This window comes from Neisseria sp. MVDL19-042950, from assembly GCF_030504625.1.
Classification (GTDB): Bacteria; Pseudomonadota; Gammaproteobacteria; order Burkholderiales; family Neisseriaceae; genus Neisseria.
The window spans coordinates 1-55,802 of sequence record NZ_JAUKWH010000014.1; the positions used below are offsets into that span (position 1 = coordinate 1).

Annotated in this window: 61 protein-coding genes, 1 tRNA gene and 1 pseudogene; 11 read left to right on the forward strand and 52 right to left on the reverse strand. The window is 46.4% G+C overall.

The window, feature by feature from the left end:
• Positions 1–441 precede the first annotated feature (441 nt).
• Positions 442–1,248, reverse strand: a complete 807-nt coding sequence (ccsA, locus tag Q0X97_RS10425; protein ID WP_302067442.1) for an inner membrane protein YpjD — start codon at positions 1,246–1,248, stop codon at positions 442–444.
• A 121-nt stretch (positions 1,249–1,369) separates the two neighbouring features.
• On the opposite strand from ccsA, the gene ffh reads away from it, so the two are divergent.
• A complete protein-coding gene (ffh, locus tag Q0X97_RS10430; RefSeq protein WP_302067441.1) occupies positions 1,370–2,740 on the forward strand; it encodes a signal recognition particle protein in 1,371 nt (456 codons plus the stop codon).
• A 529-nt stretch (positions 2,741–3,269) separates the two neighbouring features.
• Here the strand turns inward: ffh and cas2 are convergent.
• The 20 genes and pseudogenes from cas2 to Q0X97_RS10530 form a co-directional block, all read right to left on the reverse strand.
• Positions 3,270–3,563, reverse strand: coding sequence for a CRISPR-associated endonuclease Cas2 (gene cas2 / locus Q0X97_RS10435; RefSeq protein WP_040667137.1), 294 nt, complete (start codon positions 3,561–3,563; stop codon positions 3,270–3,272).
• 92 nt (positions 3,564–3,655) lie between these two features.
• A pseudogene (cas1c, locus tag Q0X97_RS10440) lies at positions 3,656–4,732 on the reverse strand (type I-C CRISPR-associated endonuclease Cas1c).
• Positions 4,733–4,918: 186 nt separating this feature from the next.
• Positions 4,919–5,713, reverse strand: a complete 795-nt coding sequence (locus Q0X97_RS10445; RefSeq protein WP_302067440.1) for a hypothetical protein — start codon at positions 5,711–5,713, stop codon at positions 4,919–4,921.
• Between the two features lie 2 nt (positions 5,714–5,715).
• Positions 5,716–6,216: an SLATT domain-containing protein gene (locus Q0X97_RS10450; protein WP_302067439.1), complete on the reverse strand. Its 501-nt coding sequence runs from the start codon at positions 6,214–6,216 to the stop codon at positions 5,716–5,718.
• Positions 6,217–6,248: 32 nt separating this feature from the next.
• Positions 6,249–6,857: a CRISPR-associated protein Cas4 gene (gene cas4 / locus Q0X97_RS10455; protein ID WP_302067438.1), complete on the reverse strand. Its 609-nt coding sequence runs from the start codon at positions 6,855–6,857 to the stop codon at positions 6,249–6,251.
• 3 nt (positions 6,858–6,860) lie between these two features.
• Complete coding sequence (gene cas7c, locus Q0X97_RS10460; RefSeq protein WP_302067437.1) at positions 6,861–7,712, reverse strand: type I-C CRISPR-associated protein Cas7/Csd2; 852 nt, start codon at positions 7,710–7,712, stop codon at positions 6,861–6,863.
• Between the two features lie 2 nt (positions 7,713–7,714).
• The gene (cas8c, locus tag Q0X97_RS10465; RefSeq protein WP_302067436.1) at positions 7,715–9,535 is read right to left on the reverse strand and encodes a type I-C CRISPR-associated protein Cas8c/Csd1; all 1,821 of its coding nucleotides are present in this window, start codon (positions 9,533–9,535) and stop codon (positions 7,715–7,717) included.
• Positions 9,532–10,209, reverse strand: a complete 678-nt coding sequence (cas5c, locus tag Q0X97_RS10470; RefSeq protein WP_302067435.1) for a type I-C CRISPR-associated protein Cas5c — start codon at positions 10,207–10,209, stop codon at positions 9,532–9,534. Before cas5c ends, cas8c begins: the two co-directional genes overlap by 4 nt.
• A gap of 108 nt (positions 10,210–10,317) precedes the next feature.
• A complete protein-coding gene (locus Q0X97_RS10475) occupies positions 10,318–13,011 on the reverse strand; it encodes a DEAD/DEAH box helicase family protein (protein WP_302067434.1) in 2,694 nt (897 codons plus the stop codon).
• Entirely contained in the window at positions 13,008–13,169 is a 162-nt protein-coding gene (locus tag Q0X97_RS10480) for a hypothetical protein (protein WP_302067433.1), read from the reverse strand. The genes Q0X97_RS10475 and Q0X97_RS10480 overlap by 4 nt, the downstream gene beginning before the upstream one ends.
• Positions 13,159–14,235: a virulence RhuM family protein gene (locus Q0X97_RS10485; protein WP_302067432.1), complete on the reverse strand. Its 1,077-nt coding sequence runs from the start codon at positions 14,233–14,235 to the stop codon at positions 13,159–13,161. The genes Q0X97_RS10480 and Q0X97_RS10485 overlap by 11 nt, the downstream gene beginning before the upstream one ends.
• Positions 14,232–16,106 (reverse strand): site-specific DNA-methyltransferase, encoded by a 1,875-nt coding sequence (locus Q0X97_RS10490; RefSeq protein ID WP_302067431.1) that lies wholly within the window; start codon positions 16,104–16,106, stop codon positions 14,232–14,234. Before Q0X97_RS10490 ends, Q0X97_RS10485 begins: the two co-directional genes overlap by 4 nt.
• A 5-nt stretch (positions 16,107–16,111) precedes the next feature.
• Positions 16,112–18,421: an AAA family ATPase gene (locus Q0X97_RS10495; RefSeq protein WP_302067430.1), complete on the reverse strand. Its 2,310-nt coding sequence runs from the start codon at positions 18,419–18,421 to the stop codon at positions 16,112–16,114.
• A gap of 2 nt (positions 18,422–18,423) precedes the next feature.
• The gene (locus Q0X97_RS10500; protein ID WP_302067429.1) at positions 18,424–18,609 is read right to left on the reverse strand and encodes a hypothetical protein; all 186 of its coding nucleotides are present in this window, start codon (positions 18,607–18,609) and stop codon (positions 18,424–18,426) included.
• 229 nt (positions 18,610–18,838) lie between these two features.
• Positions 18,839–21,733 (reverse strand): SNF2-related protein, encoded by a 2,895-nt coding sequence (locus Q0X97_RS10505; protein WP_302067428.1) that lies wholly within the window; start codon positions 21,731–21,733, stop codon positions 18,839–18,841.
• A 76-nt stretch (positions 21,734–21,809) separates the two neighbouring features.
• Complete coding sequence (gene cas3 / locus Q0X97_RS10510) at positions 21,810–24,113, reverse strand: CRISPR-associated helicase Cas3' (protein WP_302067427.1); 2,304 nt, start codon at positions 24,111–24,113, stop codon at positions 21,810–21,812.
• Between the two features lie 169 nt (positions 24,114–24,282).
• Positions 24,283–26,259: a DUF3488 and transglutaminase-like domain-containing protein gene (locus Q0X97_RS10515; protein WP_302067426.1), complete on the reverse strand. Its 1,977-nt coding sequence runs from the start codon at positions 26,257–26,259 to the stop codon at positions 24,283–24,285.
• A gap of 163 nt (positions 26,260–26,422) precedes the next feature.
• Positions 26,423–27,394 carry a TraB/GumN family protein gene (locus tag Q0X97_RS10520; protein WP_302067425.1) on the reverse strand — a complete coding sequence of 324 codons (972 nt, stop codon included), beginning with the start codon at positions 27,392–27,394 and terminating at the stop codon, positions 26,423–26,425.
• Between the two features lie 77 nt (positions 27,395–27,471).
• Positions 27,472–28,419, reverse strand: a complete 948-nt coding sequence (locus Q0X97_RS10525) for a DUF58 domain-containing protein (RefSeq protein WP_302067424.1) — start codon at positions 28,417–28,419, stop codon at positions 27,472–27,474.
• On the reverse strand, positions 28,403–29,314 hold the full coding sequence (locus Q0X97_RS10530) for a MoxR family ATPase (RefSeq protein WP_302067423.1): 912 nt from the start codon (positions 29,312–29,314) through the stop codon (positions 28,403–28,405). The genes Q0X97_RS10525 and Q0X97_RS10530 overlap by 17 nt, the downstream gene beginning before the upstream one ends.
• Positions 29,315–29,638: 324 nt before the next feature.
• Here Q0X97_RS10530 and Q0X97_RS10535 point away from each other — a divergent pair, with 324 nt between their 5' ends.
• The 8 genes from Q0X97_RS10535 to argJ all read left to right on the forward strand — a co-directional run bounded on the left by Q0X97_RS10535 (position 29,639) and on the right by argJ (position 36,898).
• Positions 29,639–30,175 (forward strand): HAD family hydrolase, encoded by a 537-nt coding sequence (locus tag Q0X97_RS10535; protein ID WP_302067443.1) that lies wholly within the window; start codon positions 29,639–29,641, stop codon positions 30,173–30,175.
• Positions 30,172–30,753 carry an LPS export ABC transporter periplasmic protein LptC gene (lptC, locus tag Q0X97_RS10540; protein WP_302067422.1) on the forward strand — a complete coding sequence of 194 codons (582 nt, stop codon included), beginning with the start codon at positions 30,172–30,174 and terminating at the stop codon, positions 30,751–30,753. The genes Q0X97_RS10535 and lptC overlap by 4 nt, the downstream gene beginning before the upstream one ends.
• Positions 30,734–31,255 carry a lipopolysaccharide transport periplasmic protein LptA gene (gene lptA, locus Q0X97_RS10545; protein WP_302067421.1) on the forward strand — a complete coding sequence of 174 codons (522 nt, stop codon included), beginning with the start codon at positions 30,734–30,736 and terminating at the stop codon, positions 31,253–31,255. Before lptC ends, lptA begins: the two co-directional genes overlap by 20 nt.
• 260 nt (positions 31,256–31,515) lie before the next feature.
• Positions 31,516–32,247, forward strand: a complete 732-nt coding sequence (gene lptB, locus Q0X97_RS10550; RefSeq protein ID WP_302067420.1) for an LPS export ABC transporter ATP-binding protein — start codon at positions 31,516–31,518, stop codon at positions 32,245–32,247.
• Positions 32,248–32,305: 58 nt separating this feature from the next.
• On the forward strand, positions 32,306–33,658 hold the full coding sequence (gene rpoN, locus Q0X97_RS10555; RefSeq protein ID WP_302067419.1) for an RNA polymerase factor sigma-54: 1,353 nt from the start codon (positions 32,306–32,308) through the stop codon (positions 33,656–33,658).
• Between the two features lie 60 nt (positions 33,659–33,718).
• Positions 33,719–34,039: a ribosome-associated translation inhibitor RaiA gene (gene raiA, locus Q0X97_RS10560; RefSeq protein WP_302067418.1), complete on the forward strand. Its 321-nt coding sequence runs from the start codon at positions 33,719–33,721 to the stop codon at positions 34,037–34,039.
• Positions 34,040–34,282: 243 nt separating this feature from the next.
• Positions 34,283–35,677, forward strand: a complete 1,395-nt coding sequence (locus Q0X97_RS10565) for a chloride channel protein (protein WP_302067417.1) — start codon at positions 34,283–34,285, stop codon at positions 35,675–35,677.
• Positions 35,678–36,898 carry a bifunctional glutamate N-acetyltransferase/amino-acid acetyltransferase ArgJ gene (gene argJ / locus Q0X97_RS10570; protein WP_302067734.1) on the forward strand — a complete coding sequence of 407 codons (1,221 nt, stop codon included), beginning with the start codon at positions 35,678–35,680 and terminating at the stop codon, positions 36,896–36,898.
• 483 nt (positions 36,899–37,381) lie between these two features.
• Here the strand turns inward: argJ and Q0X97_RS10575 are convergent, their stop codons facing one another.
• Positions 37,382–38,113 carry a LytTR family DNA-binding domain-containing protein gene (locus Q0X97_RS10575; RefSeq protein WP_085391334.1) on the reverse strand — a complete coding sequence of 244 codons (732 nt, stop codon included), beginning with the start codon at positions 38,111–38,113 and terminating at the stop codon, positions 37,382–37,384.
• A gap of 337 nt (positions 38,114–38,450) precedes the next feature.
• Positions 38,451–38,527, reverse strand: a tRNA-Met gene (locus Q0X97_RS10580).
• Between the two features lie 210 nt (positions 38,528–38,737).
• Here Q0X97_RS10580 and Q0X97_RS10585 point away from each other — a divergent pair.
• The gene (locus Q0X97_RS10585) at positions 38,738–40,282 is read left to right on the forward strand and encodes an iron ABC transporter permease (protein ID WP_302067415.1); all 1,545 of its coding nucleotides are present in this window, start codon (positions 38,738–38,740) and stop codon (positions 40,280–40,282) included.
• 59 nt (positions 40,283–40,341) lie between these two features.
• On the forward strand, positions 40,342–41,289 hold the full coding sequence (locus tag Q0X97_RS10590; protein ID WP_302067414.1) for an ABC transporter ATP-binding protein: 948 nt from the start codon (positions 40,342–40,344) through the stop codon (positions 41,287–41,289).
• Positions 41,290–41,834: 545 nt separating this feature from the next.
• On the opposite strand, the gene rplQ is transcribed toward Q0X97_RS10590, so the two are convergent.
• The 29 genes from rplQ to rpsJ form a co-directional block, all read right to left on the reverse strand.
• Positions 41,835–42,212 (reverse strand): 50S ribosomal protein L17, encoded by a 378-nt coding sequence (rplQ, locus tag Q0X97_RS10595; protein WP_302067413.1) that lies wholly within the window; start codon positions 42,210–42,212, stop codon positions 41,835–41,837.
• Positions 42,213–42,236: 24 nt separating this feature from the next.
• Positions 42,237–43,223, reverse strand: coding sequence for a DNA-directed RNA polymerase subunit alpha (rpoA, locus tag Q0X97_RS10600; protein WP_302067412.1), 987 nt, complete (start codon positions 43,221–43,223; stop codon positions 42,237–42,239).
• Between the two features lie 25 nt (positions 43,224–43,248).
• Entirely contained in the window at positions 43,249–43,869 is a 621-nt protein-coding gene (gene rpsD, locus Q0X97_RS10605) for a 30S ribosomal protein S4 (protein ID WP_302067411.1), read from the reverse strand.
• 20 nt (positions 43,870–43,889) lie between these two features.
• Positions 43,890–44,285, reverse strand: a complete 396-nt coding sequence (gene rpsK, locus Q0X97_RS10610) for a 30S ribosomal protein S11 (RefSeq protein ID WP_002216249.1) — start codon at positions 44,283–44,285, stop codon at positions 43,890–43,892.
• An 18-nt stretch (positions 44,286–44,303) separates the two neighbouring features.
• Positions 44,304–44,666, reverse strand: a complete 363-nt coding sequence (gene rpsM / locus Q0X97_RS10615; RefSeq protein WP_085390841.1) for a 30S ribosomal protein S13 — start codon at positions 44,664–44,666, stop codon at positions 44,304–44,306.
• A gap of 65 nt (positions 44,667–44,731) precedes the next feature.
• Positions 44,732–44,845 (reverse strand): 50S ribosomal protein L36, encoded by a 114-nt coding sequence (gene rpmJ, locus Q0X97_RS10620; protein WP_003697674.1) that lies wholly within the window; start codon positions 44,843–44,845, stop codon positions 44,732–44,734.
• Positions 44,846–44,863: 18 nt separating this feature from the next.
• On the reverse strand, positions 44,864–45,082 hold the full coding sequence (gene infA, locus Q0X97_RS10625; protein ID WP_003684714.1) for a translation initiation factor IF-1: 219 nt from the start codon (positions 45,080–45,082) through the stop codon (positions 44,864–44,866).
• Positions 45,083–45,089: 7 nt separating this feature from the next.
• Positions 45,090–46,403: a preprotein translocase subunit SecY gene (gene secY, locus Q0X97_RS10630; protein ID WP_302067408.1), complete on the reverse strand. Its 1,314-nt coding sequence runs from the start codon at positions 46,401–46,403 to the stop codon at positions 45,090–45,092.
• A gap of 13 nt (positions 46,404–46,416) precedes the next feature.
• Positions 46,417–46,851, reverse strand: coding sequence for a 50S ribosomal protein L15 (gene rplO / locus Q0X97_RS10635; protein WP_302067407.1), 435 nt, complete (start codon positions 46,849–46,851; stop codon positions 46,417–46,419).
• A 1-nt stretch (position 46,852) separates the two neighbouring features.
• Positions 46,853–47,038: a 50S ribosomal protein L30 gene (gene rpmD, locus Q0X97_RS10640; protein ID WP_302067406.1), complete on the reverse strand. Its 186-nt coding sequence runs from the start codon at positions 47,036–47,038 to the stop codon at positions 46,853–46,855.
• Positions 47,031–47,549: a 30S ribosomal protein S5 gene (gene rpsE, locus Q0X97_RS10645; protein ID WP_302067405.1), complete on the reverse strand. Its 519-nt coding sequence runs from the start codon at positions 47,547–47,549 to the stop codon at positions 47,031–47,033. The genes rpmD and rpsE overlap by 8 nt, the downstream gene beginning before the upstream one ends.
• 18 nt (positions 47,550–47,567) lie before the next feature.
• A complete protein-coding gene (gene rplR, locus Q0X97_RS10650; protein WP_302067404.1) occupies positions 47,568–47,921 on the reverse strand; it encodes a 50S ribosomal protein L18 in 354 nt (117 codons plus the stop codon).
• Positions 47,922–47,934: 13 nt separating this feature from the next.
• Entirely contained in the window at positions 47,935–48,468 is a 534-nt protein-coding gene (gene rplF, locus Q0X97_RS10655; protein WP_302067403.1) for a 50S ribosomal protein L6, read from the reverse strand.
• 11 nt (positions 48,469–48,479) lie between these two features.
• Entirely contained in the window at positions 48,480–48,872 is a 393-nt protein-coding gene (gene rpsH / locus Q0X97_RS10660) for a 30S ribosomal protein S8 (RefSeq protein WP_302067402.1), read from the reverse strand.
• 14 nt (positions 48,873–48,886) lie between these two features.
• Complete coding sequence (gene rpsN / locus Q0X97_RS10665; protein WP_302067401.1) at positions 48,887–49,192, reverse strand: 30S ribosomal protein S14; 306 nt, start codon at positions 49,190–49,192, stop codon at positions 48,887–48,889.
• Positions 49,193–49,194: 2 nt separating this feature from the next.
• A complete protein-coding gene (rplE, locus tag Q0X97_RS10670) occupies positions 49,195–49,734 on the reverse strand; it encodes a 50S ribosomal protein L5 (protein ID WP_302067400.1) in 540 nt (179 codons plus the stop codon).
• Positions 49,735–49,743: 9 nt separating this feature from the next.
• Positions 49,744–50,067, reverse strand: coding sequence for a 50S ribosomal protein L24 (gene rplX / locus Q0X97_RS10675; protein ID WP_302067399.1), 324 nt, complete (start codon positions 50,065–50,067; stop codon positions 49,744–49,746).
• A gap of 13 nt (positions 50,068–50,080) precedes the next feature.
• Complete coding sequence (rplN, locus tag Q0X97_RS10680; protein WP_002215434.1) at positions 50,081–50,449, reverse strand: 50S ribosomal protein L14; 369 nt, start codon at positions 50,447–50,449, stop codon at positions 50,081–50,083.
• Between the two features lie 234 nt (positions 50,450–50,683).
• On the reverse strand, positions 50,684–50,947 hold the full coding sequence (gene rpsQ / locus Q0X97_RS10685; protein WP_302067398.1) for a 30S ribosomal protein S17: 264 nt from the start codon (positions 50,945–50,947) through the stop codon (positions 50,684–50,686).
• A complete protein-coding gene (rpmC, locus tag Q0X97_RS10690; RefSeq protein WP_302067397.1) occupies positions 50,947–51,138 on the reverse strand; it encodes a 50S ribosomal protein L29 in 192 nt (63 codons plus the stop codon). The genes rpsQ and rpmC overlap by 1 nt, the downstream gene beginning before the upstream one ends.
• Entirely contained in the window at positions 51,138–51,554 is a 417-nt protein-coding gene (gene rplP, locus Q0X97_RS10695) for a 50S ribosomal protein L16 (protein WP_302067396.1), read from the reverse strand. Before rplP ends, rpmC begins: the two co-directional genes overlap by 1 nt.
• On the reverse strand, positions 51,538–52,239 hold the full coding sequence (rpsC, locus tag Q0X97_RS10700) for a 30S ribosomal protein S3 (RefSeq protein WP_302067395.1): 702 nt from the start codon (positions 52,237–52,239) through the stop codon (positions 51,538–51,540). Before rpsC ends, rplP begins: the two co-directional genes overlap by 17 nt.
• Positions 52,240–52,248: 9 nt before the next feature.
• Positions 52,249–52,578 carry a 50S ribosomal protein L22 gene (gene rplV / locus Q0X97_RS10705; RefSeq protein WP_302067394.1) on the reverse strand — a complete coding sequence of 110 codons (330 nt, stop codon included), beginning with the start codon at positions 52,576–52,578 and terminating at the stop codon, positions 52,249–52,251.
• Positions 52,579–52,586: 8 nt separating this feature from the next.
• A complete protein-coding gene (gene rpsS / locus Q0X97_RS10710) occupies positions 52,587–52,865 on the reverse strand; it encodes a 30S ribosomal protein S19 (RefSeq protein WP_002215422.1) in 279 nt (92 codons plus the stop codon).
• Positions 52,866–52,870: 5 nt separating this feature from the next.
• Positions 52,871–53,704: a 50S ribosomal protein L2 gene (gene rplB, locus Q0X97_RS10715; protein WP_085356006.1), complete on the reverse strand. Its 834-nt coding sequence runs from the start codon at positions 53,702–53,704 to the stop codon at positions 52,871–52,873.
• A gap of 5 nt (positions 53,705–53,709) precedes the next feature.
• Complete coding sequence (rplW, locus tag Q0X97_RS10720) at positions 53,710–54,024, reverse strand: 50S ribosomal protein L23 (protein WP_197697455.1); 315 nt, start codon at positions 54,022–54,024, stop codon at positions 53,710–53,712.
• Positions 54,021–54,641 (reverse strand): 50S ribosomal protein L4, encoded by a 621-nt coding sequence (gene rplD / locus Q0X97_RS10725; RefSeq protein WP_302067393.1) that lies wholly within the window; start codon positions 54,639–54,641, stop codon positions 54,021–54,023. Before rplD ends, rplW begins: the two co-directional genes overlap by 4 nt.
• Positions 54,641–55,285 carry a 50S ribosomal protein L3 gene (gene rplC, locus Q0X97_RS10730; protein ID WP_302067392.1) on the reverse strand — a complete coding sequence of 215 codons (645 nt, stop codon included), beginning with the start codon at positions 55,283–55,285 and terminating at the stop codon, positions 54,641–54,643. Before rplC ends, rplD begins: the two co-directional genes overlap by 1 nt.
• 143 nt (positions 55,286–55,428) lie before the next feature.
• Positions 55,429–55,740: a 30S ribosomal protein S10 gene (gene rpsJ, locus Q0X97_RS10735; protein ID WP_002642322.1), complete on the reverse strand. Its 312-nt coding sequence runs from the start codon at positions 55,738–55,740 to the stop codon at positions 55,429–55,431.
• Between the last annotated feature and the right edge of the window lie 62 nt (positions 55,741–55,802).

A 55,802-nucleotide genomic window follows, 5' to 3' on the forward strand; every position in this document is an offset into this window, starting at 1 on the left:
TTTTTTACCGCTCTTTATCAACCGGCTTCATCTACAGCTCAAATTCAAACTAAATTAATCTAAAAGCCAAATAAAATACCTGATTTTCATAATTTTAAAATTACTCAATAAAATTAAAAAGTCTTTACAGCCTGCGTAAAATTTAATTCTACAAATATTTAAATATCAGCTTTTTAAAACCAGCTTATTACAGGTTTCCTCTATTCTATTTTTTATTTTTTGCTTACTGATTTGATTGCTTGCTCTTTTATTTCGGATAGATTAAATTCTATTACATAAAGTGATTTATTTCACACCGCCAAGTACACAAAGGCTTGAGAAAAACTGAGAGAGAAATCGTAATTTGTATTTGTTCGCATGTTAAGAAGGCCGTCTTAAAATATCTTAAGACGGCCTTCTTAACATGCGAACAAATCAATCACTACGAGGAAAATGTTATTGTTACTTATGTAACACTACTTCTAATACAAATTTACTACCAATATATGCAAGCAACAGGCTGATAAAACCAATTATCGTCCAAACTGCTGCTTTTTTACCTCTCCATGCAGTCATACTGTGGTTTAACAATAAACTGCCATAAATCAGCCATGACAATACGCCAAACACTGTTTTATGAGTAAATGATACCGGCCTGCCAAATACAGCCTCTGCAAAAAACGTACCGCTCACAACGGAATAAGTTAAAAGCATGAACCCTGCCCACATGCCTTGAAACATCAATTTTTCCAGACTGAGCAATGGCGGTAAGAATGAGACGAGCGGCGAGAATCTTCTTTTATGCAGGTCGTGATTCAACAATAAAATCAACACTGCCAACAAAGTCACTATACCAAATAGCCCATAAGCCAATAATGAAGTACCGATATGCAACATAAATGGCCAGTCGCTGATTTGATAACCGATAAATTTACCCGGAAACACCAAACCAAGTAATAAAGACAAAGCGGCGCAAGGATATAGCAATAACTGCAACCCTCTCAGGCAGTAAAAAAAACTACCCATCCAATACATCATCAGCATCAACCACACAATCAAGCTGATTGAATATCCGAATCCCATTATCAAAACTTGATCTTGCAGCACCGGTAAAAACAATACCGCTCCATGTGCAATTAATGCCGGCGCAAGTATACCCAGCTCGGTTTTTAACGGATATGGTTTGTCGTTACGCTTTTTGTGATGCAGCCATACAAACCCTGCCAGCCCGGCATACACTAACATGAGGCAAATCAATATATATGGCATGACAAACTTTCTTATTTATCTTATGTGTACATATTCATCAACGCACACGTGGTGTAAAATGTAACAATTTTATCAAATAACGTCCGATTCGGGCAGCTATTCTCAATTATCAAGGATACGCATGTTAGACAACTTAACCAACCGCTTCAGTAATATACTGAAAAATATCCGCGGCCAAGCCAAATTAACTGAAGACAATATTAAAGATGCCTTACGGGAAGTACGCCTCGCGTTGCTTGAAGCTGACGTTGCCCTGCCTGTTGTTAAAGAATTTATCAATAACGTCAAAGAAAAAGCCCTTGGTCAAGAAATTACCGGCAGCCTCACTCCCGACCAAGCGTTTATCGGCGTTGTAAATAATGCACTCATAGAATTGATGGGCAAGGAAAACAGCACACTAAACTTGGCCGTATCACCGCCTGCCGTTATTTTGATGGCCGGCTTACAGGGTGCCGGTAAAACAACTACCGTTGGCAAATTATCCAGCCTATTGAAAAATAACCAAAAGAAGAAAATTCTAGTTGTTTCTGCCGACGTTTACCGCCCTGCCGCTATTGAGCAACTGAAATTACTTGCAGAACAAGTAGGCGTAGATTTTTTCCCGTCCAATACAGGCCAACAGCCTGTTGAAATTGCAAAAGCCGCCGTAGACCATGCCAAACGGCATTTCTATGACGTATTGATGGTCGATACCGCAGGCCGTCTGGCAATTGACGAAGAAATGATGAACGAAGTTAAAGCCCTGCATGCAGCAGTTAACCCAGTTGAAACACTGTTCGTTGTCGATGCCATGCTCGGCCAAGATGCCGTGAATACCGCCCAAGCCTTTAACGAAGCTTTGCCGCTAACCGGTGTGGTTTTGACCAAAATGGATGGCGACTCACGCGGCGGTGCAGCATTATCCGTACGCCAAGTAACCGGAAAACCGATTAAATTTATTGGCGTAGGCGAAAAAATCAGCGGCCTCGAGCCCTTTTATCCCGACCGCATTGCCAGCCGCATCCTCGGCATGGGCGACGTATTGAGCCTCATCGAAGACGTACAAAAAGGCATTGACGAAGAAGCCGCCGCTAAAATGGCGAAAAAGCTGCATAAAGGCAAAGGCTTTGACCTCAACGACTTCAAAGAACAAATCCAACAAATGCGCAATATGGGCGGGCTGGAAAACCTGATGTCGAAAATGCCGGGCGAACTGGGCCAACTTTCCAAACAGATCCCCGAAGGCACGGCGGAAAAAGCAATGGGGCATGTCGAGGCCATCATCAACTCCATGACTCCTAAAGAACGTGCCAATCCGGCATTGATCAAAGCAAGCCGCAAACGCCGCATTGCAGAAGGCTCAGGCACTTCGGTGCAAGAAGTTAACAAAATGCTTAAGCAGTTTGAACAATCACAACAGATGATGAAAATGTTTAGTGGCAAAGGCATGGCCAAACTGATGCGCATGGCAAAAGGAATGAAGGGAATGAAAGGCATGTTCCCCGGCTTGTAATTTCAATTCGTCTGCTAAAGTACTTTCTACTTTACTGATTAAACAGAAACAAGGCCGTCTGAAAAAATGTTTTCAGACGGCCTTTTCTATAGGAGTTGCTGAACTATCTAAACAGAACAGCTTAGACAGAACTGATAGAGTTGATTTAGATATGAGTTTTGTTTGATTGTAATATTTCAATGCACAATCGCCCGAAGGTGGCTGAGCCGATAATCTGTTTTGATTCGCATGGCCGATTTGTTTCAACACACAGCCGCCCGAAGGCGGCTGACAGGCATTCTCAGATGAAGACCGTAACGGTGTGGCCGTTTCAACACACAGCCGCCCGAAGGCGGCTGAAGCCTTCTCGGAAACCTTTATCCATCAAGGCTTGCTTAGCCCTGATTCGCTAAAGCTCTCCGAAAACGCGAAAAGCGAGTATAACACAGCCTTATTCCGCCACACCCGCTTTCCTAATTTCCTGATTGTTAAAGAACAATCCTGCATCGCTAATCGCCCCACATTTTCATGAGAACCACGGGTTAGCGATTCACACGATCAGCGTATCCTGAAACACATCTACCGCTGCCTTCGCACCGTGATGCTCCACCTTGCGCCGCCATTTGCTGCCCAGATGGTAAAAGCGCAGACTGTCGGTTTCGGGCTGGTAAGTATCCAGCAGCTTGGCCTTCAGTTTTACCCACTGATCAGGCGTTACGTCGCACTCGAATACCGAATATTGCACGCGCACGCCATAGTCCAAACAATGTTTGGCGATGCGCCGCAACCTCGCCTGCCCTGCCGCGTCTTCCAACGAAATATCATAAGTAATCAACATCAACACACTATTTCCCCTTATTCATTTTTCAGACAAGCATTTTCAGACGGCCTTTCGGGTAATCTTTGAGGCCGTCTGAAAATGCCTGTCTGAAAAACTCAACGCATCAAAAACGGCGGATATTCCGCCAAATCCCCGCGCAGATGCCGCGCCAGCAACATCGCCTGAATATGTGGCAGCAGGCCGATTTCCACTTCCTCCTGCAAAAACGGATGCACAATCTTTTCCTGCTTTTTGCTTTGCAGCGTTTGAAACAGCAGCTTGCGCGCCTCCGGCTTAATATTCACCGCGCCACCCGCCTTCGTTACAAAATCCTGCGACTTGATTTGCCCGCGGTTAATCAGGCTCAACACCATCCTGTCCACCCACCACGCGCGGAACTCTTCCAAAATATCCTGCGCCAAACTGTCGCGCCCAGGCCGGTCGGCATGCAGAAAGCCCACCTGCGGATCCAAGCCCACACCCTGCAACGCCCCGCTGATGTCCTTGCCCAGCACCGCATACAGAAAAGACAACAGCGCATTCACCCCATCACGCGGCGGGCGGCGGTTGCGACCGTCAAAATCAAAACCGCTTTTCTCCGCAAGCAAATGCCGGAACACCCCGAAATAACGCGCCGCCGCATCGCCCTCAATCCCGCGAACCTTGTCCAAACACTCCGCCCGCTTCAACTGCTGCAAAGAAAAATTCAATGCCGTTACCGCCGCCAGCACCTCCGCATGCTCGCCATGATTGCGCAAACGCCGCTGCAACACCCGCTTGGCCGACTGAATCTTCGCCGCAATAATATGCCGCGCAATCGGCACAGGATTCTGCTCCGACAACCGATACTGCGCCCGCCGCAACAACACATTACCACTCTGCCGCCCCTGCAAACGCCCCAAAAACCGCCCATTTTCGGTAAAAAACGCCAAATTCACATTGTTTTCGCCGCAAAACCCCATTAAAAAAGGCGACACAAGGGCGAGCCGACCATTCAGGATAGCGCGGAAAAGATGCCATCATGAATGGTCGGCTCGCCCTGATACATTGCCGAAACAAAAAATATGCCCAATAGCATGCACCGGCAACTGCGCCACCTTCTTTCGCTCCTGCTCCACCACCAGCGTTTCCCGCTCCTTATGCAGATAACTGCCTTGGGTGTTGATATAGAGCGTGTTTTGCAGCTTGCGCATGATAAAAACTCCTCGGATTTTGAGCACACTCTTGGGGATTGGTGCTTAGGCTACCTGAAACATGGTAGGTCGGATTCTTGAATCTAACATTTTTAACATTACCGCAATCATTTGAGAAAAATATCATTTCAAACACTTGTCAGATAAAATATCCGACCTACGCTGACCAAAATTATTGAAGAATTTCTAGTCAAAAAACTTTCTTAATTCATTTTCAGACCAAACAGGACATTCTTTTTCATAACGCTTTATTTCTTTTACTTTATTAACCAGTTTTTCGACCTCTTTTCTTTGATATTGATGCGGCAAATCAAATCTATTCATATTTGTTACAAAATTAAAGAAATAATCTTTTAGACTATTATCTAAATAAGAAAAACTATAATTTACAATTTTCTCCTCTAACAAAAAAGAACTATATATTTTTGGATATTCAGTATTTACATTCCATCTTTTCATAATCCTAACTAAAGGCTTGATTTTATAGTTGCACAACTTATTCTTCTGTATAATCTTATCATTAAATTCAAATGGTGATGTCAATAACCAATCCTGATAATCACTAACTTTAGATGGTATCTTATAGTTACCACTTTCATACCATTCAGCCTCAATACATGGAACTAATTCAAACTTAATGTGATTTAGCTTTAATACGATAGTAGGATTTGATTGATAGATTTCTGAACGTGAGTACCAATATTCAGCAAATTTTCTTATTTTATTTAGGTATGTTTGTGGTTTATATAATTTATCTGAAAACAAAATCAATATATCAACATCAGAATTAGAATCATAATTTCTTGGCAGTATGGTTTCTCTGTGGTATGAACCAAATTTCTTCACAAATCCAATATCATCTCCAAAATAACTCTTCAAACGATAGTCTAATGTATTAAAAGACCTTCTAATTGAATCTTTTTCTGAATCTCTAATAATTAATTCATCAGCCAAATTATTTAAATATGAACTTACAGTCATAATTAATCCTTTTTCTTATCAATACAATAGTCCGCAAACCCTTTTTCTATTTCTGCTCTTGCCTTTTCATATGCAAAATCAGGAATAACTAAACTAATAGAATTTAATTCATCTTTTTGCTCTAAAAGTTCATTTACTTGTCTCTCAAATTCATCATCATTAATTAATTTACTTTTTATCTCCTTTAAGTACCTAGCTTTGTTCTTGATTTTCAAAAAAGAGTTAGCTGAGACTTTATGACTTTCTGCCTTTTTAGAACATTCTAAAAATGTAGTCAATGCTGTTACTATTGCCGTAATAATAGCTGCAATTTTTATTGCTATTTCAATTTCAGAAAAGGCCGTTATCCCAGCAATAACAGAGCAAATTACATTAATAATTCCCAGAGCGTTATACCACCATCTCCACCTATCAGAAGCATTGTAATGCCCCTTCATAGAATACAAAGAATCTTCTTCAATTCTGCTTAATTCATTGTATAAATTAGTCTTTAAATCACTCATCCTTACCTCATAATTTTGACTAACTGATTATTCTAAGTTCTATCAAACAACCCCGCCACATACCCCGCTGACCTATCCCTCTCCATCAACTTCGGCTGACAAGCCTCAATCAACGAACAGGTTTTACAGCGTTTACCGTATTCGGGCAGCGGGGTAATGCCGCTTTCCAAAAGCCCGCGCACTTGTGCGATGGTATCCAGCGTTTCCGCCTTGAGGCCGTCTGAAAACACCACCCGCACACGGTGGCGGGTTTGCATGTACCGCAATGCGCCCTCTGCTATCGCTTGCCCGGTCATTTCCTCCAAACACAAGGCTTGGGCGCAGAGCTGGATTTCGTCGAACGGTTCGGGCTTGGGTTTGCCGCGTTTGTATTCGACGGGTTTCAGACGGCCTGTCTGAATATCGCGCTCGACCATATCCAGCACACCGTGCACGCCGAGTTTTTCTGCGGACACATGCACACTGCGCTCGAAACACACGCCCTTGCGCGTTTCCGGCTTGCCGCCGTCCACACGATCATGCAAAGCACGGCCTTGTGCGGTCAAATAGTTTTCCGCCCATGCTTGCTCGTTATGAATCAAGGCACACTGGCGCGGACAAAAAGCGTAGTGTTGCAAGGCGGAGAACGGTATGGAGCGCATGGTTTACAGCAGTTCTTCTACGGTTACACCCTTGAGGCCGTCTGAATCCACGCTGATGGCGTAATCGCTGAATGCGGCTGCGGGCGTGCCGCTTTCGCCGTGGACGCGCTCGACTTTGACGGCTTCAAACAGTTTATGCGCGGGTTCGTTGCCGAGTGCGCTGTCGTGTTTGAAGACGATGAGTTTACGGGCGGCCATTTCGCCGCGGGCGGCGGAGCGGTCGTGCTCGAACATGAGCTTTAAGGCGTTCCACAGCTGTTGCAGGTCTTCATCGGAAAAGCCGGTTTTGGCGGCGAGGTTGGCGGAAACAAAGCCGTGCACGCGGTAGAGGGCGTAGGGGACGATGTATTTGCGCCCCATCGTGCGTTCTTTTTCAAGGTCTTTTTCGTTGGTAACGGCCATGCGGGTGATGGAGACTTCCAGCGGCACGATGGGGTCGATGGATTGGGCGAAGGCGAGCTGCACGGGGCCGCGCACTTGGCCGCTGTTGACTTCGGTGGTCATTACTGCGCCGAAGGTTCGGATATCAAAGAAGTTTTTGCACATCCATGCGGTGATGTCGCGGGCTTTGGCTTCGTCTTTGGGCAGTTTTTTGGCTTCGGGTTCGATGCCGAGGGCTTCATAAGCGCGCTTGTTTTGCAGGTTGAGCACGCTTTTTTCTTTGACATAAATTTCATAGCCGGGTCGGTTTTCATTTGCCATTTCCACAAAATTGCGGATTTTGCGCTTCAGGCACACATCGGTTACCAAGCCTTTGCTGGATTCGGGGTCGAGGCGCGGCATATTGCCTGCATCGGGGTCGCCGTTGGTAACGTCGAAGAAAAACACGAACTCATAGCGGTTTTGGATAGACATTTTCATTCTCCTTCATGTGATTGGGTTTCTACGGGGTCTTTTTTGGCGAAATAGCTTTGTTTTTGATGGTAATAGCCGATGGCAAAGCGGCCTTGTTCTTCCATGCTCAAATGGAGCGGGAAAGTTTCAGGTAGCCCGGCGATGATGCCGCCCAAATCTTTATCCAAGTTCACGGCCATGCCTGCTTTGTCTTTGCGCAGGCGGGACAAATGGTGTTTTGCGCCGCTCAATAAACGCGGGAACACGGAAAACGGCACGGCGGAAGCGGAGCCGTAATAGCGGTCGGCAATGCCCGCATTCAATTCACCCAGCGCCTGATATTGAATGCGCTCCAACACGTCGAACAATCTGCCGAGCAAATAAGCCGTGTTGCGGCTTTCGGTATCCAAACTCATGGGAATCTCCTCTTTAATCAAACCTTTTCTGAAACGCCGCTGCAATACGGCTTTAATTATGGCGATGCGCAGGCCGTTGGCATCGCCGTCGGCGCGAATGCGGGCAATCAGTTGCGACAGCAAACTCATGGGATAGGGCGTGCCGCCGATTACGGCGCGGGTCATTTCACCGGCCAACACGGGCGAAATGGTTTCCGCCTTTGGTTTTTCGTAACGTCCCTCGCTATTTTTAAACTTAATCGCTGTTTCCAGTAACAATTTGAAAATTGAAGGCGGCGTTTTCCATGCACACGGCTCCAGCGCCAAATCTTTCCAATGTTGCGCCAAATGTTCCGCCAGCTTGCCAAACGTGGTATCCAGCCAAAAGCGGATGGAAATCCGTGAAGCATTCGGCGCCAAGCCCAAAATATAAAAGCGGGTGTCGGGCGATAATTCGGGCGCAGCTTCCTGCAAAGGGCGGCCTTTAGCGATTTGTTCCAAAATATTGAATACTTTTTTGCTTTCCTGCTCGTCATCGGGCGGGGTAAAAGCAGCAGCAAAAAACCCTTCCGCCGCCGCGGCTTGCTCAGGCGTGTCGGCCTCTGCCCAGAAAACGGTGCTGGCGTCGCCGATAGTCAAGCAATGGCCGTTTTCACGGCGCAGCAAGTAATTGAGTGCGGTGGTATAGGCAAAAGCAGACACCTCCGACACCGGTGCATTCGCGCCCTGCTCCTTGCCGAAAGAAGTAAACGATTCTTTATTGAACGAGATAATCGAGCCTCCCGAACTCTGCCCGCCAAACACGCCTTTAATCGCCGGATGCAGCCGCGCAATCGGTGCTTGTTCGCCACTTACCAAACACAAACTCTGCTCTGCTTTATCACTTTTCAGACGGCCTGCCCACAATGCCTGCGCCGCTTCACGCTGATGGATATAGCCGCGCGTACCGTCCAACCTAAACGCCACATTCGCATCCAGCATGTCAGGCAGGCACGGCGGACGGGCAAACTGCTCAGGCTGCCAACGCTCCAAAAAACGGCGCAAGGCCAGCAAACCCTCGTCTTGCGTGTCTTTCAGGGCTTCCAAATGCAGCTCACGGAAAGCAGCAAACGTTTTTTCAGACGGCCTAAACGGCTGCTCCTTGGCAGCAGCTTTGTCTTTATTGGCATCCACGCCCAGCGCATAGGCGGTTTTGTCCCACAAAAAATTGGGCTTCACGCCCGACGTGCGCTTTTCAGGACGCGGCACACTCATCAAGCGGGGTTGCGGTTTTTTGTCATCCGTCAGATGCGGCACCACATCCACCAACAGGCCGTCTGAATCCAACACCAGCACCCAGCCGATTTTTTCCTCACTAAAACCATACGGCGGCACTTTCGGCTCGCCTGTTCGGTCATCATTCTCCGCTGCCAAATGGCGGTAATAGCGTGCAAGAGAGGCCAAAATCATCTTTTCACCTCCTCCGCATCAAACGGCGGCACCTCAATCACCCCGTTTATCATTTCCGCACGAAAAAAATACGGCGTATTGCCGTGGTCGAAATCAATATCGTGCAACATCCAGCCCAAATCGCGGTTCAACTCGTTTTCAGACAGGCATGAAACCGGCAGCGGCTCATCCTCATCTACCCACGCAAAATGTGCCGGAAACTCACGCACACCCATGCAAGGCTGCTGGAAACACTGCCCTTTTATGGCACGGCGTTTAAACATCTCGATATGCTTGGCAAGCGTTTCGCCCTCGCCCGCCCGCGCAGTCAACACCGCATGCGCTTCAATCACATAGGCCACATCTTTCAACACCGTTGCCGCGCGCTGCTGACGGTCATCCTCAATCAACGCATACAAATCTTCCACACTTTTACGCCGCATCGCCCCGCTGACCTTGCTCGCCGAAATCTTGCTGCCCAATTCATTACGCCGCACCGACTCAAAACGAATCGGCTTCAACACATGAATGCGGTCAATTACCCAGCGAATCGCCGGCTTCCAATGCACCGCCGCCAAAATCCCCCGCGCCGCCGACGGCGTAATCACATCGTAAGACACCCGCTCTACTTTCATCTCCGGGCGGGTAAAGCAGGCGTAGTCGCCCCAGATGTGTAAGCGTATTTTGTTTGCCATACCGGCTCCTTTTACACACAGCCGCCCGAAGGCGGCTGACTTTCACTTTAAACTATCAACTTTAGTTTCAACCCACGCAGCCCGAAGGCTGCGATACATCGGCTATTTTCAGACGACCTTTTTCTCAAACCGCAAAAAATCCGCCAATTTTTTGGCTTCACTCACTTCATCATGGGGAATCAACAGATAACGCCACGCTTTCGTGCCGTGTTGGCTGGCGTAATCGGATGCGTGTTTGCACCATGTGCTTGCAGCTTGGGCTTTAGCTTGCACTTCTGGCGTATCCAAATCAGCACGTGCCTTGGTTTCCGCCATCAAAATACAATCCTCCGTTTCCACCACAAAGTCGGGCAAATATTCTTTTTGCTCTATACCCAGTTTGTAATCTATTTGAAATTGCCCTTTGGCAGGTTTGAACCATTTTTGTGCGTCGCGCTCTAGAATAACGGCAAAGCGACGTTCGGTGTCAGAATCAAATTTTTGCAACGGATACAAACATTTTGCGAAATCGCCGAACAACATATGTTTGATGCGCGTTTTATCCACCACGGTATCGCGCACCGCATGTACAGGCTCGCCTGCAACCACGGTATAGACGCAAGGCTTGAGTGGACTAAACCCTTGGCTCACCTTAGCTTCGTAGCCGGCGGCCTTTTCCCAAAAGTGCGCAGCCATTTGTGCATGAATTTCACGGGCAATCAGGCGGCGTTCTTTGTCCAGCACATTCAAGGCCTCTTCTTCACTTAAATAACTGTGCAAATGCGCCACCATCTGCCCAGCCAAATCATATAAAAGCTCGGATTGGGTAAAGTAATCAATATCGTCAAAATCAATCAGTGCGTGAACGATATAGTCTTCAGGACGTTTTTCAGTCAGCCCCATTTCCCGTGCCAAGCTGGTTTGCTCGTTGGTATGCAGATTGTGAATAGTGATTTCCCGTTCGCTCGGTTGCAAATGCAAACGGCTGATATCCAAAGTGAACGGATGAAAACCTGTGCTCACCTCGCCGCTCGGCACAACGGTAATGCGCGGAATATCGATATTGTTATCCACCATCACCTTTGTGGTTTTGGCAACAATACCAACCACATCCGGCGTATCTTCCATCGGCAATTCACCCTGTGCAGGTTGCAGGCGTTTTTGCACCTCGGCGGTAATTTGCGCCTGTATATCTGACTGCAATAATGCTTGCGAAGTCGGTGCATCATCAGGTCTGCGGCCATATTGTGCCGCCACTTCCATCACCACGCGGGCAATGCGTTTTTCATTTTCATTGGTAAAAACGGGTTGATAGGATTGCGATTCTTGTGCAGGAATAAATTCAGACGGCCCACCAGCCAGTCCCAAATGCACCTCCATGGTGCTGGCTACCTGAACACTCACCTTTTCATCATCTTGGCTGGGTGCTTCCAAAATAACCTGCTGCAAACGCAACACCGAATCGCCTTTATTGGCTTCATCAATAATTTCCTGAAAACGGTCATGGGCGATGATATTGAGCCTATCCACCGCCTCCACGCCGGTACGCTTGCCATAGGGCAAACGCAAACCGCGCCCAATGGATTGCTCAATCAAGGTGCGGGCATTGGCAGCACGCAGCGGCACAATGGTATAAAGATTGGTAACATCCCAACCTTCTTTTAACATATTGACGTGAATCACAATCTCGGTTGGCTCTTCTACGCTTTCCACTGCCAGCAAGCGGGCAATCATTTCTTCTTCGTCTTTGCCCGATTTGCTCGAATCCACCTGAATCACCTTGCCGCGATAACGCCCTCCGTAAAAGGCTTCCGACTCTATCAAAGCCAGCAAAGCCGCCGCGTGCGTAGTATCACGGGCAATCACCAGCATAAAAGGCTTAACCGGCTTTACGCCATTTTCGCGTGCATAGGTGAGCAGCTCTACTTTGGTGTTTTCATGCACACGCACGCCGTCTTCCAATTTGATTTTTTCGATTTCTTCGGGCGTATGGTCTTTGGCATTGAAATTACGCTGGGTGACGACTGCCGGCACTTTCACAAAACCATCCTCCAGCGCTCGTGCAAGAGGATAATCGACAATCACATTTTTAAACGGCTGCGGAGATTTTCCCGTTTCCACAAAAGGTGTAGCAGTCAATTCCAAACCCAATAACGGTTTTAATTCATTAATCGCCCGCATACCGGCTTGCGCCCGATAGCGGTGCGATTCGTCCATCAAAAGTACTAAATCAGGTAAATTCGCCAAATAATTAAAATAGCTATCGCCCAGCACTTCGCGCATCCGCTTAATACGCGGTTCTTTACCACCACGCACTTCAGAGTTGATTTTGGCGATATTGAAAATGTTGATCCGTACTTCTGTTATCCAGTCGCCAGAAGCAATATCCTGCCGCTCATAATCTTCGCCGGTAATCACCCGTGGCGGATGAAGGGCAAATTCACTAATCCCCTTAAACACATATTTGGGCGTATTAGGTGAAAAGTCGGCAATCAGCTTGTTGTAGATGGTGAGGTTGGGCGCAAGCACAAAAAAATTGTTGATACCGTGCGCCAAATGCAGATAAGCAATAAACGCCCCCATCAAGCGGGTTTTGCCCACACCTGTCGCCAACGCAAAACACAAAGATGGAAACTCGCGCTCAAAATCCTGCAAAGTGGCAAATTCGCCTTTTAAGATTTCCAAAACCGCCGCCACATCACGCTCATGCTGGAGCATCTGCGGAGCAATATCCAATGCTTGCTTTAACTTCGCCAAACTGTGTGCCTGCGGCGCACGCAGCGACAAGCGGCCGTTGATATGATGTTGAATTCTTGTAGTCATGATGTCGTTCCGCACTTGGCAGTTATCCCAATATTTTGGCTAACTGCATGGATATTGATGTCATGAATTACTCGCAAATTTCGAGCAACCGCTTTTTCTTGTGCAGCATGCTGCGGCACAAACAGCGTTTTCAAGCGGCCTGTTTGCTTATGTTTCATTCTTTTTACCCTTATTTTTAGGCTGCACCTGTTTACGCGTACGCTCAAGCTGCTTAACCGGCTCGACAATCGCACGTTCAAAATCCTGCTCAGCCCGTGAAGGCAGCCTGCTTTGTTGCGCCCGATATTGCTCATAAACCGCTTGCGCCCGCGCCAACGCGGCATCTGCCGATACTTTGCCTGCATGGGTCAAAACCTCTTTGCGGGTCAGGCGCAAAAAGTTATCCAGCTCATTTGCCCAGTCTGTCATATACATCGGCTGCCGCGCCTGTGCCTGTAACTCGGCCACTTCGATATAAGCGGTAACGATACGGTTGAGCACTTCCAGTTCTTCGGCATTCAAATAATTCTTGGCAATGCCCACATCCGCCTTACGTACCGGTTTTCCCTTGCTTTGTCCGTCCCAATTGGTCAGCCCCATATAAGGTGCCTCGGCATCGACACGCAGCATAATCAATTCGGCAGCCGTATGCCCGTGTGCTGCCCAATGCATCTTGTTTTGCAAGGTAGCGAAAAACTGCCGCGACGTTTCCGTATTGGGATCGTAGTCGATACTGGTGGCATAAATATCCAGCACCTTGCGCCAAAATACCTTTTCCGAAGAACGAATATCGCGTATTTGCGCCAACAGCGCTTCAAAATACGCTTCATCCTTGCCTGCCTTGAAGCGTTCACTATCCAGCAGAAAACCTTTTTCCAGATAATGGCCCAGCTGCTCGGTTGCCCAACGACGAAACTGCATACCGCGATGCGAACGCACCCGGTAACCAACCGCCAAAACAGCATCCAAATGATAATGATCAATCAAGCGGCGAACCTGCCGACTGCCCTCGATTTGAACTATCCGGAATTTCCGGATAGTTCGTTCGGGGTCAACTTCATCTTCATCAAAAATATTGCCCAAATGCTCACTGATGGTTCTGACTGAAACCTGGAACAGCTCTGCCATCTGCGCTTGCGACAACCAAAGCCCATCTTCCACAAACCGCACCTGAATGCGTGTTTGCGCATCTTCCGTTTGGTAAAGTAAAAATTCACCCTGTGAAACCTGTACATCCTGCGTCATTGTTCCTCCCCGTCAAACAGCCCTTCTTGCTTTTCAGGCAGCCTTTTTCCCTTTTTCGCTTTCACAGGCAGCTTCTGGTTATCCGTTTTTTCAGGCAGGGGTTCTGTTTCGGCAAAGGGCAGATTGGCAACATTCAAACTGTAATCGTCATGCCCCCATTCACAGCGCGCCAAAATCATTTTCGGGATTTTCTTTAAAGTGAGATTGGGGAAACGCTCCGCCGCCTGAGCCGCCGTCAAACCGCGCCAAGCCGAACAGCAAATTAACAGGCTCTTCCCTTCGCCCACTTCGTCTGATAATGCCTGCAACTGCTCGGCAGACAAACTCTGCGTGGTCACATAAATAAAATCGCACTCGCTGGAAAAGCCATGCTGCCACCAATGCGTTTCAGACGGCCTGTAAGTAAAGCCCTCCAACTTGGCAAGCGCTTCGGCAAGCATTTCGGGGTTGTAGTCGGGGTTGATAATCGGATTGCCCCATTTATCGTTCACAATCAAAGTCGGTGCCAAACGGTAATAACGAAAACCGCCGCCGCCCTGCCAATTCACCGCTTTGGAAATCCCGCCCTGATCGGTGCCATCAATCACCTTTTGCAAACGCGGAATAATATGCGTATGACAATGCTCGCCCAGCTCCACCATAATCCAGCGTCGCCCCATTTTGTGGGCGACGGCGCCGGTGGTGCCGGAACCAGCGAAGGAATCGAGAACGAGATCACCGGGGTTTGTTGCTAATTCGAGAATTTTCCTTATCAGTAATTCTGGCTTCTTGCCGTTAGGGAATTGAACACCACCTTCTTTTGTTAGATTATTGAGGGGAAAGCCATCCCAATAGGTACCAGCTTTTTCTAGCTTAACGATTCTTCGTCCACGCTTCACGGCTGTATCTTTCAGCCAGATAACGCGGCGAATAGTTGGACTTATATAGTAGTGCTGAACAACCGTTCCTTTACCCCTACCGGAACGTGGAACATACTCGGCAATGAGCAATTCATCGTCGGCGAGGGAGGAGAATTCATCCATGATTCTCGTTCGGATACTGGTCTGAGCATTGGTGTCGGAGAAAACCCACTCAAAGTTGTTTGAGTAGGCATCCTCCCGCTCCGAACCTCCACGCATCAGCGCATTAATGGTCGTCCGCTTAACGCCTTTGAATCTTTTGACCTTGATCTCATTACCAGCACCGTCCAATACGGTTCGTTCCTCAACAAACTTTCCCTTATCCAACAGGACGCTTGTGTACTTCCAACTCTTGCCGCTGTCTTCCATCTCATCAATGATTTCAAACAAGTCCTCCTCGTCGTAGACATCATTGAACTTCTGGAATCCAAGATCACTGTCCCTATCGAGAGAATAAATGAGGATGTACTCGATATTTTTCTTCAATCGCTTGTCTTCTCCGCCACCCGAAGCGCCTGCGGTTTGCTTCATCTTGACGCTGACCTGGTTTATGAAGTTATTTCTGCCAAAGACCTCGTCCAAGAGAACTTTGCAGTAGGCAGCCTCATCATCATTAAGCTGACAGAAGATCACTCCGTCCTTAGTTAAAAGCTTCCGTAGAAGCTCAAAGCGCTCCTTCATTAATGAAAGCCAGATTGAGTGTTCCAATCCGTCGTCGTAGTGCGTGAACGCCTGCCCTGTGTTGTAGGGCGGGTCAATGTAAATGCACTTCACCTTGCCGGCAAACTCCTGTTCCAAGGCTTTAAGTGCGAGCAGGTTATCGCCAAAAATCAGACGGTTATCAAAAATATCCTTTTCCGACCGCACTTTGGCATGATAAGACTTATCCGCTTCTTCCAATAAAATACGGGCTTCCAACTTAGGACGTTTGTGCTTGCCTATCCAAGTGAGTTCTAGTTTTTGGTTTTTCATAAATATCAACTCGGTTTTTTTAATGGGTATAGTCGGCGGGTATCACCGCTGTTTTTCCAATAACTTCCTGTATCTTTATTCGGCCATCCGTAATCCGGACAAATCAAAGCATCACATAATTTCTCAACTAATCGAGCAAATTTTAATCCGTCTTGTGGATAAAGATTGAAAGAAAATTCGTTGAAATGCGCTCCTAATACATTTCTGGCTTGAGCTATTTGATTTATTTCTTTCAAGATTTCACCAATTTGTACTTCTGATGAATGATGGGATTGATCACGTATTTCTACTTTTAACTCTTTCAACAACTTACTGTTTACTGCACCTAATAAATCACTTAATACATAAGTATTTCCTATTTTTCTAGGAACAGCACAAGAATACTTTAATGTTAAGAAATCTAATAAAGCTTCCAGAATAACACCTGATTTTCCTGTGATTGACTGAATATCAGGATCAGATTCTTCTAATAACTTTTTCAGTCTAACAACCTCTGGAATGGAACCAGATAAAGACATGCCATTATCTAATGACCAATGCTTTAACTCCACAAACTGACAAACTTGTTCCGGCTTTAAAATGCCCCAACGAAATTTTTCTCTCCATGGTCGATAATGTGTGGTAACAATAGCATGTTGAAATTTTTGAATCACATCATAAATCATGGTAATAACACGCTCTACATGAGGCTCATCCACACTACCTAATACATCATCTAAAACCAGAATTTTCTGCTCTGGATTTTCACGTTCAGCTAGCGCCAAAAATACGCATAACCCTAAAGTGTCTAAATGTGAATCACTAAAATAAGCTTGTGGTGGCGTATCTTGTTTCCCTGCAAACTCCATAGCAATCTCTAAAGAGCCTCGTTTGGCTGCATCTAGTGCCAAGGTAATTTTATCCAGTCCTTCTTTAGGGTGTATCAACTCATAAAGCTGTCCTACTCTTACTGAAATTGACCCGAGAATATGGTCAGTATACTTTTTGCGTTCAGATTCAATGATATTTAATATTTCTTTTAAGCTAGGTAATGTCACACCTAATTCCTTAGCAACATTCTCACTACCCTTTAAATCATCCAATGATCTACGTAATGTTTCTATAAAATTTTTGTTATCTACACATTTATCTGATTCTTGCCTCCAGGCATCTTTTTTACCTTGATTCTCTGCAATCCAACTTTGCCATTCATTTGGATTCTCCGGGATAGGAAAAGATGGAAGATCAAGATCTTGAATGTCAAGTGTATTCAAGCAGTAACCTTCCAATTGATTAAAGCTATCTTTAATATCTTTTAGAAAATCGTCTAGCCGTTGTTGTTGACTTTTTACTAGATCTTCATTTTTTAAAACAGATTGCTTAGCTATATTTAATTGCGACAACAAACCATTTAATTCAATTCGCTTATTGACTTCTTCTACTAAATTTTCCGCATTTTCAGCACTTTCACAAAGTGGGCACACATTTACATTATTGTATTTGTGAAAATATTTTTTTGCTGCTTGAAGAATATCCATTACTTCCAAATAATCTTCAGACGCTTTTTCTTTTATATCGCTTAGAATGGATTCAGCTTGTGATAGCTTAAATATAGCCTCCTTTAACTCATTAGAAAGAAATAGAAATTTATCATAACACCCTTGAATTTTATTCCAATATGATATTAAACCATCAATATCATTTTTTCTCTTTTCAAAATGTACTGAATCCTTTTTAGCTTCACTTTCTGCCCACAAAATAGCATCAGGAACTGGACGATTTACTTGTTCCCAAAAATTTTCAATATTCTTTCTATTTGTGCTTACACGTGTTATTGCATTCTCAAAATCTTTAGTTTTATCGTTAATTAATTTTCTTAAACTTGCTTCTGACGCCTCAATTCCAGATACATCAATGAAGCGACTAATTTCTTTATAACGATCGGCAGGCTGTGCCGTAACTAATCTTAGAATTTCACTACGACGTAATACCGATACTTGCGGCTTCAACTCTTCTTGATTAAGAAATACATTTTTCTTATCTAGAGATAACACACATGTTCCGTTTGAAGTTTCTAGTGTCACTTTAACATCTGCATAAGCTTTTCCCAATGAAGGCCAATATACTCTAGTAGAAGCACCAACTCCTCTTTTTTCCAATGAACCAATTTTATTGTTCCCAAGCAAATCAAAAGCATCTGAAATTGTAGATTTCCCTGTACCATTTTCTCCATAAATAATCATCAGCTTTTTACCCTTTTCAAACCTCAAAACAAAAGGCGTTACCGATCCTCTAAGATTTTCAATTGATAAGCTTTTCAATGAAACGGTTGACATTTTTATTCCCCTGCTCCTGCTTTTTCTTTATCAATAGCTTTTTCAACTGCCAATAACCAATCCTCTGGCTTCATGACTCCTAAAATTATTTTTTCTCTGTAGCGCTCTAGATCAGAGGCTAAAAATAATTTTTTCTCAACTAAAACAGGGGAAATCAACTCAATTAATTCTTCACTTGGTGATTTCATTTTTACCATTTCCTTTCATAATTATTTTTCACTACAGATGAAATATAAGAATTAAGACCCATGCCTTGTATTGCTAAATCTTTCATATGTTCTACCGTATACCTACCCGGTCTTGTATATGTATATAAATAATTTCTGCATCGACCATTCTTGAATACAACATGAATTGAATCCTCAAATATCTGATAAGAAACGACATTAGAATTACCAGAACGATTTTGATAAAGCTTCATCGTATTATCTCCCACTCAATCACAAACATTTCTTCTTCCTCCACTTGCTGCTGCAAACTTCGTTCCAGCTCTTCAATCAACTCATTACGCTGATTTTCAATGTCATCCTGCCCGTCAAACAATTCACGCCGCTGTTTGGTGCGTTTGCTTTCCAATTCCCGCTGTTTTTTCTGCCACGCGAGTTTTTCTTCCAATGTGGCGGCAGTAGTGGCGGTCCGGCGGATTTCTTTGATTTGCCGGTCGGTTTCTTTGATTTCTTGTTCCAATCCATGCTTAAGATCATCTGCCCAATCATCCAGTTTTTGCACTTCTTGTTCAAAGTAATCAAGGTTGCGTTGTTGTGCCTCATGAAGCAGGGCTTGGCGGCGTGCAGCAATGTCTTGGGATAAGGCCGTCTGAATCTGTAGCGGCTGGGTGATGAGTGTTTGGCTGGCGGGCAAGCCAATCAGTTTTTCGGGGTCGGCTTCTTGCAAGATTTCGCCGTTATCGGTGATAGCAGCAGTTAGCAAATACTGTTCTTGGTTGTTAAAAGCACGAATGGTAACGAGCTTGGCAATTAACTGCCCGCTTTGCCCGATATACGGCTCCAAGGTGCTGATTCTGCCGTGTTGTTTCTGATATTCGCCGTAATCAAATACCAATTTGGTAGGGGGGCAATGGCAGGACTTGGCTTGTTCAAGCAGGGCTTGCGCCAGCGGATGGTTGATGCGGTAGAGATGGGCAGTTCCGCTTTGACGGGGTAATTCGTAGTAACCTACCGGAATATGGCCCAGGCCGTCTGAAAGGTTTTCAGGTAGCCCGTTCAGGGTAAAGCCGTGTGCATCAAAGGTGGCGTGTTCGCCTAGTGCGCTTCGGGTAAAGTTGAGCAGCAATTTTTCGTATTTGCTGCGGGTGCGCTCGCTATCGTCAGCTCGGATTTTGAGTTTCGCTTGCACTTCTTCGTCGAAATTTTCCAGCAGGGTTTGGCGGGTTTGGGTCATGGCCGCGTTGATTTCACCAGAGAGTTCTTGTTGCAGTGCATCAAAACTGGTTTTAATCTCATCGGGCTGGCGGCAGTGGCGGTAGATATCGGCGATACGGCGTTCGATATCCACGCCTGAACCGATTGCACCGAGCACTTCGTCGCTGGCACCAAATACGCCTTCAAAAAGCTGGAACTTTTCTGACAGCAGTTCATAAACACGGGCATCGGCTTCGTTGCTTTTATCCAAAAAGTTCACCACAACCACATCGTGTTTTTGCCCATAACGGTGGCAACGCCCGATACGCTGTTCGATACGTTGCGGGTTCCACGGCAAATCATAGTTGATGACCAACGAGCAAAATTGCAGGTTGATGCCTTCAGCACCGGCTTCGGTGGCGATCATGATGGTGGCGTGTTCTTTGAAATGCTCGACAAGGGCGGCACGGGTATCGGCGGTTTTGGAGCCTGTGATTTTGTCGCTGCCTTCGTGTTTTTTGAGCCAGTTTTTGTAGATGGTTTGGGCTTGCGGGCCGCTGTTGGTGCCGTTAAAGAGTACGATACCGTCGCCGTTTTCGCCTGCATAGGCACTTTTGGATAAGCATTCAAGCAGGTATTCTTGGGTGCGTTTCGATTCAGTAAAGATAATGGCTTTTTGTGCCGCACCCAAGCGCTTAAGCTCGGCAAAGGCTTTTTCTAACGCACCAAACAATGCTTTGCCTTTGGCATCTTCGCGAATATTTTGTGCCAAGGTTTTAAAATGATTGAGTTCTTCGATTTCGTCGGCTATAGCTTGGTATTGGTCGCGAGTTAGGCTGGGTGTTTCACTATTTTCGTTTTCCCATTCTTCCGCGGTTTCGTCCAAGCTTTCATAATCTTCATCCAAAGTTTCAACGAGATCCGGCGCGGCTGCTTCATTCAATACGCCTTGCAAGCGTTTGCTCATGGTATCCAAGGCACCGGCGATGGCACGACTGCTCGAAGCCAATAATTTCCACAGCACCAGTGAAATCAATTGTCTTTGTCCTTGCGGCATGGCTTGCAGATTGGGACGGCGCAAGTAGTCTGCTACCAATGCAGAAAGTGCTTTCTCTTCGTCTGATGGTGTGAATTCCTGAACAATCGCAAGACGTGTAGTATAAGGTACATAAGCTTGTACTTGACGGCGTAGCGTGCGTTTGCAAACCGCTTGCAGGCGCTGGCGTAGGTTTTGTAGGCTTTGTTCCGAAGGTTTTGTACCGAACTGACTGCGGAAACTATCCAAATTGCCAAATACATGCCTATCAATGATGCTGACCAAGCCATACAGTTCCAAAAGCGAGTTTTGTAGGGGCGTGGCAGTCAAAAGCACTTTGGAATGTACGTGATCAAGCGCTTCTTGCAAGGTTTTGGCAATCACATTGCCTTTTTTATAGACATTGCGCAGGCGGTGTGCCTCGTCGAGCACCACCAAATCCCAATCAACAGCTTTTAAATCGTCAGCTTTAGACTTGGCGAATTGATAAGAACAAATAATCGGAGAGTCTTGACGAAAAGGATTTTTACCTTGTTTTTTGATGGTGTTATAACTTTTGGCCTCTAAAATCATGCCTTGCAAGCCGAATTTTTCTTGTAACTCTTGGTGCCATTGTTTGCGCAGATTGGCAGGCGTGATGATGAGAATGTTACGTTTACGTTCCGCCCAATGTTGTAAAACCACTAAGCCGGCTTCAATAGTTTTGCCCAATCCCACCTCATCCGCCAAAATCACGCCTTTGGACAATGGGTTTTGGCAGGCAAACAAGGCGGCATCGACTTGATGCGGGTTTAAGTCCACCTGAGAATCCACCAAAGTGGAGGCAAGGGATTCCATACTGCCATTTTGTGCTTGCCGGGTCAGTTGCCAAGCAAAATATTTTGACTGATGGGGGGTAAGTTTGCTTTGCTGCATAAGTTTTTCCAAAATTTTATTTTTAAAATTAGCCTTATAGTAAAATTCACTTCGTCTTATTATCAATATTTATATTTTATTGATGATAATTCCAAAAAACCAGCATTTCTGCTTTCAAAAATTCCATATCTCCCCAAGAGAATCCCGCCACTTCATCATACAAATCCAACCCAATCAGGCTATAAAACTGTTTCCCAAACTGCTTTTCGTTAACCGTTTCTATCCGCCCTGCTTCAAACAAGGCTTTCAAGGCGCTTTCGGGCACTTGCACGGTGTAAGGCTGAAGTTTGCGCAACAGGCCGCCGATTTGGTCGGCGTGGTGCAGGCTGTCGATTAGTGCTTCGGCCTCTGCGTCAAAGGGGATGATCAGCGGTTGCATGTGGGTTTCGATCATGCGGAATTTTTGGGCGATGGTTTGGAAAGGGAAATCCATTGTGTTGCCCGCTTTGCGGTGTTCGGCGAGGATTTGTTTGCTGTCCAACTCTTTGCCTTTTTCTTCATAAACGCGCCGGAAATAGCGGCGGATGGCTTGCGGCGACAGCAGGTCGTCGACATGGTGGCGCACGACTTCGCGCATGGCGGCGGAAAGAAGGCCGAGTTCGGGCGGGGCTTTCCATTGTTCTTCGGGTTTGAATACCCAGACGAAGCTGTTTTCAGACGGCCTTTTGCCTTCGCGGTTGCAGCGCCCTGCGGCTTGGGCGACGCTGTCCAATCCGGCTTCGGCACGCATCACTAAAGGGAAATCGACATCTACGCCCGCCTCGATAAGCGATGTGGCGATCACGCGGCAGGGTTTGCTGTTTTTCAGACGGCCTCGGATGGTTTCCAGCGCTTGGGAGCGGTGTTTGGCGCACATCAGGGTGGTGAGGTGGAACACGCCGTCGAGATGTTTGGTGCTGTCGTAAAGGCTGCGGGCGTGGCGGCGGTTGTTGACGATGATGAGGATTTGCCTGTGCTGTGCGAGCTTTTCGAGCAATTCGGCATCGGTTTGGGTGCCGATATGCTGCACGGTGGTGCGGCGCAATTTATCGAACAATTCGGGGGGATTGGGGGCAAGCTCGCGTGTGTTTTCCAAGCCGCGGTAAAAGCCGTGTTCGGCTTGAATGGCGGGCTGGGTGGCGGTGCACATCACTACCGAGCAATGGTAGTTTTGCGCCAGCTCTTTGATGGCCTGCATGATGGGCAGCAAGAGTTTGAGCGGCAGCATTTGTGCTTCGTCGAGGATAATCACGCTGCCGCTGATGTTGTGCAGCTTGCGGCAGCGGGAGGAGCGGTCGGCAAAGAGGGATTCGAAAAACTGCACGGCGGTGGTAACGACAACGGGCATATCCCAGTTTTCGGAGGCTTGCCGCAATTTGTCTTTGCTGTTTTCACCTTGCAGTTTGCTGTCGTCAAACGTGCTGTGGTGCTCCAGCACGGCGGCTTCGCCCAGATCGCCGAACGCTTTGCGGAATTCAGCGGCGTTTTGTTCGATGATGCCGGTGAAGGGAATCACATAAATTACGCGGCGCATGCCGTGGCGCTTGGCGTGTTCGAGGGCGAAGGCCATTGAAGTGAAGGTTTTGCCGCCGCCGGTGGGCACGGTAAGGGTAAACAGGCCTTTTGTTTGTGCGGCTTGGGCGACGGCATGGTCGAGAATTTCGCTGCGCAGGCGGTTTAAGGTGGCATTGCGCTGTGGTTCTTCGCTTTCTTGTGCGGCGTTGGCGATAGGCCGTCTGAAATTGCCGATAAACCGGTTGAATTGCTGTTGCAGTTGCGGCAAATCGGGATAATCGCCGCGCTGTATGGTTTTGCTCTCCAGCCCTACGTAAAAGGCTTCGGTGTCGAGATAATCGGCATCTACCAAGCAGGAATACAGCATGCGGGTGAAGAAGGCGTAAGAGAAAAAGGGATGGTGTTTGTCGGCCTGCAAGGGTGGAGCGGGCAGTTTTTCGGGCAACGCAATTTGCTGCCGCCACACTTCATCGAGATTCGGAATGTCTTTGCCGAACTGCAAGGCAAGCCGTTGCCGCAATGTACGGCGGTTGTCGCCCTCGCCGTCTCCATTGGCCAAGCCTGCGTGATGGCCGGCTATGCAAAATGCAATCAATTTGCCCTGCAATCCCCAACGCTCGAAGGCGATTTTTGCTCCGGCGGTGGCATGGTCAACCGACAAGTGGGCACCATGCAGGCGGCGGTCAAATTCGGGGCTGTATTTACCCAAGTCGTGCAGGCAGCCGGTATAACGTGCCATTTCCTGCGCGCCAAAAAAAGCGGCAAACCTTGCGGCCGTGTCGCCGACGTTGGCGAGGTGGCTAGGCAGGGTTTGCCAGTATTGTTCGGGCCGGTTCTGGGCGGAATGGGCGTAGTAAGTTCGGATAAGCCGAGTATCCACAGACATTCTCCAATGTATTTTTATTATTTCTTTATTAACTACAAAGTGAGAAATATATCATAACAGTTTAAAATTTTGCACTCCCTCTCGCCGCAAAAAGAGGCCGTCTGAAAACATCGCTCTAATCAAGTTAAAGCTGTTTTCAGACGGCCTCTGTTGTATGAAACCCGGCAAACTAATGTTGCTGTTGGTATTGCTTTTTGGCGGCTTTCTTTGCTGCGCGGTACCAGCGTTTTTGGGTGCGCAATGTCGGGCGGTCGGCGGCGTAGAGCCAGTGTTCGTATTGTTTGAGCAGGCGGATGAGTTCGGGATTTTCGATGCCGTTGCTGTTGAGCAGTTTTTGCAGTTCGCCTGCGCTCACGGCGGGGGCGGTTTCGTCTTCTTCGCCCAGCAAGGCGGTTTTGAGTTGCGTGAAGCCTTCGTTTAGGTAATCGCGTTCGCGGCTGCGGTTGCCGAACCACCATTTCAGCAGGGGCAGCAACGCCAAGGCCATGCCTGCGGGCAGCACCAGCAGCAGGGTTTTCCAGTTGAATCCGCCCAAGCCGAGCAGCTCGAAGAGGTTGTTTTGTTTGCTTTGGTCGTAGTTCACCACCCATTGCTGCCAGTAAAATTGGCCGGTATCGCGCCAGCGGGCGAAGAGGCTGTGGCCGTCTGAAACCATTTTGCGTTCGGCTTCGGGCAGGGCTTGGCTGATGCCGCTTTCGGCACGCACGGAGGAGACGGCGGCGGTGGGGTCGATGCGCAGCCATGCTTGTTCTTGCGGCAGCCATACTTCCGCCCATGCGTGTGCGTCTTTGGAACGGATTTGCCAGAATCCGGCTTGTTCGTTGTATTCGGCTCCTTGATAGCCGGTAACGACCCGTGCGGGCAATCCTGCGGCGCGCATCATTACGACGAAACTCTGTGCGTAGTGTTCGCAAAAGCCTTGCTGCGTGCGGAACATAAATTCGTCGATGCCGTTGCGCCCGGGCGTGCGAGGCGGTTGCAGGGTGTAGCTGAATTTTTTGCTGCGGTAGTGATGCAGCACTTTGTCGATAAACTGGCGTGCGCCGGCGGATTGTTTGGCTAGGGCATCGGCAAGCAGGCGGGTTTGCAGGTTGCCTTCGGGCAGGCGGGTGTAGAAAACCCGTTCGCCTTCGGTGAGCTTGTGGGGCAGGGTGTCGCTGAACGATGCCTGCAAGGTGATGCGGCGCAAACCTTCGCGGCTGCGGTGGGCGCGCACAATCTGTCCCATGCGTTTAGTGAGGCTGTCGGGCAATGAGCCGACGGGGTAGTCCAACGCGGGCAGCGCGCCGTTTTGGTCGCGGATAATCATTTGATATTCGACGGTGCGCGCGGGGTTGGCGGCGGTGCGGGCTTCGTCTATATAGGTGTTGTCGAGCGCGCGCCAGCGGGTGCCGTCAAAGTCGGCCATGATGATGGCGCGCCAATACATATCGCTGCGCTGCGGCTTGAGGCCGTCTGAAAAGGTAATGTTCGCCACCCATTCGTCGCTCTGCACCAGATTGCTGATGCTGCCCGGCTCCATCGAATCGGACAAACCGGTTTTGGCCTGCCCTTGTTGGGGCTGGGGAATGCGCCATAAAGGTTCGTTCAAACGCGGCACGGCCACAAACAGTACGGCGGTCAGCGGCAGGGTAAGCAGCAGGGCTTGGCCGGTGTGTTTGGCCGCCTCTTTAACACTCAACCCGCACAGCACGGCAAAGCATATTCCTGCCATCGGCAAAGCCAGCAGCAGCCATATACCGATAATCAGGCTTTGATCGAACAGCACCGACGAGCCGATTAAAAACAGCATGGCCAGCAGCAGCACCTGCCAATCGCGGCGGGTATTGCCTTCAAAAGCCTTGAGCATCACCATCAACAGCAGAAACGACACCCCGCCGTCGCGCCCGATTACCGTGCCGAGCTGCTGCCACACCAGTGCGCCGCCGATAATCATCAGAAAAACCAATGCCGGCAGCGGCAGCTTGGCCACGCCCAGCCGCAGCAAAACCAAGCGCAGCAGCCACATGCCGCCGAACACGGCCACCACCGCGGCCGGCAGCGAAGACACCAGCGGCAGCGCCGCCCACAGCAAAGTAAACAGCACGGCAGACGCAACGGCGCGCGGCGGCGGTTGTTGGAGAAATGCGGGATTGAGAATCAGCATGATGTGTTTGAACGTAATGTGAGGTTATTTATGGCGGATAGCCGGTGTTTGTTACGCACGGCATCCTGTATTTTCTGTATTTATTGTGTATGCAATCGCTTCAAAGAGGCCGTCTGAAAAACATACGCAGGTCTTTTCAGACGGCCTGCAAAATATATCCGGCTTATTTCCACACTTTCAGTTTAGGCTCGGGCGTAACCGTGTACCCTTCGCGGCGCAGCAATTCAATCAGCCCCTCCCGCGTCATCAAGTGTGCGATGCCCACGGCAATCAGGGTTTTCTGCCGACGGGTGGCCGCTTTGATTTCCGGCAGCCACGCGCGGTTGCGCACAACGATGCCGTCTTGTTCGATCCAACGGCGGATGGCGGCTTCTTCCTCGGGCTTCATGCGCCCTTGAGAGAAGGTTTTCGGCAGCCAGCCCTGCAATTCGCGAAAACGGCCTTCGGCATACAAACGGTGCATCTTGCGCGTGTCGGCTTCGCCCGCTTTTTGATGTTTCAACATGCTTTTTACCGCCGCCAACGCCAAATCGTCGGGCAATTTGCGGAAAAGACGGCTGCTTTCCTGCATGCTTTCCAAACTGCCGCGCGGTTTGCCGGCTTTTTGTGCGGCTTGGGAAAACAGAATATCCACGCCGTTTTGATAGCTGTATTCTTCCGGCTGTAAATTCAGCGTCAGCATTACCACCGCCCACGGCTGCATGTAATCCAGCAGCGGCTCCCACACCGCCGTGTGTTCCGATTTGCGGAAATATCGCGACAATGCGGCAAAATCTTTCTCGCCCAGAGCACTACGCAATGATTTCGGCGACATCATTTGCCCTGCCAGTTTTTCCGTTTCCGCCTTCATTCGGCTTTCATCCGGCAGCATGTCCACTTCGGTAAGCAACAAATCGGTTTTTCCCAGCAAGGCCTGCGCCTGACTGCTCAGTCGGCCGCCGTTGCGCCCGAGATGCATCGTGCCCAGCAGATAAGAATCCGGCTGCCCTGCCTTACTGATTTTCCAAACATTGCTGCTCAATTCCGGCTGCTGCCAGTCAAGCGGCATCGTTTTAGCGGCCCACGCCGAAGAAACGGCAACCAAAAGACTGAACAGGCATACCCATTTGGATAAAAAGCCTAGAAATTTTTTCAAACTTATTCTCCTTTGTGCAGAACGGATTTTCAGACGGCCTCTTTGAAAACATCACACAGGCCGTCTGAAAAACCTGATTACCACAATCCCAACGCCGTCAGGCAGATTTCGCGCTGCCCTTTCTGCGGAGCAATTACCCGCTGCGGCAACTCCAGCGAATACGTCTGTCCGCTGCGTTCGGCTTCTAAAACGCGGAAACACAGCAAGCCTGCCAAGCGGTCTTTGGAGGTGCCGGCGGGGTAGTCCAGATACGAAATCACGGTATTGCGGACGGCGGTTTGCGGCTCTTCAAAGCGTTTATCCAGCATTTCGCCTGTTTTCGCATAAGTTTTCCATGCCACATGCTGCAACGACGCGCCTTCTTGATGCGCCTGCAAATAAGACAAATCGTCGCCACCCTGAATAGGCGGGCGTTTGCGGTCGGTTTCGCTGTCGCGCTCACGGCCGTCGGGCAGATCGTGCGGAATCGGCGCGGGAAACACCACCGCATCACTCGGCCAATGCCACACGCACTGCACCATGCTCATGCCGAACGGCGCTACCGCAGCCGTGCGCAGCGGCGGTACGCGCAAATATCCCCGCATCAGCGCGGGAATCTGCCAGTGATACACGGAGAGGCCGTCTGAACCCATCTGCCACGGCTGCCAGAGTTTTGCCGCCGCTTGGTCGGGATTGAGGAAATCGTCCTCGCTGCACAGCCACAACCAACGGCGGCGCGAGTTTTGCCGAGCGGTTAATTCGAGCACCGCCGTATGTCCCGCAAACACCTCTTTCGGCATGTTGACATCTATCTGCACATCCAAAAGCTGGCGCAGATTCAGCAACACCGCCACCGCCAAAAAACCTGCCAGCCAGAAAGCAGCGGCATACGCCAGATTGACCTGATAATTCAGCCCCACCAGCCACAGCAGCAACACCGTTACCAACAGGCCAGCACCCAATCGGGTCGGGCGGCAATGCAGTGAAGCCAAATCGGGAGAACGCCCTGCCACGGCGGGCAGTTTGTGCTTACGCGACGGCCACATGATTGAGCAGATCCGCCAAAATCTGTGCGCTGGTCATGCCTTGCTGCACCGGCTGCAAACGGTGGTTGGCCACCGGCACCCACACCGCTTTGATGTCTTCCGGCAGCACATGCCCTCTGCCCTGCATAAACGCCCATGCTTTCGCCGCATTCACCACAGCCAAACCCGCGCGCGGGCTGAGTCCCAGCACAAACCGCCCCGGCTGGCGCGTAGCCTGCACCAAACGGTACACGTAATCAGCGGCCGCCTGTGCAAACTTCACCTGCGCCGCCTGCTGCTGCCATTGTTGCAGCGTCTGCGCATTGCACACCGCCTGCAAAGCGGGAAGCGCTTGACGGCGGTCGCCCTGAAAATAAAGCTGTTTTTCGGCATCGGCCACGGGATAACCCATGCTCAACCGCATCATAAAGCGGTCGAGTTGGGATTCGGGCAACGGAAACGTGCCGAGCTGCTCGACCGGATTTTGCGTTGCTACCACGATAAACGGCTCGGGCAGCGCATAGGTTTTGCCGTCCACCGACACCTGATGTTCTTCCATCGCCTCCAACAGCGCGGATTGCAGCTTGGGCGAAGCACGGTTGATTTCGTCGGCCAATAAAAAAGAATGGAACACGGGGCCGGGGTGAAACTCGAAGCGGCCTTCGTTCGGGCGGAACACATTCACGCCGAGCAAATCCGAAGGCAGCATATCGTTGGTAAACTGCACGCGGCGGTAGTCCAGCCCCAACACCGCCGCCAAGCCGTGCGCCAATGTGGTTTTACCCACGCCGGGCACATCCTCCAGCAGCACGTGCCCGCCTGCGAGTATGGCGGCCATCAATTGTTTTAAAACGGTTTCTTTCCCCAGAATCAGCGAGTTAAGCTGGTGTAATGCGTGTTGTACGGATGAATTCATGATTATATTTTCTATTAGGATTTCAGTGGTTTATCAGGCATAATCAGGCCGTCTGAAAAAGTTTTCAGACGGCCTTGCCCCTTTGGGTAGAATTTTAGCATAGGCCGTCCGAACTGCTTTGAAACACAGCCAAATAATCACTTTAGATAAAACAATTGTTGTGAAATGGTAAATAAACCAAGCACAAAAAAAGCATCCGACAAAAACACAAACGGCTATAAACCTGCCGCCCTTACATTTTCAGACGGCCTTTAATATTCTTTAATGTTAAAATATTTGTTTTACAGGCCGTCTGAAAACTTATTTAAAGAAACCCGACCGACCATGCAAACCCTTTCTCCCGAAATCCAATCCCGCGCCGCCCGAATCAAACTGTTGATTATGGACGTAGACGGCGTGCTCACCGACGGGCACATTTATATCCGCGACAACGGCGAAGAAATCAAACCTTTCCACACGCTCGACGGCCACGGCCTGAAAATGTTGCAGGCCAGCAGCGTTCAGACGGCCATCATCACCGGCCGCGACGCGCCTTCCGTCGGTATCCGCGTCAAGCAGCTCGGCATCAACCATTACTATAAAGGTATTCACGACAAGCGCGCCGCCTATGCCGATTTGCGCGCCAAAGCCGGCGTGGAGGAGCATGAATGCGCTTTTATCGGCGACGACGTGGTCGACCTGCCCGTGATGGTACGCTGCGGCCTGCCCGTGGCGGTGCCCGAAGCGCATTGGTTCGCCTTGCAGCACGCCGCCTACGTTACCCGCAAAAGCGCCGGAAAAGGGGCGGTGCGCGAGTTGTGCGATTTAATCATGCAGGCGCAAGGCACGCTTGAATCTGCTTTACAAGAGTACGTCAAATGACTAAAAAATGGCGTTACGGCTGGCTGTTTCCGATTGTATTGGCGGTGTGCCTCGGCGGTTTGTCGGCATGGCTCGGGCGCATCAGCCAGATTGATGTCGAAGAAGCCGCGCTCAACCCGAACGAACCGCAATATTCCATGCAGGGTATCGACGGCAGACGCTTTGATGCGAAAGGCCGTTTGAAAGAAAATCTGAGCGCGGAATCGGCATGGCAATTGCCCAAAAGCAACGACGTAACCTTCAGCAAACCGCAGTTGTCGCTTTACGACGGCGGCAGGCTGCTTTATAACGTGAAAAGCGAAACCGCCCGCTACAACACCGACAGCCGCCAAGTAATGTTCGAGCAAGATGTTGTCTTAACCAAATCCGCCGAAGCCGAACGCCCCGCCGGCGTGCTGAAAACCGGCAACCTGACCGTCGACACCGAAACCGAAACCGCCCGAACCGATGCACCCGTGCATTACCAATACGGCGATTCGCACGGCACGGCAAACGGTTTGGTTTACGACCACAAAAAAGGATTCCTGAATCTGCCTTCACGAGTGAAAGCGACTATTTATGACCCGAAACATCATTAACACCGCCGCCCTTGCCGCTTTGATTGCCGCCGCCCCCGCCTATGCGCTGGAGAGCGACCGCAAGCAGCCCATTCAGATCGAAGCCGACCAAGGTTCGCTTGACCAAGCCAATCAAGTAACCACCTTCAGCGGCAACGTCATCATCAAACAAGGCTCGCTAAACATCCGTGCCGCAAGCGTGCGCGTATCGCGTAACGACAAAGGCGAACAGTTTATGTCTGCAAGCGGCAGCCCCGTGCGCTTCGGCCAAACACTTGACGACGGCAAAGGCACGGTAAACGGGCAGGCCAACCAAGTGGAATTTTCATCCGCCACCGGCATCGTGAAACTGACCGGCAATGCCAAAGTACAACGCGGCGGCGACTTGGCCGAAGGTGCCAGCATCGTCTACAACACCCGCACCGAGGTTTATACCGTCAGCGGCAGCCAAGGCAGCAAGGGCAAGGCCGGCAAGCGCGTAACCGTTGTCATCCAACCCGGCAGCACCGGTAAAAACAAATAACCCCGAGAGGCCGTCTGAAAACATTCTTCAGGCCGTTGGACGGTTCGGATAACAGCCCGCCGCCGATATTTTTTCAGACGGCCTTTGCTTTACGTCAAATATTTATACATCATAATATAAACAATGAGTTGTATCATATTTACCATATAAACACCGTTCAGGCCGTCTGAAAACACCTGCCTGCTTCCGAAACCGCAAACAACCGTTTCAGACGACCTGCAAAAAGATTACAATAGTAACCATAACCCAAAGGCTATACCATGAATCACCACAGCCGCTTAAACGTGCAAAACCTACAAAAGAGTTTCAAAAAGCGCAAAGTCGTCAAAAACTTTTCGCTTGACATCGAAAGCGGCGAAGTGGTCGGACTGCTCGGGCCCAACGGGGCAGGCAAAACCACCAGTTTTTATATGATCGTCGGCTTGATTTCCGCCGATGCAGGCAGCGTCATGCTTGACGACAAAGAAATCCGCCATCTGCCGATTCACGAACGTGCCCGCTTGGGATTGGGCTATCTGCCGCAGGAAGCATCGATTTTCCGCAAAATGACAGTGGAGCAAAACATCCGCGCCATTCTGGAAATCAGCCTGAAAGACAAAAACAAAATCGACAGCGAGCTGGAACGGCTGCTTGCCGACCTGAACATCGAACGCCTGCGCAACAACCCCGCACCGTCGCTTTCGGGAGGCGAACGCCGCCGCGTAGAAATCGCCCGCGTACTTGCCATGCAGCCGCGTTTTATCCTGCTCGACGAACCGTTTGCCGGAGTCGATCCGATTGCCGTTATCGACATCCAGAAAATCATCGAATTTCTGAAATCACGCGGCATTGGTGTACTGATTACCGACCACAACGTGCGCGAAACCTTGCGCATCTGCGACCGCGCCTACATCATCAGCGAAGGAGCTGTACTTGCCTCGGGGCACCCCGAAGAGCTGGTCAACAACGAACAGGTGCGGGCGGTATACTTGGGTGAAAACTTTAATTATTAACGGGGCGACCGACGCGCCTCACCGACACATTACGCATTACTCTCTATAAAACAATAATATGAGCCAAACCTTTGGACTAAAACTCAAACAAACCCAGCAGCTGAACCAAAGCCTTCAGCAGTCGCTGCGCGTTCTGCAAATGTCCGGACTGGAACTTGAGCGCGAAGTAGACGACTGGCTGCAAGACAATCCCCTGCTGGAGCGCCCAGAACCCGCCGATGACGCGGGCGATACCGATTTTTCCCAAATTTCCGCCTCTCTGCCGAGAGCCAACCAAATCGGCGGAGACGATGCCGAAGACGTATGGGCCACCATTGCCGGCGAAGACGACTTCAATGCCTTTCTGCACAAACAAGTTTGCGAACACCCCCTAAGCGAAGAAGAAGCCGCACGGGTACATATCCTCATTGATTTTCTCGACGACCAAGGCTATTTCACCGACAGCTTGGCCGAAGTAATCGACCACACCCCGCTGGAATGGATGCTCAGCGAAAACGATTTGCAGGAAGCGCTCGATCTACTGCAAACCTTCGATCCCGCGGGCGTAGGGGCTGCGAATTTAACCGAGTCGCTGATGCTCCAACTCTTACGCTTGCCCGCCTCTCCCGAACGCCAACTGGCCGCCAAAATCGTTCAACAGTCGCTAGACAACCTGAGCAGAAGCCGCCAGCAGAATCTGGCCAAAGCACGCAAAATGTTCCCCGATGCCGATATCGATACCATTCAGACGGCCTTAGACCTGATATCGAAACTCAACCCCTACCCGGCCTATGGATTTGCTTCTGCCGAACCGACAGCCTATGTGCAGCCCGACGTATGGGTGAAAGAAACCAAAACCGGTTGGACGGTTATCAGCAACGACAACGCATGGCCGAAAGTACAGCTCAACCGCGAATATTGCGACCTGTTGAAAGAAGCTGGCGAAGTCAGCCCGGAGTGGAAAGAAAAATTAAGCGAAGCACGGCAAAAAATCGACAGCTTGGAACTGCGTAAAAGCACGGTAATCCGGTTGGCAGAGTACATTGTTGAAAAGCAGGAAGATTTTTTCGTATTCGGCGAAATCGGCCTGACACCCATGCTACTGAAAGATGCCGCCGCCGAACTCGGCGTGGCTGAAAGCACCGTATCCCGTGCCGTCAACCACAAATATTTGTCTTGCCCGCGCGGAGTGTTTGCGTTACGCTATTTCTTCACACAGGCCGTTTGCGCCGAAGACGGCGAGGGAGTCAGCCAAAATGCAGTCAAAGCCGTAATCACTCAGTTGGTCGAGTCGGAAGACAAATTCAAACCGCATTCCGATGAAACACTGAGCAAACTTTTGAAACAGCAAGGCATTGATATCGCCCGCCGCACCGTAGCCAAATATCGAGAATCATTGAACATTCCGTCTGCGGCACAACGCAGATTATGATTAACCCATTTTTCAGACTGCCTGAATCAGGCGGTTTAACTTAACCGAAGGAGTAAAGCCATGAATCTGAAAATCACCGGCCTGAATTTCGACGTAACCGAAGCCATCAAAAATCATGTTAATAGCAAGTTGGAACGCATCAACCGCCATGCTGCCAATTTGATTTCTGTAGCCATCACCCTTTCGGTAGAAAAGCTGAACAATAAGGCTGAAGCTGATGTGCACTTGGCCGGTAAAGACTTGCATGTGGAAACTGTTGAATCTGATATGTATGCCGCGATTGATGTGCTCATGGACAAAGTTGACCGCGCCATCTTGAAACATAAAGAAAAAAGCAATGATGTGCGCGCCACTCCCAAACCGGAACCCGATGCCGAATAAGCTGTTTTGATGAAGATTCAACACCCCGTTTTACGGGGTGTTTTTGTTTCTCCGTCCGATTCTTGAAATAGCGTCATCCGGCTAAAAACAACAGGCCGTCTGAAAAACCGGCTTTCAGACAGCCTTTGCACGGTTGCGGCTTTATTCGTTTGATAAATCTGTTCATAATATCGCTTATTCCATTTCAGGCCGTCTGAAAAACAATTTTCCAAAAACAATTCACGATAATAAACGAGCGGGCAGATGAAACGTACTCTTTCCTCTTTCAACCGTCTGATAGGACGGAAAATTTTCCATAAAATCAAACAGACCCAACGCCTTTCACGGAAAACGGCCGCATTCGGCTTTCTGCTGGCAGGTGCGGCGCTGGTGGCATTGGTGTCGCTGGCATTTGCAAAAATGGCAGACTGGGCACTGGAAGAAAATGCCCGGCTGGTGCAGCAATACCCGTGGTTCGCATGGGTGGCGCTGCCGCTCGGTTTGCCGCTGATTGTATGGCTCACTCGAAGGTTGGCCCCTTACACGGCGGGCAGCGGCATCCCGCAGGTGCTGGCTTCCCTATCACTGCCTTTCGGGGCTCAGAAAACACGGCTTCTGCAATTACGGCAAACCATGTTGAAAATCCCGTTAACCTTTTTGGGTATGCTGGCGGGGGCCTCTATCGGGCGGGAGGGGCCGTCGGTACAAGTAGGGGCCGCAGTAATGGCAGCGTGGGGGGCATGGTGTAAAAAACACAATCTCGCCTTTAAAGGCATGCAGGAAAACGATTTGATTGCAGCAGGCGCGGCAGGCGGCTTGGCCGCGGCATTCAATGCGCCGCTGGCCGGCGTGGTGTTTGCGATTGAGGAATTGGGACGCGGCATTCTGCTGCGTTGGGAACGCCAGATTTTCATCGGTGTGTTGGCTGCGGGTTTTATCCAAGTGGCCATACAGGGCAACAACCCTTATTTTTCGGGGTTTAACGGAAGCGAATTGTCCGACATGCTGATATGGGTGCTATTGAGCGGTTTGGTGTGCGGCGTGGCCGGCGGCTTGTTTGCCCGCTGCCTCTATAAAGGTACGGCGGCATTTGCTCCCGAAAAATACCGCAACTGGATACGCAATCATCCCGTTTTACTCGCCGGCACCATCGGCCTGCTGCTGGCTTTAATCGGTACGCTTTATCAAGGGCAAACTTTCGGTACGGGCTATCACGAAGCGTCTGCGGCACTGCGTGGAACATATGATGCGCCGTTCGGCGTGGCTGCGGCCAAATGGGTGGCGACCGTGCTGTCGTATTGGGCCGGCATTCCGGGCGGTATTTTTACGCCCTCTCTCACCATAGGTGCGATGATCGGCCAGCATATCGCGCAAATTGCCGATATCCCAACAGGCGTAAACGTGCTGGTGCTGATCTGTATGACTGCATTTCTGGCCGCCGCCACCCAGTCGCCCTTAACTTCCAGTGTCGTGGTAATGGAGATGACGGGCGGACAGAATTTGTTGTTTTGGTTGCTGATTGGTGCTATTTTCGCTTCTCAGGTATCGCGCCAATTTTCACCGAAGCCGTTCTACCACGCGGCAGGAACACGCTATCGGCAACGGGTTCAAGAAGAAGCAGCCACACAGCAGGCAGATGCTGTTGATAAGGAGAAATAGATGGCAATCAATTTACGAGAAAAAGATGCGGCGGAATTATTGCCGATAGACGGTGTGCAAGTATTTGTCGGACAAGCGGGCATCAAAAAAGCCAGCCACAACGACATCACACTGATGGTTTTCAACCCCGACAACACCGTCGGTGCCGTATTCACACAAAACCGATTCTGCGCCGCACCCGTGCATGTAGCCAAGCAGCACCTTTTCGATGAAGACGGCGTACGTGCGATGATCATCAACACCGGTAACGCCAACGCCGGCACCGGAATAAAAGGGCGGGAAGACGCTCAAGCAGTATGCGAAGCCGTAGCCAAACAAATCCGCTGCAAAACTTCACAAGTATTGCCGTTCTCCACCGGTGTTATTCTCGAACCGCTGCCCGCCCAAAAAATCGTCGATGCCCTACCCCGCGTCAAGCCTGCGTTTTGGAACGATGCCGCACGCGCCATTATGACCACCGATACCGTGCCCAAAGCAGCCAGCCGTGAAGGTAAAGTGGGCAATAACCACACCGTACGCGCCACCGGCATTGCCAAAGGCGCAGGCATGATCTGCCCCAACATGGCAACCATGCTCGGCTTTATCGTGTGCGATGCCAATATAGCTCAACCGGTTTTGCAGATGCTCACACAAGAAATCGCCGACCAATCGTTTAATTCCATTACGATAGACGGCGATACCAGCACCAATGACAGCTTTGTCATCGTCGCTACCGGCAAGTGCGGTCAAAACGAAATCGACAATATCGCCGATCCGCGCTACGACCAACTCAAAACCCTGCTTGGCAGCCTCGCACTGGAACTTGCGCAAGCCATTGTGCGCGATGGCGAAGGAGCTACCAAATTCATTACCGTTCAAGTCGAAAATGCAGGCAATCGTGCTGAAGCGCGGCAAGTGGCCTATGCCATCGCCCACTCGCCTTTAATTAAGACGGCCTTCTTTGCTTCCGACCCCAATCTCGGCCGCTTATTGGCTGCTATCGGCTACTCAGGCCTCCCCGACTTCGACACCGACAAAGTACGCATGTGGCTGGGTGAAGTGCTGGTAGCGGAAAACGGCGGACGGGTGGACAGCTACACCGAAGAAGCCGGCCAAATGGTAATGAATCAACCCGAAATCACTGTGCGTGTTGATTTGCAACGCGGTCGTGAACGTGCCGTTATCTATACATGCGATTTATCACATGATTATGTATCGATTAATGCTGATTACCGCAGTTGATTACACCTTCTAAAAAGGCCGTCTGAAAAAGTTTTCAGACGGCCTGAGTATTAAAATCGAGGTACTTATACTTTCATACCCAAACAGGTGTTATAGCAAATAAACTTATTTTTGATACAAGACGGCAAGCTGCAAACAGTACGAGGAGTACGGAACCGATTCTGTCGCCCAGCGGCTTACACAATTGTTCTCTTTGAGCTAAGGTACAGCAACGCCATAACAAGTTAAGTTTATTTGCTATATTTTTTTAAAGAATGATTTTATAAATTATCAGACATTATGGTGCTTCTTTGGTACTTTACGGCATTTTGGCAACTTCCTCCCCCAGAGAACCTCTATACAAAAGAGAAAATGTACATGCCGCTGCAATTTCCGACACCATTCCCTATAAATCTGCTAATAAAAAGCCTGCTAATAAAACAGCCGAAACGCTTTTTAGCATTTCGGCTGTTTTATTGGCAGGCTTGTAAAAATTCAATCCGCTTAATGTTCGCGCAAAATCTTACGAATCGCAGCTAACTGGCGGCGGCTGACTGCAAGCGGTTTATCCACATCCAGCACCCGCGCCCCCCAAGTTGCATTACTTTCGTCTTCATCTCCGCCATCCAAGCGGATCAGACAGTCCAAAGTATGGCGGAACACCAAAGCATTACGATGGATGCGGATAATTTTATCTCCCAGCAGCTCTTCCCAATAAACCAAAGTTTTGGGTAATTCATAACTTTGGCCGTCTCCGGTGAATAAGAATACCGTTTTATGTTCGGCCAAAAGATAACGAACCTGCTGCCACGGAATCTCTACCATACGGTTACGGTTAAACACCTTAAAGTGTGTAAAATCATCTGCCTTTTCTTTATGCTTTTCATTCAACCGCTCCAAAGCAGTTTGCAGCCGCGACACTTTAATAGGCTTCAATAAATAATCGGCCGCAGCCAATTCAAACGCACGTAAAGCATGCTCTTCATAAGCAGTCGTAAAAATGACATCCGGCTGTTTCTTAGCAATGCGCTTAATTCGCTCAACCAAATCCAATCCGGTAATTTCCGGCAGACCGATATCAGCAAATACAATATCCACTTCATGCACACTCAGCCAATCCAAAGCCGGCTGCGCATGATGGAATATTTTTAACAATACGACGTTGCACTCTTCCAGCAGAACCCGCAAACGCTCTGCTGCCAACACTTCGTCTTCAACAATAATGGCACTCAGCATATCTTGTCAGTCTGTTGGTTGTTATTAACCGTATCGTATCCCGAACAATTACTTATATCAATATTAAGCAATGAAAAAGTGAGGGAACACAAAACGAATGCTAATGGATTATTATCATAATTTGCTATATTTTTAGTTTTTAATTTCTCAAAATATGTATTTTTAAAATTAAAAGCCAAATATATCAAAAATTAATCTTAAAAAAATTAAGGAAATAACAATATAAAAAATATGACATATGTAATTTTGTTTATAATTTTGTAAGATTAATGCAACGTATGTTTAGTTTTGAAAAAATAAAAGCACCCATCATAGATGGATGCTTTTATTTTATATTTGGTTGCGGGGGCAGGATTCGAACCTACGACCTTCGGGTTATGAGCCCGACGAGCTACCATGCTGCTCCACCCCGCGTCAGAAGATTGAACTATACAGATTAATCTACATCTTGTCAATCATTTTCCCCAAATAAACCCTCTCCATAAGAATCAGCTCCATATCACTTACTATTCTTGCTTTTATGCAGCGCTTTCATCTATCAACAGATACGCCGAATTATGATATAACCCCAAAACTATACATAGTACAAAACACTTATCTCACCTTTTTATTTTCCTCATTCTCATGTCCCGCATCGTTATTACCTCCATACTCGCACTATTATCACTCAGCTTTTTAGCCGTGATGGTCATTGCTCCTCTTATTGCGCTGGCTACCTATGAAAATGAGGGTTTGGCATGGGCGGTACTGCAAGATGACTATATTCAAATAAAGATTGGCTGGACAACACTCCAAGCCGCCATTACCTGCATTTCTACCCTTATCCTCGGCGTGCCGATAGCTTGGGTATTAGCCCGTCTCGATTTCCGCGGAAGGCTCTGGATTCTCCGTTTAATAATGCTACCATTCGTGATGCCCACATTGGTTGCGGGTATGGGAGTATTAGCATTATTCGGCCCCCGCGGGCTATTATGGCCCGGCTGGGAAGATACCCCTTATTTACTGCTCTACGGCAATATTTTCTTCAATCTCCCCGTATTAATCCGCTCGGCATATCAAGGTTTCCTGCAAGTTCCCGCTACTCGTTTGTACACGGCACAAACTCTGGGAGCAGGAACATGGCAACGTTTTTTCCATATCGACTTGCCTGTATTGAAACCTTGGCTGGCGGGAGGATTGTGCCTGGTATTTTTGTATTGTTTTTCCGGGTTTGGCTTGGCCTTGCTGCTTGGCGGCAGCCACTATACTACTATCGAAGTAGAAATCTACCAATTGGTTGCATACGAGCTGGATATAGCACAAGCAGCCGTTTTAGTATGGATAGTACTAGCAATTACTGCTATGGTAGGATTTCTATATGCGTACCTTAGCCGTCGCACCGCTTCCGATAAAAATATTCAGCCCCTCTCTCCCAAACCGGCCCAAACCTATATAGAAAAAATCTTATTGACGGTTGCCTTAGTATTACTATTCACTTGCTGTGGGCTACCGTTGATTGCCATATTGTTACAAGCTACACAGGCCGGTAATTCATGGGGGGTTTTGCTGGAAACTGACACCTTACTTGCAGTTTGGAACACCTTGCGGTTTACATTTTTTGCCATGCTGGTTGCGCTCTTACTCGGTATTCTACACACCTGCCTTGCCCGTCTAGTTCCTTGGGTTCGCAGCCTGACATTTTTACCATTTATGGTCTCACCGATCTGTATTGCTTTCGGTATCTTACTACTCTATCCGGAATGGACAGCTTCATTACCGCTACTTATTTCTACTTATGCCTTACTGGCATATCCTTTTATTGCTAAAGATTTAATTGCAGCATGGGATGCATTACCGCAAAGTTATACGTCAGCCGCCCGAAGCATAGGAGCAACACCTTTTCAGACGGCCTTATACGTAACCATTCCATTATTACTTCCTGCCTTACGTCGCGGCCTTACCCTGGCTGCAGCAACCTGCGTTGGTGAGTTTGCCGCCACTCTATTTCTATCTCGCCCTGAATGGCAAACACTTACTACCTTGATTTACCGCTACCTCAGCACAGCAGGCTCTGATAATCACGACAGGGCAATGGTTCTAACTGTTGCCTTAATGAGTTTGGCATTATTAGTATTTATGTTATTAGATAATGTGAACAGAACAAACAAGGCATCCGCAAAAATCTTTTGATTTCAATATTCTTCTTTTCAGATGGCCTCTGGTAAGCCAACCGTAAAGGAATTATTAATATGCTCGAATTGAAAAATATCCATAAACAGTTTGGTCACAAAACCGTTTCCGACAACATCAACTTATCCGTAGAAAAGGGTAAAGTTCTTGCTATCCTTGGCCCTTCAGGATGTGGCAAATCAACTCTGCTTAATATTGCTGCAGGCCTTGTTCAGCCGGATAGAGGTGAAATATGGATAAATGGACAAAACTATACTTTTACACCACCTGAAAAACGAAATATAGCTATAGTTTTTCAAGATTACGCTCTTCTACCTCATCTTAATACTTTGGATAACGTTATTTTTGGTTTAAAAATGAGAGGCATAGATGCCCAAGAAGCAAAAAAACGTGCCGAAGCGGCATTGGAAGAAGTAGGTTTATCCGGGGAAAATATACGGAATATTAATAATCTATCCGGAGGAGAACAACAGCGCGTCTCCCTCGCTCGCGCCCTAGTCACAGAACCAAAACTGCTTCTACTGGATGAACCATTTTCAAGCCTCGATACAGGATTACGACAACAATTACGACAACAAACCTCACAACATATACAAAGGCACAATATTCCCGCCATACTGGTCACACACGATCCAGAGGAAGCTTTTGATGTAGCCGACCATTTAGCCTTAATGCAGGGAGGACGTATCGTTCAATACGGCACACCCAACGAATTACTCACTGCACCTACTAATGCTTGGTCCGCCCGCTTAATCGGAGCAGTTAACGTTAAAGAAACATACTACATCCCTCAACAGGCGTTGCATTTTCAACATTCTCAAGGGGCTCTTTCCCGCATTCTTCATATTTTTCGACAGCCTGAATACTGTCGCTTTACCTTACTTCATCCCAAACATGGAGAAATTATATTAAATTTGAGTTGGGAATTCGCTATGCAATATAACTTACAAATAAATGATGAACTAAATCTATTAATTGACGAAGATAAAATAATCTTTTTTAAATAATAATATTGCTATTTTTATCCCTTCCAAGTCCCACCCTATAATCAAAGAAAACAGAAAAATAATTATATTAATTTATTTATTTTAAAAGAAATAATAATTACCTGCTTAATCAATTATTGATCTATATAAACATCTCTTTCAGCATCCTTATCTATTGTAAAATCCACTAAACTTTAAATCACAATGTAGCTTATACATAACTAACATTTTTTAAAGCTATAACTGATAAAAAATACTTTAACCTTACATACAAGAATAAACAAAAAATAAGGCTAATAATTTTCGATATCTTCAAGAGATGTAGAGAAACTCATATAGTTGTTATTCGCAAGCTTAATCCTTATTTTTTCTCTTGTAGCAAAATTCATACCAACAGATAAATAAACATTTCGGATATCCGTAATTCCTACTATTACCAACTGAATTAAAACTAATCAAAAAGGTTATATCCATGAGACAAGGCCGTCTGAAATTTATTTTCAGACGGCCTTGTTCAAGATATGAAAATATCAGTGTAACAAATTACCCCAACACCTCACTTGAACTTATTCCTCAGCAACTGATTCAGCTTTTTCAACAAGTTCAACTAGAGCTAATGGAGCATTATCACCTTTACGGAAGCCACATTTTAAAATACGTACATAGCCACCATTACGAGCTGCAAAACGTGGACCTAATTCGTCAAACAACTTCACAACAACTTCACGATCACGAGTGCGGTTAAACGCCAAGCGACGATTTGCCAAAGAAGGTTTTTTACCTAAGGTAATCAACGGTTCTACAACGCGGCGCAGTTCCTTAGCCTTAGGGAGAGTAGTTACGATAGTTTCATGGCTCAGCAAAGAATTTGCCATATTACGTAACATTGCAGCACGATGGCTGCTTGTACGGTTCAATTTACGATTACCATTACGATGACGCATGTCATAATCCTTTAATGTTCAAACTTACGGCTTTTCTAAGCCCACCGGTGGCCAAGCTTCCAATTTCGACCCCAATGTTAATCCTTTAGAGGCCAATACTTCTTTAATTTCATTCAAAGATTTACGGCCTAGATTTGGAGTCTTTAAAAGCTCGGTTTCAGTACGCTGAATCAAATCGCCAATATAATAAATATCTTCAGCTTTAAGGCAGTTAGCTGAACGTACAGTCAATTCCAAATCATCCACAGGGCGAAGCAAGATCGGATCAATAGGAGGTGCTTTCTCTTCAATTTCCTCGACTGGTGTACCTTGCAAATCAGCAAAAATGGACATTTGGTCAATCAAAATACGTGCAGCACTACGAACAGCTTCCTCCGGCTCAATAGAACCATCTGTTTCAATATCTAAAACCAGACGATCCAAGTCCGTTCGCTGCTCTACACGTGCAGGTTCAACCTCAAAGCTCACTCGACTAATGGGCGAAAAGCTCGCATCCAACTGAATTGCACCAATCTGTTTGTTTTCATCTCGCATTACACGACGGCCAGAAACAGACTGATAGCCACGACCTTGTTCAACTTTAATTTCCATCTCAATCTGACCATTATCAGAAAGATGGCAAATCACATGTTCAGGATTAATAATTTCTACATCGTGTGGCAAGCTAATATCGCTAGCCAACACGGGACCTGACCCCGATTTTTTCAAAGTTAATTGAACCTGATTCCGACCATGCAATTTAAATACCACACCTTTAATATTCAAGAGGATATCAACAACATCCTCTTGGACACCATCTACAGTGGAATATTCATGCAATACACCGGTAATAGCGACTTCAGTAGGCGCAAAACCATTCATGGATGACAGTAAGATACGACGCAAAGCATTACCAAGAGTATGACCGAAACCACGTTCAAATGGCTGCATAGATACTTTGGCACGAGTAGCCGACAGTGTATCCACATCAATTTGACGAGGCTTCAAAAATTCGGAAGTGCTATTTTGCATTTAACTGTCCCTCACTGAGCTAGTATTATTTAGAGTAAAACTCTACCACCAGCTGTTCATTAATATCGCCAGTCAATTCTGAACGATCAGGCATATTTTTAAATACACCTTCCATTTTGTTTACATCAACTGAAACCCAGCTAGGTAAACCAATTTGTGTTGCCAGTCCCAATGCTTCTTGAATTCGGACTTGTTTTTTTGCCTTCTCACGAACGCTTACAATATCGCCTGCTTTAACTTGATAAGAAGAAATATTTACTACTTGACCATTAACAAGAATTGCTTTGTGAGATACCAATTGGCGTGCCTCTGCACGAGTAGAACCAAATCCCATTCTATATACTACATTATCCAAGCGAGATTCCAAAAGTTGCAATAACAACTCACCTGTAGAACCTTTTCTACGCGCTGCTTCAGCAAAATAACGACGGAATTGGCGTTCTAAAACACCATAAATACGACGAATTTTCTGTTTCTCTCGCAACTGCAAACCATAGTCTGATAACCGAGGCTTTTTAGCACCATGCTGACCAGGAGCAGAATCCATTTTACATTTCGATTCTAAAGAGCGACGTGCGCTCTTTAAAAACAAATCTGTACCTTCACGACGTGCCAATTTACATTTTGGGCCAATATAACGTGCCATATCTTAAATCACTCCAAATATTAAATACGACGTTTTTTAGGTGGACGGCAACCGTTATGAGGCAACGGGGTAACGTCGGTAATGCTAGTAATTTTAAATCCAAGAGCATTGAGCGCACGTACAGAAGATTCACGGCCTGGGCCTGGGCCTTTAATACGAACTTCTAAATTTTTAACGCCATACTCTTGGGCAACTTTACCAGCGGCTTCCGCTGCCACTTGAGCAGCAAAAGGTGTACTTTTACGAGAACCTTTAAAACCAGCACCGCCAGAGGTAGCCCAAGATAATGCATTGCCTTGACGATCGGTAATAGTTATGATGGTATTATTAAAAGATGCATGCACATGCACAATACCTTCACTCACGGTTTTACGTACTTTCTTGCGTACACGTGAAGCTGTGTTTGCTTTAGCCATTAATCAAATCCTTAAAAATTATTTTTTACCGGCGATTGCTTTGCGCGGACCCTTACGAGTACGTGCATTAGTGCGAGTACGCTGACCACGACAAGGTAATCCACGACGATGCCTAAAACCGCGATAACAACCCATATCCATCAAACGTTTAATACTCATTGTTACTTCACGACGTAGATCGCCTTCTACTTCATAATTAGAAACTTGCTCACGCAAAGCTTCTAACTGAGACTCGTCTAAATCTTTTACTTTGATACTTGGCGCAATATTTGCAGCCTCACAAATTAATCTAGCACGAGTAGAACCGATACCGTAAATAGCTTGTAAACCAATTACGATATGGGCATTATTAGGGATATTTACCCCTGCAATACGAGCCATATTTTTTCCTTTACGGGCAAAATTTTGTCATTATACCACAAAATCAAATCTAAATGAAATACAAACTACCCTTGACGTTGCTTATGACGAGGATCAGTACAAATTACACGAACTACACGATTACGACGAATAATTTTGCAGTTACGGCAAATTTTCTTTACAGAAGGTTGCACACGCATTTTATTTCCTTTCTTAATTTATCTTGCTCGAAACACAATGCGTGCACGAGTCAAATCATACGGAGTTAGCTCAACAGTTACCTTATCTCCAGGAGAAATACGAATATAATGCATTCGCATTTTCCCCGAAATATGCCCTAAAACAACATGGTCATTTTCAAGCTTTACTTTAAAGGTTGCATTTGGCAAGGTTTCAAGAATCTCTCCCTGCATCTGTATGGTATCTTCTTTAGCCATAATTTTTTTACTTACGTGATAATGATTTCATATCAGGTTGCTTAATTAAATGTTCATACTGCTGGGTCATCCGATATGATGCAATTTGAGTACTGAAATCCATAGTAACAACCACAATAATGAGTAAAGAGGTGCCTCCTAAATAAAAAGGAATATTCAATGCAGTAGTCAAAAACTCTGGAATTAAACAAATAATAGTAATATATAAAGCTCCAAAAAAAGTTAACCTTAATACCACTTTTTCCAAATACCTAGATGTTTGTCCTCCTGGTCTTATGCCAGGTACAAATGCACCACTTTTTTTTAAGTTTTCTGCCATTTCCTTAGGACTAAATACTAGAGCTGTATAAAAATAACAGAAAAATATAATAGAAGCTGCAAATAATAAAATATAAATAGGCTGACCATGCTGTAATAAACCAGAAACCTTATGCAACCAACTATCTACGTTCCCAGAACCAAACCAACTCAATAATGTAGATGGGAATAAAATAATGCTAGAAGCAAAAATAGGAGGAATTACCCCTGCCATATTTAACTTAAAAGGCATGTGAGTATTTTGTCCATGAACCACTCTATGCCCTAATTGACGCTTAGCATAATGAATTGGTATTTTACGTTGAGCACTTTCAAAATATACAACAGCATAAACAAGTAATAATGCCCCTACCACTATTGAGATAGCTGTAAGCATACTCATAGAGCCCTGACTGATTAATGTCAGTAGTTGAGCAATTCCAGACGGAATACCCGCTGCGATACCTGCAGTAATGATTAAAGAAATGCCATTACCTACCCCACGCTCAGTTATCTGCTCACCCAGCCACATTAAAAACATGGTACCAGTTACCAAACAAACTACTGTTGAAATATAAAACTCTAATTGAGCAACAACTACAATATTCTGCTGATAAACAAAAGTGGCAACACCAAAGCTTTGGAGAATAGCCAATAAAACCGTACCGTAACGAGTATATTTTGTAATAATTTTTCGTCCAGCTTCACCTTCCTTCTTTAAAGCCTTTAAAGAAGGAAGAATTTCTGAGGCTAATTGAACAATAATTGATGCTGAAATATAAGGCATAATACCAATAGCAAATATACTAAAGCGCTCTAGCGATCCCCCAGAAAAAATATTCAGTATGCCTAGAATACCACTACTGGCGCTTTCATATAGTTTAGCCAAGGCAATTGCATCAACACCTGGTACAGGAATATGTGCACCAATACGAAAAACAATTAATGCACCCAACAAAAACAGCAAACGCTTTCTTAAGTCACCCAACTTTGTCAGTCCTGATAAAGATTGTTGATTAGCCACTTTAATTCAAGCCTTATTCTTCTATTTTTCCACCTGCAACTTCGATAGCAGCTCTAGCACCTTTAGTAGCTTTTATACCCTTTAAAATAATTGCCTTCTCAATAGAACCAGAAGCAATTACTTTAACATTCAGCACATTAGCAGCCACCAACCCTGATTGTTTCAAGACCAATAGGTCAATTTCATCCACAGCAACTAATGCCAGTTCACTTAAACGAACCTCTACGTTGTTAGCAGACGACAATGATTTAAAACCACGCTTAGGAAGACGACGTTGCAAAGGCATTTGTCCTCCTTCGAAACCTACTTTATGGAACCCACCTGAACGGCTTTTTTGTCCTTTATAACCACGACCACCTGTTTTACCTAAACCACTACCGATACCACGACCTATACGACGTTTGATATGTGTAGCGCCTTCAGCAGGCTGAATAGTATTCAAATACATTTTACACCTCCACTTTCAAAAGGTAGCTGATTTTATTAATCATGCCTCGATTTTCAGGAGTATCCAATACTTCTACTGTATGCTCACGGTAACGTAAACCCAAACCACGAGCACAAGCTCGGTGAGATTGAAGAGTACCAATTAAACTCTTAGCTAAGGTTACTTTAATTTTCTTCTGCTCAGTCATTGTTGGCTCCCAAAATATCTTCAACCGTCAAACCACGTTTAGCAGCAATATCAGACGGAGTATATAATTTTGCTAATCCATCCAAAGTAGCACGCACAATATTATATGGATTAGTAGATCCGTGAACTTTAGCAGATATATTATGAATACCCATTGCATCAAACACTAAACGCATTGGACCACCTGCTTTTACGCCGCTACCTTCTTTTGCTGGTTGCATAAATACGCGAGTAGCACCATGACGCCCAATTACTTCATGATGAATGGTACCATTTTTTAATGGTACTTTAATCATAGAGCGACGAGCTTGATCCATTGCCTTTTGTACTGCAACAGGAACTTCTTTGGATTTCCCCTTGCCCATACCAATACGACCATCACCATCACCAACCACAGTCAAAGCAGAAAAGGCCATAATACGACCACCTTTAACTACTTTTGTTACACGATTAACGGAGACCATTTTTTCAATAAAACCATCACCGCGTTCTTCAATTTCATGTTTTGCCATCTCAAGTCTCCGAAATTTTTAGAAGCTTAAACCATTTTCACGTGCAGCTTCAGCCAAAGCTTTCACACGACCATGATATTGAAAACCAGAACGATCGAAAGCAACTTTTTCTATACCGACAGCCTTTGCTTTTTCAGCAATACGCTTACCTACTACAGCAGCAGCTTCAGCATTACTACTTGATTTCAAGTTATTACGAACCTCTGCTTCCAAAGTAGAGGCTTGTGCCAAGATTCGATTGCCTTCCGCATTAATAACCTGAGCATAAATATGGTTATTTGAACGGAACACACACAATCTAACCATTTTTAAATCCGCAATACGTGCACGAGTTTTACGAGCACGACGGAGTCGGGTTATATGTTTATCCATGAGTAAACCTCAATTATTTTTTCTTAGTTTCTTTCATTACTACTACTTCGCCTACATAACGAACACCTTTACCTTTATAAGGCTCTGGTGAACGGAAAGCACGAATTTCAGCAGCAACTTGCCCAATAACTTGTTTATCAGCACCTGTCAAAATAATTTCTGTTTGACTAGGTGTCTGAACAGAAATGCCTTCAGGCATTTCATAGACAATCGGATGAGAAAAACCCAAAGATAAATTTAATATTTTGCCTTGAGCCTGCGCACGATAACCAACACCAATTAACTGCAGTTTCTTCTCAAAACCCTCAGAAACACCTTTAACCATATTATTAACTAATGCACGCACAGTACCAGACATAGCACTAGCATGCTTAGTATTATTTTTTACATTAAAAATCAATTGGTTATCATTTAATTCAATAGCCACATCAGATGTCAATGGAAGTGACAACTCACCATTTTTACCTTTGACGGTCAACAAATCTGTTCCAAATTTGACTTCAACCCCAGCAGGAACAGTCACTGGGTTTTTAGCTACGCGTGACATAATATTCTCCACTAGGAAACAATGCATAATAACTCACCACCCACTCCTTCAGAGCGAGCTTTACGATCAGTCATTACACCTTTAGAAGTACTCACTATTGCAATACCCAGCCCATTCATTACACTAGGAATTTCACTTGAAGCTTTATAAATACGCAACCCAGGTCGAGAAACACGCTTAATTTGCTCAATTACTGGACGCCCTGCGTAATATTTCAATTGAACTTCTAATACAGGTTTCACATCAGCGGAAACTGCAAAATCTTCGATATAACCCTCTTCTTTCAAAACTTTTGCAATTGCACACTTCAGTTTAGAAGAAGGCATAACAACGGAAACTTTATTTGCACGTTGCGCATTTCGGATACGAGTCAACATATCGGAAATAGGATCATGCATACTCATAATTATTACTCCTATTACCAGCTAGCTTTAACAACACCTGGAATTTCACCACGCATAGCAATTTCACGGATTTTAGTACGACCCAAACCGAATTTACGGAAGGTGCCACGGGGACGACCAGTCAATGCACAACGACGACGTTGACGAACTGGAGCAGCATTACGGGGAATCGCCTGAAGTTTTAAACGCGCTTCAAAACGTTCCTCATCTGAAGAATTTGTATCATTGATAACAGCAAAAATGGCCTCACGTTTAGCGGCATATTTTTTCGCTAATGCAATGCGTTTCAATTCGCGATTAATAAGTGCTTTTTTAGCCATGATTATCCTTTAAACGGAAATTTGAATAATGATAATAATGCTTTTGCTTCTTCATCTGTTTTAGCAGTAGTAGTAATCGTAATATTTAAACCACGCAAAACGTCAATCTTATCATATTCAATTTCTGGAAAAATTATTTGTTCGCGAACACCCATATTGTAATTACCACGGCCATCAAATGATTTACCACTTACACCACGAAAGTCACGAACTCGAGGCAACGCAATAGTAACCAATCTATCCAAAAATTCGAACATTTGATCGCGACGTAAAGTCACTTTACAACCTACTGGATAGTTATCACGAATTTTAAAACCTGCAATCGATTTACGAGCAACTGTTACAACAGGTTTTTGACCTGCAATTTTTTCCAAATCTGCAACTGCATGCTCCATTACTTTTTTATCAGCAACAGCCTCACCAACACCCATATTCAAGGTAATTTTTTCAATCCGAGGCACTTCCATAATTGACTTATAACCAAACTGCTTCATTAACTCAGGAACCACAGTATTGTTATAAAACTGTCTCAAACGAGCCATACTACCTCCTTATACACCAATAACAGAGCCGTTAGATTTAAAGAAGCGAACACGTTTTACCTTGCCTTCACTTTCTACCAACTTAATACCCACACGGTCTGCTTTATTTGTTTCAGGATTAAGAATAGCCACATTTGAAATAGCCAAAGGCATATTTTTTACAATGATGCCACCCTCAACACCGCGCAAAGGATTAGGTTTTTGATGGCGTTTTACAGTATTCACGCCTTCCACGACAACCTTATCACCCAAAACTCTTAAAACCTGACCCTGCTTACCTTTATCCTTACCGGCAATAACTACTACTTGATCGCCTTTAATAATTTTGTTCATCGCCGTTATATCCTTATAAAACCTCAGGTGCTAATGAAACAATTTTCATAAAGCGCTCTGTACGCAACTCGCGAGTAACCGGACCAAAAATACGAGTCCCCAAAGGTTCAAGTTTGTTATTTAACAATACAGCCGCATTATTATCAAACTTAATCAACGCACCATCAGGCCGACGAACACCTTTAGCTGTACGCACCACAACAGCGTTATATACATCGCCTTTTTTCACACGACCACGAGGAGCCGCATCTTTAACTGCAACTTTAATAATGTCGCCAACCGAAGCATAGCGACGCTTAGATCCGCCTAAAACTTTGATACACATCACACGACGGGCACCAGAGTTATCAGCCACATCTAAGATGGTCTGCATCTGAATCATGTTATTACCTTTAAATAAACCAACTTAATTTACCCTTTTCAGATGGTCTACAATAATTTTTAATTATTGCAAACCAATTCTGAAACCTACAATAAGGTTCTAGCAAACCAGTCTTGGATCCCGAAGGGAAGAAACTTTCAAAGAGAAATTGAAAGATAAGAAACGAAGTTTACATGCAAATCCCCTTTGCTGCAAGACTTCGTTTCTTTATAAGCAACTATACTGTATCAAAATTTAAACAGCACGTGCTTTTTCCACCAGCTCTCTTACTACCCAAGATTTGGTTTTTGACAATGGCCGAGTTTCTACGATAACTACCACATCACCAACACCATATTGATTTTGCTCATCATGAGCATGGATTTTAGTCGAACGACGGATGATTTTACCATAAAGCGGATGTTTAACTTTGCGTTCCACTAAAACAGTTACTGTTTTATCCATTTTGTCACTAACAACTTTGCCTTGCAAAGTACGAACATTTCTTGCTTCGCTCATTACTTGGCATCCTTTTCAGTTAGAATGGTCTTAATACGAGCAATGTCACGACGTACACGTTTCAACTCGCTAGATTTACCTAATTGACCAGTAGCATTTTGCATGCGTAGGCCAAATTGAGTTTTCAACAAATTAAGCAAATCTGCATTTAATTGCTCAATAGATTTGTCTTTTAATTCATTCGCTTTCATTATTGACCTACCTGTCTTACTACAAATACCGTGGGAATAGGCAGTTTAGCAGATGCAAGTTCAAATGCTTCACGAGCCAAAACCTCAGGAACTCCATCCATTTCATACAACATTTTACCCGGTTGAATTTCGGCAACGTAGTATTCAGGAGAACCTTTACCGCCACCCATACGAACTTCTGCAGGCTTAGATGTAATCGGTTTATCAGGGAATACTCGAATCCAAATGCGGCCACCACGTTTAATGTGACGAGTCATTGTACGACGTGCTGCTTCAATTTGACGCGCTGTCAAGCGACCACGACCAATGGCTTTTAGCCCAAACTCACCAAAACTAACTTTGTTGCCACGTGTAGCAATTCCTGTATTACGCCCTTTGTGCTGTTTACGGTATTTAAGTCTAGTTGGCTGCAGCATGACGACCACCTGCCTTTCTCTGTTTCTTTTCTTGTTCGGATTTTACTGGTGAAGTTTTTTCATTTCCTTCACCTGTGTAAACCCAAACTTTCAGACCTAAAACGCCATAAGTTGTATGCGCCTCACTAGTAGCATAATCGACATTAGCACGCAATGTATGCAGAGGAACACGGCCCTCACGATACCATTCACTACGAGCAATATCAGCACCATTCAAACGACCTGAAGTCATGATTTTGATACCTTTTGCGCCAACACGCATTGCATTTTGCATTGCACGTTTCATAGCGCGGCGGAACATGACACGTTTTTCCAACTGAGACGCAATGCCATCGGCAATAATTTGCGCATCCAGCTCAGGCTTACGAATTTCTTCAATATTAACATGAACAGGAACCCCCATCAGGGCTTGCAAGTCACGTTTTAATACTTCGATATCTTCTCCTTTTTTACCAATCACAACCCCTGGTCGAGCCGAGTGAATGGTAATGCGCGCGGATTTAGCAGGACGTTCGATAACCACTCGGCCTACAGAAGCATTTGCCAACCGTTTACGCAAATAATTACGGACATCAATATCTTGTTTCAATACAGTCGAAAATTCGTTGCTTTTAGCAAACCATTTTGAAGACCAGTCTTTAGTTACTGCCAAGCGAAAGCCGGTAGGATTAATTTTTTGTCCCATAGCTTTTCCTTAATTACCTACTGTCACATTAATGTGACAAGTTTGTTTTTCAATGCGGTTACCACGACCTTTGGCACGAGCTTGAAAACGTTTCAAACTTGGACCTTTGTCAACAAAAATGGTCACCACTTTCAACTCGTCAATATCAGCACCTTCGTTATGTTCTGCATTTGCGATTGCAGATTCCAGCACTTTCTTAACAAGCTCAGCGCCTTTTTTAGGGCTAAATGCCAAGATATTTAAAGCTTGGGCAACGTTTTTACCACGAATCAAATCTGCCACCAAGCGAGCTTTTTGCGCAGAGATGCGGGCATTTTTATGTTGTGCACTTACTCTCATGATTCACCTTATTTCTTTTTAGCCTTTTTATCAGCCAAATGGCCTTTAAAGGTACGGGTCAATGAGAACTCACCCAATTTATGACCAACCATATTATCACTGATAAAAACAGGAACATGAGTACGTCCATTATGGACAGCAATGGTTAGACCGATAAAATCGGGCAAAATAGTAGAACGACGCGACCAAGTTTTAATCGGGCGCTTATCATTACTTGCACGAGCCGCATCTACTTTTTTCAGCAAATGCAGGTCTACATATGGACCTTTTTTCAATGAACGAGCCATATTAATTAACCTTTATTTGAGTAACGGCGGCGAACAATCATATTGTCCGTGCGTTTATTATTACGAGTACGGTAGCCTTTAGAAGGTGTACCCCATGGGCTAACAGGTTCGCGAGCTTCACCAGTGCGTCCTTCACCACCACCATGCGGGTGATCTACAGGGTTCATGACAACACCTCGAACAGTCGGACGAATACCGCGCCAGCGGTTTGCACCAGCTTTACCGATTTTCTTCAGGCTTTGCTCTTCATTTCCGACTTCACCAATAGTGGCACGGCAATCCACATGAATCTTACGAACTTCACCTGAACGCAAACGTACTTGAGCGTAGATTCCTTCTTTAGCCAACAATACCGCAGATGCACCAGCAGAACGGGCAATTTGAGCACCCTTACCAGGCTTCATCTCAATACAATGAATTGTAGTACCAACAGGAATATTACGAATCGGAAGAGTATTACCTACTTTAATTGCAGATTCAGCTCCAGAAACCAATACCGCACCAGCTTTAATACCACGCGGAGCAATGATGTAACGACGTTCACCATCTGCATAGCATAACAATGCGATATGCGCAGTACGGTTTGGATCGTATTCAATGCGCTCTACTTTAGCAGGGATACCGTCTTTATTACGTTTGAAGTCTACGATACGATAATGGTGTTTATGCCCACCGCCTTTGTGACGGGTAGTAATATGACCATTATTATTGCGACCAGCAGTAGAATTTTTCTTTTCCAGCAGTGCAGCGTATGGAGCACCTTTATGCAAACCTTCAGTGGTTACACGAACCATGCCGCGGCGACCAGCAGAGGTTGGCTTCATTTTTACAATAGCCATGTCACTTATTCCTTATCTGCAGCTGCAGCAGCGGCTTCCAAATCTAATTCTTGCCCGGCAGCCAAGCTTACATAAGCTTTTTTAACATCACTGCGGCGACCAATGGTACGACCGAAGCGTTTGGTTTTACCTTTAGTGGTAACAGTAGTCACAGAAGCAACTTCTACACCAAACAAAAACTCCACAGCAGCCTTAATTTCCTGTTTAGTTGCATTAGGCAATACTTTGAAAGTCATCTGATTGCGTTTTTCTGCCAACAGGTTACTTTTCTCAGAAACAACAGGAGCCAAAATCACTTGTGTTAAACGTTGTTGATTCATACCCATTGCTCCTCTAACTGCGCTACTGCTTCTTTAGTAATGACTACTTTTTTGTAACGCAGCAAGCTATACGGATCAATTTGCTGAGCTTCCAAAACCAGCACATTAGGCAGGTTACGCGAAGCCAAATAAACATTTTCATCCAACTGCTTAGTTACAAACAAAACTTGCTCCAGACCTAAGTTTTTCACTTGTTCAGCAAATTCTTTGGTCTTAGGCGTTTGTGCGTTAAGCGTCTCAATAACAAACAAACGTTCGTCACGAACCAACTGAGACAAAATGGTTGCCATGCCGGCACGGTACATTTTGCGGTTTACTTTTTGAGTAAAGTTCTCATCCGGTTTGTTAGGGAACGCGCGACCACCTTTTCTCCACAGCGGAGAAGAAGTCATACCTGAACGGGCGCGGCCTGTACCTTTTTGACGCCATGGTTTTTTGGTTGAGTGGTTAACTTCTGCACGTGTTTTTTGTGCACGATTACCTGAACGGGCATTAGCCAAAAATGCAGTAACCAACTGATGAACCAAAGATTCATTGTATTCACGAGCAAACAACGCATCAGAAGCAGCCAAGCTGCCCGACACCTGCCCTTTAGCATCAATTACTTTTAATTCCATTACGCACCTACTTTCACGCTAGGACGCACCACAACATCACTGTTTACCGCACCGGGAACAGCACCCTTAACCAGCAGCAGCTGACGCTCAACATCTACACGCACTACTTCCAAGTTTTGAACAGTAGATTTGGTGTTACCATATTGACCGGCCATGCGCTTGCCAGGGAATACGCGACCAGGATCTTGAGCCATACCGATAGAACCGGGAACGCGGTGTGAACGCGAGTTACCATGAGAAGTACGTTGCGCACCAAAATTGTGGCGTTTGATCGTGCCAGAGAAACCTTTACCTTTTGAGGTGCCGGTTACATCTACCAGCTGACCAGCTTCAAACATATCAACAGCGATTTGATCGCCGGCTTTCAGCTCGCCTAGCTTTTCTTCAGTTAAAGCAAATTCAATCAAACCGCGACCTGCCTCAACACCTGCTTTTGCAAAGTGACCAGCTTCGGCTTTATTGATGCGATTTGCTTTTTTCTGACCAAAGGTAACCTGTACTGCTGCATAGCCGTCGGCATCTTTGGATTTCACTTGAGTGACGCGGTTAGCAGACATATCCAACACGGTTACCGGAACAGAAGCACCCTGTTCGTTAAACACGCGTGTCATGCCAACTTTGCGCCCAACCAGACCTAAAGTCATGATTTTTTCCTTATGAACAAAGGGGCTGATTACGATTGATCAGCCATTAATTACACAAAAATGGACTTGGCAAAATTGCCAAGTCCATTACTATACAATATTTTTCTAAATTAAATCAAGAAAATCTTTTAATTTGGCGTAAATTATTGTACTTTAATTTCAACATCAACACCTGCAGGCAAATCCAATTTCATGAGAGCATCAGTTGTTTTATCTGTCCAATCTACGATATCCATCAAGCGAAGATGTGTACGGATTTCTAACTGCTCACGTGAAGTTTTATTTACATGAGGAGAACGAAGAATATTGAAACGCTCAATTTTAGTAGGCAACGGAATTGGACCTTTTACGACAGCACCTGTACGCTTTGCCGTTTCTACGATTTCCTGTGCAGAACGGTCAATCAGGCTGTAGTCATATGCTTTCAAGCGAATGCGGATTTTTTGATTAGCCATTTATTTAAGTACCCTTCTATTAAGACCATTAAGATTAAGCGATAACAGAAGAAACCACACCA

Bases quoted from the DNA above. Each gene is read 5' to 3' on its own strand.
- rplC (WP_302067392.1), bottom strand. From the start codon at position 55,285: ATGACTTTAGGTCTGGTTGGGCGCAAAGTTGGCATGACACGCGTGTTT.
- rplE (WP_302067400.1), bottom strand. From the start codon at position 49,734: ATGGCTCGTTTGAGACAGTTTTATAACAATACTGTGGTTCCTGAGTTA.
- cas7c (WP_302067437.1), bottom strand. From the start codon at position 7,712: ATGTCTATCCAAAACCGCTATGAGTTCGTGTTTTTCTTCGACGTTACC.
- cas5c (WP_302067435.1), bottom strand. From the start codon at position 10,209: ATGGCAAACAAAATACGCTTACACATCTGGGGCGACTACGCCTGCTTT.
- rplB (WP_085356006.1), bottom strand. From the start codon at position 53,704: ATGGCTATTGTAAAAATGAAGCCAACCTCTGCTGGTCGCCGCGGCATG.
- Q0X97_RS10505 (WP_302067428.1), bottom strand. From the start codon at position 21,733: ATGCAGCAAAGCAAACTTACCCCCCATCAGTCAAAATATTTTGCTTGG.
- rpsM (WP_085390841.1), bottom strand. From the start codon at position 44,666: ATGGCTCGTATTGCAGGGGTAAATATCCCTAATAATGCCCATATCGTA.
- rpoA (WP_302067412.1), bottom strand. From the start codon at position 43,223: ATGCAAAATAGCACTTCCGAATTTTTGAAGCCTCGTCAAATTGATGTG.
- Q0X97_RS10515 (WP_302067426.1), bottom strand. From the start codon at position 26,259: ATGCTGATTCTCAATCCCGCATTTCTCCAACAACCGCCGCCGCGCGCC.
- rplD (WP_302067393.1), bottom strand. From the start codon at position 54,641: ATGGAATTAAAAGTAATTGATGCTAAAGGGCAGGTGTCGGGCAGCTTG.
- cas4 (WP_302067438.1), bottom strand. From the start codon at position 6,857: ATGCGCTCCATACCGTTCTCCGCCTTGCAACACTACGCTTTTTGTCCG.
- Q0X97_RS10480 (WP_302067433.1), bottom strand. From the start codon at position 13,169: ATGAAACATAAGCAAACAGGCCGCTTGAAAACGCTGTTTGTGCCGCAG.
- rpmC (WP_302067397.1), bottom strand. From the start codon at position 51,138: ATGAAAGCGAATGAATTAAAAGACAAATCTATTGAGCAATTAAATGCA.
- rpoN (WP_302067419.1), top strand. From the start codon at position 32,306: ATGAGCCAAACCTTTGGACTAAAACTCAAACAAACCCAGCAGCTGAAC.
- Q0X97_RS10525 (WP_302067424.1), bottom strand. From the start codon at position 28,419: ATGTGGCCGTCGCGTAAGCACAAACTGCCCGCCGTGGCAGGGCGTTCT.
- Q0X97_RS10585 (WP_302067415.1), top strand. From the start codon at position 38,738: ATGTCCCGCATCGTTATTACCTCCATACTCGCACTATTATCACTCAGC.
- lptC (WP_302067422.1), top strand. From the start codon at position 30,172: ATGACTAAAAAATGGCGTTACGGCTGGCTGTTTCCGATTGTATTGGCG.
- rplV (WP_302067394.1), bottom strand. From the start codon at position 52,578: ATGAGAGTAAGTGCACAACATAAAAATGCCCGCATCTCTGCGCAAAAA.
- Q0X97_RS10485 (WP_302067432.1), bottom strand. From the start codon at position 14,235: ATGACGCAGGATGTACAGGTTTCACAGGGTGAATTTTTACTTTACCAA.
- cas8c (WP_302067436.1), bottom strand. From the start codon at position 9,535: ATGATTTTGGCCTCTCTTGCACGCTATTACCGCCATTTGGCAGCGGAG.
- rpsH (WP_302067402.1), bottom strand. From the start codon at position 48,872: ATGAGTATGCATGATCCTATTTCCGATATGTTGACTCGTATCCGAAAT.
- Q0X97_RS10590 (WP_302067414.1), top strand. From the start codon at position 40,342: ATGCTCGAATTGAAAAATATCCATAAACAGTTTGGTCACAAAACCGTT.
- lptA (WP_302067421.1), top strand. From the start codon at position 30,734: ATGACCCGAAACATCATTAACACCGCCGCCCTTGCCGCTTTGATTGCC.
- rpmD (WP_302067406.1), bottom strand. From the start codon at position 47,038: ATGACTGAGCAGAAGAAAATTAAAGTAACCTTAGCTAAGAGTTTAATT.
- rplW (WP_197697455.1), bottom strand. From the start codon at position 54,024: ATGAATCAACAACGTTTAACACAAGTGATTTTGGCTCCTGTTGTTTCT.
- rplP (WP_302067396.1), bottom strand. From the start codon at position 51,554: ATGCTGCAGCCAACTAGACTTAAATACCGTAAACAGCACAAAGGGCGT.
- Q0X97_RS10565 (WP_302067417.1), top strand. From the start codon at position 34,283: ATGAAACGTACTCTTTCCTCTTTCAACCGTCTGATAGGACGGAAAATT.
- rpsD (WP_302067411.1), bottom strand. From the start codon at position 43,869: ATGGCACGTTATATTGGCCCAAAATGTAAATTGGCACGTCGTGAAGGT.
- ccsA (WP_302067442.1), bottom strand. From the start codon at position 1,248: ATGCCATATATATTGATTTGCCTCATGTTAGTGTATGCCGGGCTGGCA.
- rplQ (WP_302067413.1), bottom strand. From the start codon at position 42,212: ATGCGTCATCGTAATGGTAATCGTAAATTGAACCGTACAAGCAGCCAT.
- infA (WP_003684714.1), bottom strand. From the start codon at position 45,082: ATGGCTAAAGAAGATACCATACAGATGCAGGGAGAGATTCTTGAAACC.
- rplN (WP_002215434.1), bottom strand. From the start codon at position 50,449: ATGATTCAGATGCAGACCATCTTAGATGTGGCTGATAACTCTGGTGCC.
- rplX (WP_302067399.1), bottom strand. From the start codon at position 50,067: ATGAACAAAATTATTAAAGGCGATCAAGTAGTAGTTATTGCCGGTAAG.
- rpsE (WP_302067405.1), bottom strand. From the start codon at position 47,549: ATGGCAAAACATGAAATTGAAGAACGCGGTGATGGTTTTATTGAAAAA.
- rplR (WP_302067404.1), bottom strand. From the start codon at position 47,921: ATGGATAAACATATAACCCGACTCCGTCGTGCTCGTAAAACTCGTGCA.
- Q0X97_RS10475 (WP_302067434.1), bottom strand. From the start codon at position 13,011: ATGACTACAAGAATTCAACATCATATCAACGGCCGCTTGTCGCTGCGT.
- rpsN (WP_302067401.1), bottom strand. From the start codon at position 49,192: ATGGCTAAAAAAGCACTTATTAATCGCGAATTGAAACGCATTGCATTA.
- rplO (WP_302067407.1), bottom strand. From the start codon at position 46,851: ATGTATTTGAATACTATTCAGCCTGCTGAAGGCGCTACACATATCAAA.
- Q0X97_RS10575 (WP_085391334.1), bottom strand. From the start codon at position 38,113: ATGCTGAGTGCCATTATTGTTGAAGACGAAGTGTTGGCAGCAGAGCGT.
- cas3 (WP_302067427.1), bottom strand. From the start codon at position 24,113: ATGTCTGTGGATACTCGGCTTATCCGAACTTACTACGCCCATTCCGCC.
- Q0X97_RS10495 (WP_302067430.1), bottom strand. From the start codon at position 18,421: ATGTCAACCGTTTCATTGAAAAGCTTATCAATTGAAAATCTTAGAGGA.
- rpsJ (WP_002642322.1), bottom strand. From the start codon at position 55,740: ATGGCTAATCAAAAAATCCGCATTCGCTTGAAAGCATATGACTACAGC.
- rpsK (WP_002216249.1), bottom strand. From the start codon at position 44,285: ATGGCTAAAGCAAACACAGCTTCACGTGTACGCAAGAAAGTACGTAAA.
- Q0X97_RS10445 (WP_302067440.1), bottom strand. From the start codon at position 5,713: ATGACTGTAAGTTCATATTTAAATAATTTGGCTGATGAATTAATTATT.
- Q0X97_RS10530 (WP_302067423.1), bottom strand. From the start codon at position 29,314: ATGAATTCATCCGTACAACACGCATTACACCAGCTTAACTCGCTGATT.
- rpsQ (WP_302067398.1), bottom strand. From the start codon at position 50,947: ATGAGCGAAGCAAGAAATGTTCGTACTTTGCAAGGCAAAGTTGTTAGT.
- ffh (WP_302067441.1), top strand. From the start codon at position 1,370: ATGTTAGACAACTTAACCAACCGCTTCAGTAATATACTGAAAAATATC.
- Q0X97_RS10450 (WP_302067439.1), bottom strand. From the start codon at position 6,216: ATGAGTGATTTAAAGACTAATTTATACAATGAATTAAGCAGAATTGAA.
- rpsS (WP_002215422.1), bottom strand. From the start codon at position 52,865: ATGGCTCGTTCATTGAAAAAAGGTCCATATGTAGACCTGCATTTGCTG.
- rpsC (WP_302067395.1), bottom strand. From the start codon at position 52,239: ATGGGACAAAAAATTAATCCTACCGGCTTTCGCTTGGCAGTAACTAAA.
- lptB (WP_302067420.1), top strand. From the start codon at position 31,516: ATGAATCACCACAGCCGCTTAAACGTGCAAAACCTACAAAAGAGTTTC.
- Q0X97_RS10490 (WP_302067431.1), bottom strand. From the start codon at position 16,106: ATGAAAAACCAAAAACTAGAACTCACTTGGATAGGCAAGCACAAACGT.
- raiA (WP_302067418.1), top strand. From the start codon at position 33,719: ATGAATCTGAAAATCACCGGCCTGAATTTCGACGTAACCGAAGCCATC.
- Q0X97_RS10535 (WP_302067443.1), top strand. From the start codon at position 29,639: ATGCAAACCCTTTCTCCCGAAATCCAATCCCGCGCCGCCCGAATCAAA.
- Q0X97_RS10500 (WP_302067429.1), bottom strand. From the start codon at position 18,609: ATGAAATCACCAAGTGAAGAATTAATTGAGTTGATTTCCCCTGTTTTA.
- argJ (WP_302067734.1), top strand. From the start codon at position 35,678: ATGGCAATCAATTTACGAGAAAAAGATGCGGCGGAATTATTGCCGATA.
- rplF (WP_302067403.1), bottom strand. From the start codon at position 48,468: ATGTCACGCGTAGCTAAAAACCCAGTGACTGTTCCTGCTGGGGTTGAA.
- rpmJ (WP_003697674.1), bottom strand. From the start codon at position 44,845: ATGCGTGTGCAACCTTCTGTAAAGAAAATTTGCCGTAACTGCAAAATT.